Origin of the sequence: Metabacillus sp. 22489, assembly GCF_052044855.1 — a bacterium.
GTDB lineage: Bacteria > Bacillota > Bacilli > Bacillales > Bacillaceae > Metabacillus > Metabacillus niabensis.
Genome location: NZ_JBQENT010000003.1, coordinates 57,672 through 115,342, shown reverse-complemented (window position 1 = coordinate 115,342; position 57,671 = coordinate 57,672). Strand labels below are relative to the sequence as shown.

Genomic DNA, 57,671 nt, shown 5'->3' with positions numbered 1-57,671 from the left:
TCCTCCTGAAAAGAGAAAATCCAAGCAAATCCTCTTCATTCCCCACGTTTACGGCTGATTAAATCTCCCCTCGTTAATCAGCCAATTTTTTTTAAGAGGATTGCAAAGAAAAAACGACAGTCTCAAAAACTGTCGCTATTACTTTGATACTTTTTTTTCAATTAATTTTACTAGCTTCTCCCATTGCGGTGATTTTTTCTCTGACGTTGCTTTACGGTTCGTTTTTTGTTTTGTTGCCATTTATTGCTCCCCTTTCTTAATTATAAGAGGTATAAACCTTTATCTTGTCTAGCTCCTAGAGGTCAAAACTGAAATAGGAGCTAGACAGCATTTTCTATATCCTTTAACTCATCGACAACGTAAACAGCTCTTCAAGCTCATCAGATGAAAGCTCTGTAATCCAATTTTCGCTTTGAATAATTTCATCGTTTAGTGATTGCTTTTTCTCAAGCATATCATCAATTTTTTCTTCAATCGTACCAGTTGTAATTAGCTTATGCACATGGACAAACCGCTCTTGACCAATTCGATAAGCCCGATCTGTCGCTTGGTTTTCAACTGCAGGATTCCACCAGCGATCAAAATGGATAACATGGTTAGCCGCAGTAAGGTTTAATCCAGTTCCGCCGGCCTTTAAAGAAAGAATTAAAAATGGGAAATCTTTATTTTGAAATGATTCAACCATGCGATCCCGTTCTGCCTTCATGACACTTCCGTTTAAAAACAACACCTTTTCAGAGAATTGCTTTTCAAGAAGCCTTTTAATCATTTCGCCCATTCCGATATACTGTGTGAAAATAAGACAGCTTTCCTGCTGCTCATGTATTGAAGTTGTTAGCTCTAATAGCTTTTCAACCTTATGTGAACGTGTAATAAGCTGCTTTGGATCCTCTTCCTTTAAATACAAGGCAGGGTGATTGCAAATTTGCTTTAGCTTGCCAAGCATTTTTAAAATTAATGCCTTCCGCTGCATCCCAGCAAGTGAGGTTACCTGTTCGAACGTATCCTTGACAAGCTGTTCATAAAGAGATGCCTGCTCAACAGAAAGTGGCACATATTCCTTTTGCTCCTGCTTCTCAGGGAGATTTAAGGCAACCTGTTCATCCCGTTTTGTTCTTCGTAATAAAAACGGCTTAATGTAACGCTGCAGCTGTTCGATTTGCTCGACATCGCGATCCTTTTCAATCGGCAGGACATAGCGCTTATGAAAGCTATGCAAGCTTCCTAAGTAACCGCGATTTAAGAAATCGTAAATTGACCAAAGCTCAGTAAGACGGTTTTCCATCGGTGTACCTGTTAACGCAATATGATGCTGACCCTTGAGCTTACGAATCGCACGTGACTGCTTCGTATGAGCATTTTTAATGTTTTGCGCTTCATCGAGACAAACCGTATTCCATGTTAGTGATGAAAGCTCTTCAAAATCAGCATGTGATAAGCCGTAGGAAGTTAAGACAACATCAGCCTCCTGAATGGAAGCAGTGAACCTTTCTTCCTTCGCGCGATTTGGTCCATAATGAAGCTTAACCCGCAGATGTGGGGCAAACTTTTCAAATTCCTTTTGCCAGTTACCAAGAACAGAGGTAGGCGCGATGATTAAGGCAGGCTGCTCTGGCTTCTCATGCTTTTTCACATAAGAGAAGTAAGCAATCGTTTGAATCGTTTTTCCTAATCCCATATCATCAGCTAAACAAGCCCCAAAGGCAACACTGCGTAAAAATAATAACCAATCAACCCCGTTTTGCTGATAAGGTCGCAGTGTGCCAAGAAACTCTTCAGGTATTTGATGAGTTGGTAATTCACTCGTATCAGTTAGCTTTTTCAGCATTTTTTTCATTTGCTGGTTTAACTCAATTTGAATATTGGCAAATGCTCGTGTATCAACAACATCGTCATCATCTGCATCAATATCCTTTGCATTTAGCTCCTGATGCAATATATCTGATAAATGCAAGCCTTCGCGATCCGCTCTTTTCAAAATTGCCTGGACCTGCTTAATGAACGCAGGGTCTAGCTTAATCCATTGCCCGCGGAAATTCACGAGGCGTCGCTTTTGTGAGACAAGTGCCAAAAATTCCTCCTCACTCATCTCAACCCCATTTGTTGCAAAGCGCCAGTTAAAATCAATGAGCGAATTCATTCCGACAAATGACTGTCCTCTAGGAGTAGAGGAAACCTTTGCCTTCAGCATCATTTGCGACTCTTTGACGACCTGCCACCATGATGGAAGCAAAATTTCAACACCCATATTGATCAACGTTTCACTTGCACTTGTCAAAAATAACCATGCTTCATCCTCGGTAATATACGTCGTTCCTGTTTCAAAGCTAAGCCAAGGGACAACTTCAGAAAATCTTTCCTGCTCGCGCGCAATTTTATCTAAATAAGGCGTCCATTTTTTTGGAAGGCTTGATGCCCCTTGATAATGAATGATTTCTTCTTCATTGCTTTTATTGCGCAGCAATATTTCGAGCTGCCAATCCTCGCCATCAATTTCAGGCTCGTTTAGGCGGAGGCCGACAGTGAATGGCGTTACATCTATGTGCCAGCCGATTTTTTCAAGGAAGTCAGTCTCATCAATAAAATGACCATCAAACGTTGTTAAGACAGGATACTCATTTACAATTTCTGTCCAAGCGTTCTTTAGAACGGCATCCTGTTCGATTAAATCTGTCATTGCTGCGGAAAACCAATCTAGAACAAATCCTTCTAATTCCTCATTTACATCCTTGAAACGGAGTAGACCATGCTTCCAACCCTCGAAGTCAGGAACGTACTGCTTGTTTTCGATCAATTCGTAAATAACCTGGGCTTGATTTGCCAGCTGCTGCGTATCATCTGATAACGTAATCGTAGCAAGCGAGTTATAGGTTTCCTTCCCTAGTAACTCGACCATCATCCATGGTGACAGCACCACTGAAGGCATTCCGATATAGCTTATATCCTCTAAATTTGTTCCGAAAAAGGACGACTCATGCCATGTGAAAAGATAGCGGGAGAATTCATTGACAGGAATAGGGCTATCATCATGCGCAGACGTACAATACACATAAAAATGATAATTCTCAATTTGTTCAGCATGTACGACAATATGAATAGTATTAATCATGAATGAGCTTTCCTTTCTTTAATTCTTCCTTGAAGGCACGTAATCGTTTATGCTCCTCAGATAGTTGGTGAATATAGTTTTCCCAAACCTCTTCACGTTTCATTTTCTTATATTGCGCTTTTATCCGCTTCAAATAACGAACTGCCATTTTATAATTTTCTCTTGTTTTCATGCGGATTTCCTCTTGAACGGATTTGACATACAACGGCAGAAGCACACCTGGATCGCGCTTTTCAATATCCTTTAATACATAGCTATTAAAGTCATCGAGTGAAAAACCAAGCAATGTTTGCAGCTCGATCCATGTTCTATATTCCTCTTTATTTAAAAGATACTCATTGTATTCAGCATAACTATATGGAAGCATGCTGCGACAAGCTTTTTCATAAGTTTGGCTATTCCCTGTTGAGTCGGCATGCTGCTTCATGATTTGTAAAAGATAATTTGCCGTTTCTCGTTTTTCATGAAATGGCAAGTCACTATTCATATAAGATGCCATATTGTTCATGAGGAATGAAAGCCAGCTAGAAAGTCGCTTCCAATTTTTTTTCTTCAAAATATCCTCTACCCAATAAAATGATAGCGGGAGCGCAGTTGAGTTTAGCTCCTTTAAATAAGCAAAAACCTGCTCATCTCGAGACTGGAGAAAATCCATATGCATAAGCGCGATTTCCAATTCGGATTTATACTCCTCCTCATAGGTTAACCGCTCCTCAAGCCATTCTCGCTCGATCGTAATAAATTTGTCACGACGCAGCAGTTCAACCCAGAGCAATTGGTAAAGCTGGATTTGCTGGAAGTGGAAATGTTTACTAGTAGTGAGTAGCTCACGAAACCGCTCAACACTATCAACGAGCAATGGATCAAGGGCAAACGGCAATGCATACCGCTTCATTTCCCGAATTGCTGCGCTAGTATTATCAATTAGCTGATCAATGTATGGATAAACGATATTTTGTAGCATATATTCAGTTGGGTTCGTCTCATTAAGGAGCTGCACCATTTTTAAAAGAACCGTGACAGACGATTGAACAATAAAAAATTGCTTCATCTCAGGAGACTTAGGTGCTTTTTGCTTCAGTCTCGAATAATATTGATGATAGAGACCTTGAAATATCTGATGTGGAGAGGAAACCTGCTCATACCAATTTTCATATTCGCGTTCAAAAAACGCAATCCAGCTTGCTAACGAGGAATCCTCATATTCCTTTTCCTCTGTAAAAAACGAGCTTGCTTTTCGAACGTGCTGCTTTAAAATCGCATCAACTGGTTTCTCTTCCTTCCATAGGTCAACAAACGTTCCAACGCGGTCGACACTTGCATATACATATAGGAAAGTGGCAATACGGTGCCGACAAATCGATTCAGATGGGCATGTACATGTACTCATCACAAAATCATCCAAATCTATCTCGACCTGAACACTCGTTACGTCCTGCACACGTGCAGAAACCGTATGATCTATTGCGTTTACATTATATATACTACCTTGACGAAACAAAATAAGACCTTTTTTTATTAAATTCCGGTCATGTTCATCATGAGGAGATAGCAATTGTTTAATTTGTTCACCGGCACCAAGCACAAGCTCCTTACTAAGTTCCCGACCAAGCATATAAATGAACTCCTTTCACAGCTAACATTCAACTAATCAGCTGTACCGTACTTAATTCCCACAGAACGATTGTGGAAGAAACCCTAATTCTTCTATTATAACTCATTCTTGAGCCATCAAAAAGGTTTGAATGGAGGAAGGGAATTGGTGATGTTTGGAGAAAAGGGAAATACTTTAGGGGTATTATTCCATCTTGCATTTTTAAATGGCAAAAAGTATAATAGTTTCATATTGTCTGAATATGTAAAAAAAGAAAGGGATTTGTATAAATGAAAGAAAGCCAGCTAAAACAAGAAGAGCTGCTACAAATTCTGTTACGCGCACATGATAAAGGCGAGAAGACAGCAGATATTACAACGAATGAATTATTGCAAGATTTGATTTCACAAATAAAGAAAGTATATGCCTCTTAAAAATACGAAAAATGCGGATGCCTTAGGTATTCGCATTTTTTATTTGGGAAGTTTATTCACCATAATAAAAAATCAATTGAAACAGACAAACAAAGAACGCTGGATCCTCTATAGGTGAAGCATCCTCAATTTGCAAATATGTTTTAAACAATTCGGTTGTTTTCATCCTCCATCTAGCAACTTCTTGTTCATTATAATAAAACCTTGCCCAATCCATCAGCTCCCGCTTAACGATAAACTGCCCATCATTCGATGAAATCGTGAACTCAGGTACAACAACCTGCATTGATTTGTAGGTGATGTGATAGCGTTCAGTCGTTTTGCAATTGCTCACTTTATATTGAGTTTTCCCCCAGCGTGGAATTTTTTTCCCTTGATAGAGTAATTCCCCATTAGTTGAATAAACATCAACTTGAACAAAATAATGATGATCTAAAAAGACATCGGCAATACGGAACCAAATGTTTTTATACGATCGCTTAAACGTACAAACAACCTGTCCAAGCTCATCGATAACCTGTGTGGATGCAGTTGACGGCTTCAGCTTAGGGGGAGAATAGGTTAACATTCGCATCATGATATACTCCTTTTTCTGAAAAATACGTATTCTATTAATTCGCCTATATTCCCCCAATTCCTTTTGGCAATAGTTAAATCTACTAATTCATGTATATGAAAATCAGGCGTAAGCGAAAAAACTATTTTCTATCACAACTTCTAACGTATCCGTTTATACTAAAGTACGGATAAAAAAGAGTGATAGGATAAATATCCGATAGCTAACAGTTTAGGAGGATTGAAGACTTTGTTAGTAAATGAATTATTCAATGTTTCCAACAAAACGGCAATTGTTACAGGTGGTGGTAGAGGCCTAGGAGAAATCATGGCACATACATTAGCTGAGGCAGGTGCAAATGTCGTCGTATGCTCTCGTGATCTCGCTGCATGTCTAGAAGTAAGTAAAGCTCTAAAAGACAAAGGGGTCCAATCCCTTGCGTTTGAATGTGATGTAACAGTACCAGCTGAGGTTGAACATGTTGTCACAGAAACAGTCAAACAGTTTGGAACGATCGATATATTAGTAAACAATAGCGGAACATCATGGATTGCACCGATCCTAACAATGCCGGCAGATAAATGGGATAAAGTCATGGCTGTTAATGTCAAAGGAACATTCCTCTTCTCACAAGCCGTTGCAAATGTAATGACAAAGCAAAAATCCGGAAAAATCATCAATATTGCATCAATATCAGGATTTGGTGGCACAATGGACACCTTTATGAACACAACAGCCTACAACACGAGTAAAGGAGCCGTCATGACCTTCACAAAAGACCTAGCAGTTAAGCTCGCACCACACAATATCCAAGTCAACGCAATCGCTCCAGGATTCTTCCCAACAAAACTCTCAAAACCTGTCATCGACCACTTCAGCAAACAAATCATCGCCCGCACACCAGCAGGACGAATCGGCCACCCAAACGACCTAAAAGGCGCCATCCTATTCCTAGCATCCCCAGCCTCCAACTACATCAACGGCCACATCCTAACAATCGACGGAGGCACCTCAGCCCTAGCTTAATGGGAGAAGCTTAATGGGGGACGCTTAATGGGGGACAGTCCCCCATTAAGCCAACTCCCATCTAAAATGCGATTGAAAAGCAAAATTCGGGGACAGTCCCCCACACCCAGGAAACATTGCTACAAAAGGATTCTATTCAAGCTTTCAAAAGGAATAAGGCCTGTTTGGGGACAGTCCCCAAAAAAAGTCCCAATAATAGGAGTGAATAATATGTCTAGCAAACTTACAGATCAATTTTACAAAGAACTAAAAAAGCTTGCCCAAGGTGGTGAGGCGAGAATGAATGAATTCATTCAAAATCAGCTTAACAATGAGAGTTTAGTGAAGCTTGCGGCAGATCAATCAGCAGTTACCGGAGAGGTGCTAAGACAACTACAAAGGTATCAGGAAATCGTAACGACTGCTTTAAGAATCCCGACAAAGGATGATGTTGCAAACGTAGCTAAGCTAGTTTTACAGCTAGAAGAGAAAATGGACTTACTAGAGGATTATTTAAGACAGCTGCAAAATGCGCCAGCAGCGACACAAGCTGTATCAAACCGTGAGCAATCCTCTGTCTCCCAACGATTAAATAAAAGCAAAGATTCCGTAGCTAGTTTAAGCCAAAAACAAAGTGAAAAGTCATCATCATCACCGAGTACCACAACAGTCCCTCGAGAAAATATACTCGCATTTCTAAGAGAGCAAGTAGATGTAGGGGTGAATAGACAGCCACTAAACGATCAACAAGAAGCAGAAAATAACCAGACACAGGAAGCGCCTATCGAAGTTTTAAAGCGGAGATTGAAAAACATTGGCTAACAACGAATTAAACCAAGCACAGTATGAACTAGTAGAGCATGAATTGAAAAGGTGGCGAGGGTACAATCGGCAATGGAGCGAAAGGCTCCCTGAAATAGGGCAAACGCCAAAAGAAGCGATTTGGAAGAAAAACAAGGCGACACTTTGGTACTATCCATCTCCGAATAAACGATTTAGCGTACCACTCTATCTTATCTATTCACTAGTGAACCAGCCGAGTATTCTTGATTTGGGGCCTAACATGAGTATGATTGAGGCATTTGGTAAAGAAGGCTATGATGTATACTTAATAGATTTTGGCATCCCGGGCTATGAAGATAAGGATATGACTCTTGATGACTATTTTTCGCAATATATAGAGCCTGCTTCTGAACGTGTATTAGCTCATTCTAATGCTAAAGAAATCACTGTCATTGGCTTTTGTCTCGGGGGCACACTTGCGACAATGTTTGCCGCGATAACAAAAGTACCGATTAAAAATCTCGTTTTGCTTGCAACCCCGGTAGACTTTAGTCAAACTCCTGTTTTTGATGAGTGGGCAAAGGCGATTAAGGATGGAAGCTTCAATATGGAAGAAATAATCGATGCAATGGGACTCATTCCTGCTCAAGTTATCAAGGCGGGCATGCGTCTTATTACCTCGCCGCTTTATTTTAGCCCCCAGGCAACCCTGCTTCAAAAAAGTTATGATGACTCACACGTTGAGCGGTGGCGAAGAATCAATATGTGGGCAGAGGGGCACATCCCGCTTCCAGGTGCAACCTTAAAGCAATTACTAAACGACCTTGGAAAAGAAAACAAGCTAATACGAAACAAACAAATGATTAACAACAAAAGAGCATCACTAAAAAATATCAAAGCAAATCTTTTAACAGTAGCAACAGCATACGATAGACTCGTACCTGCAGAACAAATAAAACCAATTATGAACTATATCTCAAGCAAGGACAAAACCTACCTCGAAGTCCAAGGTGGCCACGCCTCCCTCGCCCTCACCGGCACAATACCTGACTATCTATCAAAATGGCTAGCAAAGAGATCGAATTAATACTGGGGACAGTCCCCCGCAACGTTTTGGGGACTGTCCCTCTCTCATTTTCAAAAATGAATTTTCAAAAGACAAAATCAAAAAACCACAATTATTGGGGACTGTCCCCAAAGAAGGGATTCACCTGCTAACGACGAATCTACTTATGAACGGGCATAGCCCTCATAAAAAATAAGGAAAGGTGAATAACTATGGCAAGACAAAACAGAATCTGGTTTCCTGGAGCAACGTATCACATTACAGCAAGAGGAAATCGTAAGAGTGAGCTATTTCATGATAGCCAGGACATTCGTAAGTACATGGAAATTTTAGGGGAAACAAAGGAAAAATACCCCTTTGATTTACACGCCTACTGTTTAATGAATAACCACATCCATCTCCAGCTAGAAACGAAAGACACCTCAACTAGTCAGATTATCAAAGTTCTCCATACAAGGTATGCGATTTATTTAAACAAACGATATTCGTTAGTAGGGCATGTTTTCCAAGGAAGATATGGGGCAAAGCTCATACTTGACGCAAATTACTTCCTTACTGTTAATCGCTACATTCATCGCAACCCTGTAGAAGCAAAGCTTGTCTCAAACCCCCAGGATTATCCATGGAGCAGCTATTCTACATATGTAACCCCAAACAAAAACCCGCTTGTCACAACAGAAAGAACACTCTCTTACTTTACAAATTCTAATATTCAATTTTTCAAGCAATATACCGAGGAATCCCCTGACGAAACATAATTTTAAGGCCGAGTAATTTTGGGGACAGTCCCCACCAAAGCACAAGAGACAGTCCCCAAAACCACCCACTACCAAATCCCTATTAAATCGAATACAATAAAAGAAAACGCTTACCTAAATACGAAGGATGGATTACTCAATGCGCTATTTACGACGTTTTCTCTATTTTTCTACGTTTCTTGTATTCATTTTTACTAGTATTCTAACCTTATACTATGGCAAAGAGACCTTTCACTTTGAAACGGGGACAGTCCCCACCCAAGCACAGGGGACTGTCCCCAACACCCACCACAACAACTATCAGCATCATTTCGTCCTCATTCCAGAGGAGCTTGATAATGATTATTGGCGGCTTGTTGAGCAAGGGGCGCGCGATGCTGCGAAGTTTCATAATGTGTATTTGGAGTATCTCGGTCCGAAGCAGGCAAATACAGATGAGCACCTCAAAACGATAGATATGGCAATAGCGGGCAGGGTAGATGGCATCATTACCCAGGGAATTGGCGAGGAGCAATTTAATCATCTTGTTACAAAGGCAAAGGAAAAATCAATTCCGATCGTCACAATTGATACAGACGCCCCTGAAAGTGAGCGCGCCGTTTATGTTGGAACCGATAATTACTACTCGGGATTCATCGCTGGCAAAGCAATCATAAACGATACAACAGGACGGCAGCATGTCGCAATCGTTACAGGGCGCCACGATGCCCCACATCAAAAGCTTCGGGTTCAAGGTTTCATGGATGCAATCGCAACGGAAAAAAGAATTTCGGTACTAACCGTCGAGGAATCAAATATTACTGAAATCGGTGCATCTGAAGCCGCTCATAAAATTCTCAAGCAATACCCGTCTGTAACAGCCTTTTACGGGACAAGTGCGCTAGACGGCATCGGAATTGCAAAGGTAGTCAGCAATCTTAAAGCAGAAGACAATATTTATATCATCGGCTTTGACATCCTGTCCGAAACACTTGAATACATTGAAAATGGACTCATTGAAGCAACCGTTGTCCAATTTCCCTACCAGATGGGATACGAGTCAGTGGAACGGCTTATCCAACTAAATGAAGGAAAGGAGCTACAGCCTTTACAGCACACAGACACAAAGATTGTCCATAAAGAAGACTTGCCGTTGGATCCTGCTACAATGAGTGGAGGACAGCAACCATGAACAGTATTCGCAACAAGCTATTATTATATTTTCTAGCATTTGTCGTCTTATTTAACGTTGTCTCCTACTCAATTTATTTCAGCAGTTCAAAATTTGTTAACGAGTATCGTACGAGCTTTGAACGATTTTTACTTTTTAACGAAATTACACAGCAATCAACAACAGTGTATGAAAAAATTAATGCCTACGTTGTTGAAAAGGATCCGCTTTACCTGGAAGAATACGAAAAGGTAAAAAAACACTTGCTGGCAAACAATCGTCGACTAACAGATGAGGCGATGACAGGGATTAACCAAGTAGAGCTTAAAAAGTACCAACGGATGATTGCAAGCCTTATTTCTGAAAGTGATATTACGATTGAAGCGGTGCGCTATAACAATTTGGACCAGTATACTGCACATACAATGGAGGTCCGTAGCATCTCATCCTATATTTTAGAATCGACGTTACAGCTGCTCAATTTGGAATTAGCTGAATATCAACTGTTTTATCAAGAAATGGAAGACCGGCAAAAGGCATTTAGGTGGTTCACAATTAGTCTTTTTAGCTCAACTCTGCTTTTTGCCTTATTTGCGGCGATTTGGTTTTCCCGTGGGCTAACAAGACCGATCCGTGACTTATCAAAGGCTGCAAAGGAAATGTCAGTAGGAAACTTCGACGTGCAGGTCGTTAAGATGAAAACGAACGACGAGGTCAAGGTTCTAAGCGAATCATTTTTGCAAATGCGTGAAGATATCAAACAATATATTAAAGAAATAAAGGAAAAGTCAGAGCTAGATAAGCTTTTGAAGGAACTTGAGCTAAAGCATTTGCAAAATCAAATCAATCCGCATTTTTTATTTAACACGCTAAACACAATATCAAGAATGGCGTATTTAGAGGAGGCAAACGTTACATCAAGGCTCATTCAATCGGTCTCGACCTTGCTACGTTCAAGTCTAGGAGATATAAATAAATCTGTTTCCCTTAGAGAGGAAACAAACGTCGTCCAAGAGTATTTTTACATTCAAAAAACAAGGTTTGCAGAACGAATTTCCTTTCAAACGAAAATTGATGAAGACTGCTTAGATGTAAAAATTCCCGCTCTTACCCTGCAACCGTTAGTCGAAAACTCCTTCATCCATGGAGTAGAAGGTCTTGAGGAGGGAGGGATGATAAGCCTCGCTATCTATCGGGATGGTGAAAACATCATCATCGAAGTAACCGATAACGGAAAGGGAATGGACGAACAAACAAAACAAAGGATCCTCTCACAGGACCCGATAAATCTAAACGAAGAACACCATGGGCACTCAACAGGCATCGGCCTGCGCAACGTCATAAAACGCCTAGAACTCGTCTACAAAACGAAAAACATCCTAGACATCATCTCACAACCAAACAAAGGCACCACCATCCGAATCACCCTACACCCTACGGGGGACAGTCCCCAAGTAGGCACAACGAATACAATTTCATAAACCAACATCACCATTTGGGGACAGTCCCCACAAACGCTCACCCCTTGCCACATGAGCGTTATAGGTCAAAAGGGTGATGGAATGGGGGACAGTCCCCAAAACATCAAAGGAGGTTCGCTAGCGATGAATGTGTTAATTGTTGATGATGAAATGATCGAGAGGAAGGCGATGCGGCGGTTTATTGAGGAGAGTTTTTCGCGGATTAAGGTTGTTGGAGAAGCGGCGAATGGACGGAAGGCGATTGAGGAGGCGAAGCGCCATACGCCTGATGTGATCATCATGGATATTCGCATGCCTGGAATTGACGGGCTTGAGGCGATAAGACGAATCCTTCTTGACCTGCCGCGGACAAAATTTATTATCCTCTCTGCGTATGATTCATTTGAATATGCGAAGGAGGCGATGAAGCATGGAGTAAAGGAGTATATCCTTAAACCGAGCAACAAGCAGGAAACGCTTGAAGCACTTATGCGCATAGAAAAAGAGCTCAACGAAGAAAAGCGGCTTGCTGAGCTGACGACAAAGCAGCAAATGGAGACGGTGAAGCTAGCAAATCAACAAATTATCACATCAATTATTCAAAACGAACTAACAATGGAAACAACATACTTATATAAAAAGCAATTTCCACAAGCAAATTTAGCGTTTTTCCAAGTTTATACGCCGTTTGGTCAGGTGGAAAATCTTTTACCAAATAAAGCGCCATTTCCTTACATACAAAAGGAGGTTGGTGACAAGCTTGTCGTTCTTTTCATTACAGACAAAAAGTCCGCCCATCACGTCAAGGCAGATGCGCTCAAATTCGCGCGCACAATGAGAGGACACCTTCCAAAAACGACAATCGGGATTGGCAATCCATACGCTGAGTTAAGCAAGCTATCGGTATCCTACCAGCAAGCATTGCTAGCCTCAACACAATTAGCAATGAACGCAAATGTATCGTACGGCTACCCGATAACGAAGGAAGCAAATGAAGATGAAACGAAGGCTAAGCTAGAAAAATCACTGATAAATGAAATTCGGGCAGGCAGGCTCGAACAAGCAAATGATTACTTTGAACTCTATTATGATCACTTAAAAAAGAAGGCAGAGGAGAAAAACCTCGACCAATTGCTTAAAGAAGGGGGCATCCGTCTCAAGCAGCAGCTAGAACAGCATGGACTATACATCGATGATCACAAGCTTTCAGACCCAACAGCAAAGGAAGACTTTCTAACCATCATCAAGCAATTTTGTGAAAAGGTCATCCTGCAAAAGGAAGAACACAATGCGGTCATAATGGCGAAAAAATACATCCAAATCCATTACAAAGAGTCATTTAGTCTAGAGGATGTTGCAGAATACGTCGGATTAACACCAACCTACTTCACAAAAATGTTTAAGGAGCATACAAAAAAGACCTTTATAGACTACGTAACAGAATACCGAATTGAAAAGGCGAAGGAGCTGCTCCTCAACACGAAGCTAAGCCTAAAGGAAATTTCCTATGAAATAGGCTATAAAGACCCGAATTATTTTAGCAGGGTATTTAAAAAATGGACAAATGTCTCACCAAAGCAATATCGCACGTTAGATATGACGACCACAAAATAATACAGAAATTAATAAAATAGTGCTGAAATCACTTGGTAAGATTTCTTTCATAACCCTATATAATCAAAGTTGTAAACGATTTCAATGAAACAAAAGGGGGATGTAAGATGAAAAAGAGTTTGATTTTAGCACTATTTTTTGTTTTTTCATTAATCGTATCAGCCTGTGGCTCAGATTCGAGCTCAGGTGAGAAAAAAGAAAGCAGCTCCAGTAACGATAAACAAGCAACATTAGACATATTCAGCTGGTGGACAGGTGCTGGTGAGGAAGACGGCTTAAAAGCACTATTAGCGTTATTCGAGGAAAAACACCCAGATGTTCCGATTGAAAATGCCGCTGTCGCTGGTGGAGCGGGAACAAATGCAAAAGCCGTACTAGCGAGTCGGATGCAAGGAGATGATCCGCCGGCAACATTCCAGGTTCATGGTGGAGCCGAGCTTAATGAAGGCTGGGTAGCAGCAGGGAAAATGGAATCGTTAAATGACTTTTACGAAGAAGAAAAGCTAATGGATAAATTTCCAGAGGACTTAATTGAAATGGTTAGCAAGGATGGCGAAATTTACTCAGTACCAGTCAATATCCACCGTGCTAACGTCCTATGGTACAACAAAAAAATATTCGACGAGAACGGCTTAAAAGCACCAACAACATTTGATGAGTTTTTTACAGTAGCAGATGCATTAAAAGCAAAGGGCATTACTCCACTTGCACTCGGTGATAAAGAGCCATGGGCTGCAACACATCTTTATGAAACTGTCCTTTTAGGGGTATTGGGTACAGATGAATATAAAAAGCTTTGGACAGGTGAATTATCGTTCGATGATCCAAAAGTAGTCGAAGCGGCAGAAATTTTCAAGAAAATGCTTAGCTATATGAACGAAGACCATGCATCACGCAATTGGCAGGATGCTTCACAATTAGTCGCAAACGGTGAAGCGGCTATGAATGTAATGGGTGACTGGGCAAAAGGGTATCTTGTCAATGATTTGCAGCTAAAGGTGAATGAAGACTTCGGCTATGTGCCAACACCTGGTACGGACGGCATGTTCCAAGTCATTACAGATACATTTGGGCTACCAAAAGGTGTTGAAAATCCAGAAGGTGTGAAAAAATTCTTAAGCGTTTTAGCATCTGTAGAAGGTCAGGATGCATTTAATCCATTAAAAGGCTCGATTCCAGCACGTGTTGATGCAGACATTATGAAATATGACCAATATGGAAAAGACACGATGCAAGACTTTAAATCAGGAAAGTTAGCACCAAGCTTAGCGCACGGATCGGCAGCATCAGAAGGCTTCCTAACGAAGGTAAACCAAAGCGTCAACATCTTCGTAACGCAAAAAGATGTGAAGCAATTTACAGATTCATTAGTAGCAGCTGCGGCAGAACTTAAATAAACACGAGGGGACGGGATTTCCCTTCCCCCTCTTAGGGGTAGGTCCCCTTACAAGAGGGGTCTTACCCTTAAAAGGAGGAGAACGAGATGGAAACAGCGAAACCAACAGATCTACAACAAAAGCCAGTTGCCGCCATACGGAAAAAGAAAAAAATCTCGAGTGACCATCTGATGGCCATCGGCTTTATTTTGCCATCATTTCTACTCATTTTAATCTTTGTATATGGGTTTATCGGATGGACCGGCTATGTGTCATTTAGCAATTGGAATTCACTCGTACCTGATTTCTCATTTGCAGGTTTGAAAAACTATATATACTTATTTCAAGACTTCCGTTTCCAGGCAGATTTACGGAATACGCTCTTTTTTACGATATTATTTATCGGGTTTGTCATTATCAGTGGGTTGCTTCTCGCGATTTTGCTTGATCAAAAAATTAAAGGGGAGCCATTTTTCCGGAACTTATTTCTTTTCCCAATGGCCTTATCATTTGTCGTGACAGGAGTTGTTTGGCAATGGCTGTTAAACCCTTCAACAGGGGTCAATCTATTTTTGAACAAACTCGGCCTTAACCCAAAATGGTATACAGATACGAATGTTTTAGCGGGCTTTAGCTGGGGAAAAATCGAATTTGGCATACCGGCGGCACTTATTGCTGTTGTCATTGCAGCCGTTTGGCAAATGACAGGGTTCTCCCTTGCGATGTATTTAGCAGGTCTTCGGGGAATTCCTGATGAAGTACGGGAAGCGGCACGGATGGACGGAGCTTCAGAAATCATGATTTATCGAAAAATTATTTTACCGTTATTACGTCCAATTACAGTGAGTGTCATCATTATTATGGCTCATATTTCGTTAAAAATCTTTGACCTTATTTATGCGATGACAGGTCCTGGGGCAAATTTCGTTACCGATGTCCCTGGGGTGTACATGTTTGAAACAACCTTCCGTGGCAACTATTATGCAAATGGAGCAGCGATTGCGATTATTATGCTTGTATCTGTTGCAATCTTCATCGTCCCTTACTTAATCAATAGTAGAAAGGCGGAGGCATAATATGGTTCTAAAGCGACTAAGCAGACCAATGATCTACTTTTTATTAATCGCAATGAGTCTTTTCTTCCTCATGCCAGTCTATGTCATGGTTGTGACAAGCTTAAAGCCGTATGATGAGGTGACGCTTGCAACAATGTGGCAGCTGCCAACAGCGATTGACTTAAGCGGCTATTCTGAGGCTTTTTCAAAATTAGCGCCAAATCTTTTAAACTCATTTTATTTAGTCATTCCAGCAACGATTTTATCTGCCTTGCTTGGAGCGATGAACGGCTATGTCTTATCAAAATGGAAATTTAAAGGTGCAAACACGCTTTTTACGATTATCCTATTCGGGATGTTTATCCCATATCAAAGCATCTTAATTCCGTTAATTCAATTTTTGCGGGAAATTGGACTATATAACACGATTCCAGGACTCGTATTTGTCCACGTCGTCTATGGCTTACCGATTACAACGTTAATGTTTCGAAACTTCTATGCGAATATTCCGGATGAAATGATTGAATCCGCACAAATTGATGGCGCAGGATTTCTCGGGATTTTCCGTCACATCATGATTCCATTATCGATTACTAGCTTCGTTGTTGTGGCAATCTGGCAATTTACAAACATATGGAATGAGTTTCTTTTCGCCGTCACGATTACTACATCTGACCAGCAGCCAATCATGGTCGCACTACAAAATCTATCAGGCAGTCAGATCGTCCATTGGAACGTCCAAATGGCAGGTGCTCTATTAGCAGCATTACCAACTCTACTAGTCTATATATTACTTGGGAAATACTTTGTAAGAGGATTGTTAGCAGGTTCGGTAAAAGGGTAAGGAGAGGGAGCCTCACTCACAAATGGGTGGGGTCTTTAATTCAATCTTAAGTTCCATAGGGAACTCAAAGTAAATATAGAGTAGTACCGATGTCTTATACGTCTCTTTTAAAATCTTCACAGCATAAATGGATTTTCCCCCAAGATACAACTAATTTGCTTTCCATTCATTCAAGATGATTCGTGACATCTGCAAATTTCAGTTACCATCGATTAAATCAACGAGCATTCTGAGCAAATGTGCGCATAATTTCCCTCACCTCTCGCAATTTCATATTATCATCAGCTACAAGTGCTTGTCATCTTCCGGAAAATGTAATTTCAGTTGGGAAAATTCTATTTTTCATAGAGAATATTGAAAATTTCTTTAGCAAATATATCTTTAAGGAAGCAAAAAATACAATAAATGGTTTTCTATTCCCATTTATCACCTATTCCCAATGATGTTAGCGGATTTCATGTTCGAAAGGCTAGCTCTTCGTGTAAGCTGGTAATTTGCTTGTTTCTATCTTGAACTTATGAAATTTGCCCTTTTTACTTAGCCTTTCAATTAAAAGCTAGTCATCAGATAAGGTTCCTACTATTTATACTTCTAACTTCACATATTGTAATTAAAAGATTAAAAGTCGACTGATTTTTCTTCTGAGAATTAAGAGTAAACATATAGTTTACCTAAATTGAAGGTTACCGATTAATATAAAAATATTTTGCTAATCTTCACACCCATATAAAATTCCGTTAAACTAGCAATAGGACTGTAGGAAAGCGGTGAAACTATGAGTATCAAACGGAATGATCCATGCTATTGTGGAAGTGGGAAAAAATATAAGACATGCTGTATGAAACATAATATTATCTCTCTTGATCAGATTCGTGATAGTGAATTGAATACATTGCAGCTAGAATTATTTGAGTATGCAACAGAACAACACGGGGAAATGCTCATACATATACTGGAAGATGTTCAAGAAGGAGAATACTTGTTAGAAGACGAGGAGGCCGCGTTCACGTTTTTTGTGACTTTATGGAGCATCTTTTCGGTTCAATATGATGAACAAACAATCATAAAAGAGTTTATTGCATTTAAAAAGCAAGAAAGCAAGCTCCGTCCATCTACATTAGCACAACTAGAAATGTGGAAGGAGATCACACCGTCATTTAATCTAGTTAAACAAGTAATTGATCCATCTCTAATAGAAGTTGAAGACATTTTAACGGGAAGTACGAAACGAGTGAAATTATTCGAAGAGGACGATGTAGTGCAAGAAGGAGTATTGCTTTTGGGCTTCCTTTTACCATACGGGAACTATGACGTATACTTTTCAACGTTCCTTGATTTTGAAATAACAGATGTGACTAGAATTATCGAATTGGTAAGAGCGAGTTATGAAGAAGGTGATTTTCCGAGTGCGGAAAGTTTTATGAGAGGGAACTTTCCACACATCTTTTTAGGATTAATCAATGGGCAAATTGGAGACGGGCCAGATATCGACCAATTGCATTGGGAAAAGGAAATTTACCAAGAAGTAGCACAGCTTTATAAAGAATTTATCGAGGAAGAAGAACTGCCGAGCCCATTCTATGAGCTAGGTGTTATGTTATGGGGAATTTTCTGTATGAAGGAAAGTCCAATCATTCGAAAGCGGGAAAACTTTGCAGCTGCACTCGTCTACTTTATTGATAAAAAGGTTCCATTCCTTGACTTCTATACAAAAGCTGAAATAGCTCGTCATTTTAACATTAGCGAAGGATCTGTAGCCAATGCCTATCGAAAGCTTGAAAAAGGATTGGAGACAGAAATCGCCAACATTATCGAATCATTAATTCATGAAGGATTTTCTGGTTATGACGAAGATGGTGGCCGAAATTAATATAGACGTTAAAGATTTACTTCTAGATAAAAATAAATCAAAATAGAAAAATTGGGGACAGTCCCCCATCGCTTTAAAGCATTGGGGGACTGTCCCCACCCAAATACAAGGAGGAAGCATTATGTACACAATTGGCATTGATTTAGGTGGGACAAACCTGCGCATCGCTCTTTTTAATGAACAGGGAGAGATAGTAGAGGAGTATAGCCGCGCGACAGAAGCGGAAAAGGGACCGGAATTTACAGTGAACAATATGCAGGAGGTTATTAATCGATTAAAGCAGCAGTATGAGATTAAAGCAGTAGGCATTGGCTCACCAGGCCCATTAGATCCGTATGAGGGTGTGATCATTGAGCCGCCAAACCTCACTGGCTGGGTGAATGTGCCATTAGTGAAAATGCTAGAAGAAAAGACTGGAATCCCAGTTAAGCTAGAAAATGATGCAAATGCAGCAGCACTTGCCGAAGCGACTCTTGGTGCAGGCAAAGGGGCAAAAAGTGTTTTCTATGTAACCGTTAGCACAGGCGTTGGTGGCGGATATGTCAACAATGGTGAGCTTATTTCAGGTGCCCAAGGTAACTGTGGGGAGATTGGCAACATGATCGTTAATCCAAGCCCAGATGCCTACCAAGGACCTGGCTTAAATAAAGGTGCACTTGAAGGACTTGCGAGTGGAACAGCGATTGGACGCATTGGCAAAGAACGCCTCGGGATTACAAACGGTGCCCAAGGAGTATTCGAGCTAGCTTCACAAGGTGACAAAGCGGCGCAGGACATTCTAGATGAAGCGATCAACTATCTTGCCATCGGACTTGCGAACATCGTCCATACAGTCAACCCTGAAGTAATTGTCATCGGCGGCGGTGTCATGAAATCAAAAGACTTAATTCTTCAGCCTTTAATAGAAAAAACAAGAAATTTCCTTTACCCAAGTCTAAGAGATTCCCTCATAATTAAACCAGCATTACTCGATCAAAAAGCTGGCTTAATTGGAGCAGGACTCTTACCAAAATAAACACGCAACAAAAAGGTGTCTCATGCTGGGGTCAGTCCCCCAGAAAAGACACCTTTTTTATGTTTAGACCAAGCTTCCTAGCTGCTAACAAAGTCTTCCGTCATATAAAAAACAACTTCTAACCCCATGTCCTAAACCGACCTTGGCGCTGTCTCGTTTCATAGTACTCTTGAACCAAAACAGAACATATATTCGCATTTACTCTAGTTTTACATTGGTAAAAATGCTAAAATGATGGAAACAACTACATAGGCGAATAATGCGGTTAATCACTTCCTGGGAGGACGGGAGGTGGATAATATAACAACATACGAAGCAATCTCTATTGTATTTAATTCAAACTTAGTTTTGATTGGTGCACTGACAATTGTGATCATGTTGAATCAAAATAAAAAGAAGTAAACTCCCCAACCGCACCCATGGCAATGGAAGTTACTTCTTTTTCGGGTTAGCCGCAATATGAAACAGCTAAGTAGTTGTCTTAATCAGGTGCCCTAACACCTGATTTTTTTATATATAAATAAATTATAATCAATAACTCCCCATATATCAATTTGATAAAAGCGAATAATTGGGGACAGTCCCCCAGCGCTTTAACGCGGCGGGGGACTGTCCCCCAAATACCACAAAAATTCTACAAGTTTTGTAACATTTCCCAAATTGTTACGTCATATAGTTGGGCAACCTTTACCAATGAATCCCTACCAAGCCAAAAAAACCATCAAATTTTTTTATTGTTAAAAAATAATTTTGTAAATGGAATTATATTGTAATTGTGAGGAAGATAGGATAAAGTATTCATGTTAACTTGCGGAATAGGGAAATTTATACATGTAAGGGAACTTCTGTTGAATCATTTTTTCTTGAAAAGGATAAGGGGAAAGTCAAAAAATTAGTATAGAGATAAAGAGAAGCATTTCATTTACATAGGGGGAAAGGACTTGAATAAAGCAGTTAATGGAATATTAACGAAAGTGATCGTTAGTATTTTCCTAGTTATTATTTTACTGATTATCGGCCTTAATATCATGGCGAGCAGAGGGTTTCATTCATTAGAAATCGTGACCCCGGAGCACTTCAATAGCTTGTCGTTATTAGTGGCTATCGTCGTTATTGCACTTTTGATATTGTTTCGAAAACAAGTATTGGTGTTTTTCCAAAAAATATCTAACTACTATGTTGTAGCTGCCCTGCTAATCATTAGTGTATTGCTACAGCTGTTAGTCGTATGGAAATTAAATGTGACCCCATCGTGGGACTTTGGGACAATTGTTCGAAATGCAAAAATATTAGTTGATGGCAATCCGTTAGAAAATTACTTTGTCATCTATCCGAACAATATTTTATTAGTTTGCATCCTAGCGTTTATCGGCAAACTAGCAACACCGGATCTTTTAACATTCCAGCTAGTGAATATTTTAATCATTACATCCTCGCAATTTTTAATCTTCCGTATAGCAACGAAAATTGCTGGAAGACATATAGGGGTAATGAGTTTATTATTTAGTGCTTTCTTTTTTCCGTTTATTTTTTTCGCACCGGTTGTTTATACAGATACAGTTTCACTTATTTTTCTTCTCTTCCCATTAAACATGTTAATTAATAAGGAAGGAAAATTAAATGCTACTGTCATTAGAATAGTGATTGCCTCGATTATTTTCTCTTTAGGAATGATTCTAAAAGGCTCCTTAATTATTTTTGTTATCGCCTTTAGCATCATATTGTTCATGTTCCTACAGAGATGGAAAAAGCTCTATTTTATTCTTCCTTTTATCATATTGGTCATTGTGAAGCTTGCCTTTAACTTTGCGATTTATGAAAGTGGCATTATTGACAAAAAACAGGTGGATCGCTATAGCTTTCCTGTAACCCATTGGATATTTATGGCGCAAAATGAGCAACGGTTTGGGAAATATGCAACAGAGGATTTTCGTTATACACATACTTTATTAGAAACATATTCGAGGGAAAGGGTTACGCAAATCCATCTCAAACAATTAAAAAAACGGATAACAGAAAAAGGGATTGAGGGGAATATCAAGTTTAATCTTGAGAAGCTCACACATACGTGGACAGACCCAACCTACTATTCCTTAAATAAAATTAAAAGGCAGCCGATTCATCCAGAGAATTTTAGTCGTCTAATTGATTATAAATCTGGAAAGCTTCTCCAAGGCTTCGGGCGAGTCCAGCATATTATCCTCATTTTCGGATTGCTATTATCTGTACTGCTAGCAAGAAAAAATGAATTTGTTATGTTTGCGATGCTTTCGATTATTGGCTTTTTCTTCTTCCTGCTCATTTGGGAAACGAGATCACGATATTTAGTCAGTCTCACACCGCTAATGATTATTTTGAGCTGTTTAGGCTATGCCTGGGGAGATCGAATTAGGCTGTGGGGGAAGAAGGAGTAAAGAAAGAACACACGAGTATAGGAGATCAAGTCATGAGACGGATAATGAAGTTTGGGACTGTAGGAATAGTTAATACGCTAATCACATTTATCAGCTATACAATTCTATTGAGTGTAGGGCTTCATTATATTGCAGCGAACGTCATTGCATATAGCCTAGGTGTGTTAAATAGCTACTATTGGAATAAAAATTGGGTTTTCCAGGCAGATAACGGGCAAAAGGGGCTTTTTCTTAAATTTATTATCGTCAACCTGATTACCCTCTGCCTAAACACATACAGTCTTTACTTATTGGTAGATTACTTAAAGCTACATCCAGTTTTTAGCCAGGTAATCGCAATTTGCGTTGGAATGATTGTGAATTATGTATTGAATCAAAAATGGACATTTAATATAAAGGATACTGGAGGAAATTAAATGAAGGAACTTATTTCCGTTGTAGTACCAATGTATTTTGAAGAGGAAGTTGCAGATGAGTGCTACAAACGATTGAAGGATGTTATGGTACAAAATGATATTAACTACGAGTTTATTTTTGTGAACGATGGTAGTACTGACCGGACAATGGATATATTAAGAAGAATTTCCAAGGAGGATTACCGAGCGAAAATCGTTAATTTCTCGAGAAACTTTGGTCACCAAACAGCAGTAACAGCAGGAATTGATTACGCAACAGGTGATGCCATTGTGATCATTGATGCGGATTTACAGGATCCGCCAGAGCTCATTCCTAAATTAATTGCTAAGTGGAAGGAAGGCTATGAAGTCGTTTATGCGAAGCGGAAAAAAAGAGCGGGAGAATCATGGTTTAAGCTCGTAACCGCAAAGTATTTTTATCGCTTTATCAATTATATGTCTGATATCGACATCCCAAAGGATACAGGAGATTTTCGCCTTGTCGATCGCAAGGTAGCCGAAGTATTTAAGCAAATGACAGAACGAAACCGGTTCGTCCGCGGTATGTTTTCATGGGTCGGCTTTAAGCAAACATATATTGAATATGAACGTGATGAACGATTTGCCGGAGAAACCAAATATCCGTTGAAAAAAATGATTAAGTTTGCCTCTGATGGCATTATTGCCTTTTCAACAAAGCCGTTAAAGATTGTTATAACACTTGGATCATTAGCGATTCTCGTCTCATTATTCGTATGCTTATATGCGATTTTAACAAAGCTTTTCGGTCATCAAGTGGAAGCAGGCTGGACATCGATCATGGTTGCGATCACGTTTTTTAGCGGTGTCCAATTACTTAGTCTTGGAATTGTCGGACAGTATATCGCCCGCATCTATGATGAAAGCAAAAACCGACCAATGTACATTGTAAGAGATACAGTCAATATTGAAAAAGAAAAGCTAGAATACTATGCAAGTGTTGAAGAAAAAGAAGTCGTAAAAACATCATAAAAAAATGCCCTGTTGTTGATACTAAGTATCTAAACAATAGGGCATTTTTAATTAATCGTGCTGCTCATCTTGGTTGTTGATTTCCTCCTGCAGCATTCGCTTACTGCGGTCAGTCAGGGGGCATCCCTATGTTACGCTTCTACCGCAGGAGTCTCAACAAAAGTCCTAAGAAAAGCATTAACATAACCTATTTAATAAAGACTTGACAAAGTAGTACCTGGATAATAAAACTCAAGAATCCGGTCATATGTGATGCCAAGGCTTGCTTGTTTTTGTGCACCGTACTGGCTCATCCCAACACCATGACCAAAGCCTGTCCCACTTAAATGGATCGATGTTACAACACCTAATGAATCCTTTAATTGCGTCACCTTTGAATCAGAAACAGCAACCTGTCCCCCGAGGACATGAATCTCATTTACCTTACCCTTGTAGCTAGCCAAAAAGCTCTCAAGCGAAGAACTAATGCCATTGCCTACAAGAATGACTGGCGCCTTTTTCGCGGCAGCTAGTGAGGAGCTTGTTAACGCATCAGGAAAATCACTGCCTGTTGAGTAAAGAACCTCTGACCCATTAAAGGACGTGCTAAAGGCTGTTAGGATTTTCGCTAACGTTTGATAACGATCAGCACCAGATAATCGAGAAATCGTCGCATTAATTTGCTGAAGCTTCTCCACCACATTAGTAGAAACAGCATTCTCACCACCTAAAACATAGCTAGGCTTACTAGAATGTGTCTCAATGAATGCTTGGCTATCAGCTGGCAAGGAAGCTTGGCTTGTTAAAACGATCGCATATTGATTAATCGCTGCCACAGAAGAGCCTGCAAGAGCGTCTGCAAAGCTTTGTCCAGAAGCAACAAACAACCCGTTAACATTTAGTAATCGTTTATTAATTTCAGCATTTGTTTGGTAGCGATTCGCCCCACTAATACGTGTGACAGCTTCATCATTCACCGCACTAATTTGTTTGAGTTGGTCTACCACCTCATCAGAAACAGCGGTTTTCCCGCCGAGAACAACAACATCAGTAGCGTTTAATCGCTTGATTTCGTCGATGACATCACTACTCAGGCCTTCTTGCTTTGTAAGCAGGATAGGCGCATTTCCATATTGGTACGCAAGCGGTCCTGCTGATAATGCATCCGCATATTCGTAACCTGTTGCAATAAACACCGTTTTAAACGAATGGTCTGCAGGGAATCCATTCGGATACAATTGCTTTGAAATCTCCACTGACGTTGCGATACGCTCAGCACCATTTATCCGGGCAATCTCAGTAGACGTTGGTGCTTCAATTGTATCGACAAGCGAGCTTTTCATATTCACTGTGCCAAGCATTGAACGAAGCTGATTACTCGTCAACGTTGCTGGCTGATACGTTTTCACTAAAAGATTCCCTTCTGCATCCTTAACGAAATAAGAACCAGACTTTTCAACATAACGAATTTTCACAGTTCCGCTTTTCATTCGATTTCCTGGTGTACGTTCAGGATGAATGGTGAATTGATCAATAGAAAGGATTTTCAGATCAGAAGCTGCAGGTAGCTTAAGCTGACTCTTTAACCATAGCTTCATATTGTATCGAGCAATCGTATTCGTCTCCTGAACAGAATTCCACCATGCTTCAGGCTTTTTCAAATCTAAGCCATCTAATGATATTTGTGTTGCTTGCAAGCGGATATCCCATCTATGCTTAGGATCATATGGATCCGCCTTCGCAGGTAAATAGGATAAGGCAGAATAACCCCAAGCACCATCATTTGATTCGATATATCCGCCGTTACTAGATGTAAACACCGTATCAGCATAAGCACTACCAATTTTAAGAATCTTACCCTTTGTTGCGTCAACAACATCAGAAATTTTCTGCTGATAACTCGTTAATTCAATCCCACCATACACCTGATTGCTCTGTGTATCGTTTACTTTATAGCTATGCTTTGCAACATACGTTCTCGCTGCAACAGACTGTGCCTTAAGTGCCTCAATCCCCCAGCTTGCAGGCATTTCCCGGGGAACAACACCTTTAATATAGTCTTCTAACGGTAGCTTATTGATAGGACGGACATATAGCCCAGACTCAATTTTAAACTCAAACGAACCACGGTATCGTCTCGTTTCCTCGTCACCAGTAATTTGCACATAGCTATTGGCATAATTCACAGGTGTTAAACTTAAATTCCCTTCAACGAAACTTTTTCTACTATTATTTACATAAAAAGCAAGTCGATTATTCTCAACCTTTAACGTAAAGCTTGTAACACCATCTAGTAAATGATCATTATTCAAATTACTAGTTTTATATTCACCAACTACATTTACTTGTAGGGAAGTTTTATTTCTAATATAATTTTTCAATTCAACTGTTACAGTAGGCTCACTCACAGCCTTGGCAATTGTCGAAAATTGAATAAATGGAAGAATCATTACAATTACAAGAGAAAGCTTAAGTAGTCTCTTCATCAAGTACCCCCGTTTTCTAGACTTAACAAATCTAGTTATATCAAAAACAGAAATGGATTGATATAGTAAAATAATGTAAGATTTAGAGAGGGAATCTTAGGTGGTATAACTAGATTGAAATAGTCTTTGCATCGTTAGACATTTCTTTACTTTCGCCAACATGAAAATGATTATTAAAGCCACTATTTGACAGTAATAGTGAGATCCATAATAATTAAAAGACCAAGGAAAAGAAAAGGACATACAATAACGTGTGATCTTCAAATAAATAATGAGGTATTTAGTATGAATTCATTTGATAAGCTACCAAGAACAATAAAAAAGACAGTACGATATATAAATCAGGATGTTAACTCGCTTGAAAAACTAGAAAGAATTGAGAAAATAATGGACCGTTATATTAATAAGAAAAGGGAAGAGTTAAAGAAGGAGAAGTAAGTAATTTAAAACTTCTTCTTTTTTATGGAAAAATCAAGTGAAAATCTAATGGAGAAAAGATGAAATGATATACTCTCTAAATTAACGTAAAAGTTATTCTTCCAAAATGCCTCTAAAAATTAATTTACCCTAGATACAATCGCCACCTTTTTATAAAATATTTCTTTTGCCGTTTAATATATCTTAGTAGTGTAAAAGTCGTGGGTTTAAAACCACATATTATATAGTAAGAACTGATTAATAAAAATGAAATTAAACGGAAAATAAAATGGTAAATGGAAAATATATGTTCTAGACAATTATGACATTCGTAACTAAATTTAAGAGAGTAAGAACAGTTTATATGTCGAAATAAAACGAAATATTTCCACCTTAAAACCTATAGTTGACAATAATAGGATGGATTTTTACAAAAATCTTAAAAATAATCACCCAAAAGAACTATAAAATGTGTATAATATAACCGATATAATACATGTTTATGACGTTTGTATAAAATTATCGACAAAATAATTTGCAAAAATAGATAAAAGGGTGAGGGGGGACTTTTTTTGGCTAATTGGGTTACGCCAGAAGAAATGGCGCGAAAGAAGGAAATGAAGAGAAAAATATTAACATTTTCACTTCCGTTAATTGCAATCATTCTAGGTGCACTTGTAACAGTAGCAGCAAATGGATTATAAAAAGGAGACTGATTCTATAATTATTAATTGTGGAATCAGTCTTTCTGTTTGAGGGAAAATTGTATAATGTTCTTTATAGTTGGTACAAATTACCCAAAAATAAATGTAAGTTCTTTTATAGAAACATGCTAAAATGATTTCAGTAGGAAAAAGAAGTTGAATTATCACCAAATTTGTAAGAAAATGTTCTTTGTGTCATGGTAGTATTTTTTTATAAGTTTAATAGTTAAGTTTATTTTAAATAGATTAAAAATTTTGGAGGTTATCATGGAAGAAACAATAAGTCTGAAGGATCTGTTTCTAACATTAAAGAAACGTCTTTCACTCATCATAATTATCGCTGCAATTGCGACAGCAACTAGTGGAATTGTTAGTTATTTTCTATTAACACCTATATATCAATCTTCGACGCAAATTCTTGTCAATCAGGCTAAAAGTGAACAGCAAACATATACAAATAGTGATGTCCAAGCAAACGTCCAATTAGTCAACACGTATAATGTTATTATAAAAAGTCCTGCAATTTTAGATAAAGTTATTGAAAAAGAAAAACTTGATATAACAGTTGGAGAATTGAATGAATTAGTAACGGTTTCTAGTGAACAAAATTCACAAGTAGTTAATATTGCCGTTCAAAATGAAGATCCACAACGGGCAGCTAATATTGCAAACTCAATTGCATCAACATTCAAACAAGAAATTACAACGATAATGAACGTTGACAATGTAAGTATTTTGACACAGGCAGAACTTGGAGAGAAGCAATCACCAATAAAACCAAAGCCAGTAATGAATATGGCAATTGCATTAGTTGTTGGATTAATGGCTGGGGTTGGCCTCGTATTTTTGCTTGAATATCTAGATAATACACTTAAATCTGAGCAGGATATTGAAAATCAATTAGGACTTCCTGTATTAGGTGCAATTACAACTATTAATTTAGAAGAAGAAGCAAAAGCGGGTTCAAACATGTCAACTACGGTAGGAACGCGAGGTGAGTCATTTGGCTCGTAAGGATCGAAAACAAATTTTTAATTTACAAAATAGAAGTTTAATATCAATGACAAATCCAAAATCTCCGATAGCAGAGCAATTTCGTACTATTCGGACAAATATTCAATTTTCAAGTATTGATGAGGAACTACAAACAATAATTGTAACATCATCTGGTCCCGGAGAAGGAAAATCAACAACAACAGCAAATTTAGCAGTTGTCTTTGCTCAACAAGGGAAGCGTGTATTATTAATTGATGCCGATTTACGTAAACCAACTGTGCATTACACATTTCGTACAGAGAATCATGTAGGTCTTTCAAATGTGTTAACTAGACAGTCAACTTTAGAAGAAGCGGTAAGTCTTACCTCTCAAGATAAGCTATGGGTATTATCTAGTGGTCCAATACCACCGAATCCATCGGAAATACTTGGCTCCAAAGGAATGCATACTTTAATAGAGCAGGCAAAAAATGATTATGATGTTATTGTAATTGATACTCCACCAGTACTTGCAGTGACGGATGCACAAGTATTAGCCAATCAGGCAGATGGAGTCGTATTGGTTGTAAGTAGTGGAAAGACAGAAAGAGAATCTGCTAAAAAGGCAAAGGAACTTCTAGATAGTGCAAAAGCAAAGATATTAGGTGTTGTTTTAAATAATAAAAAGGCAGAGGAAACACATTATTATTATTATTACGGGGGAAAATAGGTCGTTTTTCGGCATAATTACCCCTCTTTCTTTAGGTGTTTTAAATCTTTAAATTATCATTTGTAATATAAAAATAAATATAGTCAGATTTGAAAAACTAGTAAAACCAATGGAGGTGCCGAGTTTGATCGATATTCATAGCCATATTTTGCCTGGAATTGATGACGGCGCCCAGACTGTTGAAGATTCAATAAAAATGGCAAAATTAGCAGTTGAAGAAGGAATAACAAAAATTGTTGCTACCCCTCATCATCAGAATGGTAAGTATACAAACCCAAAAGCAGATATCATAAAACGAGTTTCAGAGCTTAATCAAATACTACAAAAAGAGAATATTCCTTTAGAGGTGTTACCAGGTCAAGAGACTCGAATTTATGGTGAGTTAATAGAGGACATTGATAAAGGGGATATTCTACCTCTTAATCACACAAACTATTTATTTATTGAACTACCATCAGGAAATATTCCAAGATATACAGAACAACTTTTGTTTGATATTCAGTTAAAAGGATTCACACCGATTATTGTCCATCCGGAAAGAAATGCAGGTGTGATGGAAAATCCAGATAAACTTCTTAATCTAGTAAAGAAGGGCTCGCTTACCCAGGTAACTGCTGGAAGTATTACAGGGCGTTTCGGAAAGAAAATTCAGAAACTTTCAATGCAGTTGATTGAATCGAATATGACCCATTTTATTTCGTCTGATGCCCATAATATTTCAACAAGAGGCTTTCATATAAAGGAATCGATTTCTGAGATTAGAAAAGAGTTTGGTGAACAGGCTATTTATTACTTTCATGAGAATTCGGAACTTCTAATAAAAGGACAAATCATTTATAAGCAGGAGCCTAGTGCAATTAAAAGGAAGAAATTTTTAGGGATTTTTTAAGTTAGCTATTTTTGTTAAAAAATACTTAACCTTTGATTGGTTATTAAAAAAATGTTGTTCGTTATAGCTATCAAAATGTACGCTCTAAGAAAGAAAATTATGTATTTTGCTGATTTAAAGAAAATAATCATTAGACATATTTAAATGTCTAATGAAAGAACATACTTGCTGTATTTTTTCATTAGACATTTAGTTAATTTTTATTGTAAAGAAGGGATCAAATATGAGTTATTCTAAAAGAGTGACCCTGCTAGTTGGGTTAGACTCATTAATTGTATTATTTTCGGTTTATATAGGTTATTTCATTTTAAATCCGCATATTCACATTTATAATCTTCAAATGATCGTGATTATTTCATTAAGCTTGCTTATCAGCCATCACCTTTTTGCATTTATTTATCGTTTATATAATAAGGCCTGGGAATATGCTAGTGTAGGAGAGTTAGTAACAATTGTAAAAGTAGTAACATTTTCTATAGCGACAACAGCAGTAGTGCAATTAGTGACAAATGGGCATATTTATGTGAGAGTGTTATTCATAACTTGGTTACTTCACATGTGTCTAATTGGTGGAACTCGTTTCTCTTATAGGATGGTAAGGGACCGAATTATAAAATCGAAGATTAATAAGAAAAATGCACTTATCATTGGAGCAGGTTCTGCCGGTACAATGCTTGTCCGCCAATTATTAAAGAATAATGAAAGTGAATTACAGCCAGTTGCATTTGTTGATGACGACCCTAACAAACAGAAGCTCCAAATCTATGGCGTAACTGTACAAGGGAAAACAGAAGATATTCCTGAAATTGTACTAAAACATGAAATTGACCATATCATTATTGCAATCCCATCATTAAGTAAACAAGAAATACAAAAAATTTATCAAGAGTGTAGCAAAACTGATGCAAAAACAAAAATTATGCCAATGATTGAGGATATTGTGACAGGTAAAGTTTCTGTAAATCAATTTCGTGATGTGCAAGTGGAGGATTTACTCGGACGAGATCCAGTAGAACTTGATATCAAGAGTATCTCAAAGAAAATCACTGGAAAAACGATACTTGTTACGGGTGCAGGTGGATCAATAGGTTCAGAAATATGCAGGCAGGTTTGTAAATTTACTCCGAAAAAAATCTTACTATTAGGTCACGGTGAAAATTCAATATATACTATTGATATGGAACTAAGAAATAAATATAAAAATGATATAGAAATTATTCCAGTTATTGCTGACGTGCAAGATCGTGTACGTATTTTTGAGGTTGTAGAGGAACATAAACCAGATGTTGTGTATCATGCTGCTGCACATAAGCATGTACCGATGATGGAATATAATCCGAAAGAAGCAGTAAAAAATAATGTTATAGGAACAAAGAATGTAGCGGAGGCTGCAGATACATTTGGTGTAACAACTTTTGTTCTTGTTTCAACAGATAAAGCTGTTAATCCAACGAATGTGATGGGTTCAACAAAACGTATTGCTGAAATGATAATCCAAGAGTTGAATAAACATAGTCAAACAAAATTTGTTGCAGTTAGATTTGGAAATGTATTAGGTAGTCGTGGAAGTGTAATTCCTCTATTCAAGAGACAGATTCAAGAGGGCGGCCCAGTAACGGTAACACATCCTGATATGACAAGATATTTTATGACTATTCCTGAAGCATCAAGACTTGTTATGCAAGCAGGGGCTCTCGCTCGTGGTGGGGAGATATTTGTTTTAGATATGGGTGAGCCGGTTAAGATTGTTGATTTAGCGGAAAATCTTATTAAATTATCTGGTTATACTGTAGAAGAAATTGGGATTAAGTTTGCTGGAATTCGTCCTGGTGAGAAAATGTACGAGGAATTACTCGGAGAAAATGAAATCCATAATGAAGCTGTGTTTCCTAAAATTTTTATTGGGAAGTCAGTTGAAGTTGATTATGATAGGGTAGTAACGTTAATAGATAACCATGAACAATATAATACAGAGTATATTAAAGACTACGTGTTAAGTTTAGCAAATAATAAGATAGATACATTATTAGAAAGTGTGAAATAACTGTTGAGGTGAAGAACATGCAAAAGGTTAGAAAAGCGATTATTCCAGCTGCAGGATTAGGAACAAGATTTTTGCCAGCAACAAAGGCACAGCCAAAAGAGATGTTACCAATTGTGGATAAGCCTACAATCCAATATATTATTGAAGAGGCTGTTCAGTCTGGCATTGAAGATATTATTATTGTTAGTGGTCGAGGCAAGCGTGCAATTGAGGACCACTTTGATAAATCATATGAATTAGAGGAGACTCTAGCAAAAAAGGAAAAGTTTGACCAACTTGAGGAAATTCAAGAAATCTCTAAACTAGCGAATATTCATTATATCCGTCAAAAAGAACCTTTAGGTTTAGGTCATGCGATCTCATGTGCAAGTCGTTTTATTGGCAATGAACCTTTTGCCGTATTGCTTGGAGATGATATTGTACACTCACCAGAAAATCCTTGTTTAAAACAGTTAATTGATGTATATGAGCGTTACAATTCATCTGTAATTGGTGTACAACAAGTGCCTAGAGAAGATGTATCTAAGTATGGAGTAATTTCAATTAAACATGGTGAAAATAATCGTGTCTTCCATGTTGATAACTTAGTAGAAAAACCAAAGCAAGAGGATGCACCTTCTAATTATGCAATTTTAGGGCGCTATATTTTGCGACCTGAGATATTTGAGATTTTAGAAAATCAAGCTCCGGGTGCTGGTGGTGAAATACAATTAACAGATGCTATTAAGCAATTGAATGACAGGCAAATGGTCGTTGCATATGAGTTTGAAGGTAAAAGATATGATGTTGGTGATAAATTTGGATTTATACAGGCTACTGTTGAGTTTGCATTAAGAAGAGATGATTTGAAGAATGAGATTTTAGGATATTTAAAAAGAGTTTTGGAAAATGAGGAAGTAATTAAGCAATAATGCTTAATTCTTCCTCTTTCTAGAAATGACTGATTTAAAAGGATTAGATTTTAATATATCAATTAGTATTTAAATATTGGGGTATATTTTAGTGATTTAGTAGTTGGTTGGATAAGTGCTATTTTCTAGCCAATTAAGTCCTAAATTACTAAATACCATTATATTTTGGGAAGGAAGTCTTGACGATGGAATCTACAATTGTAAGAGATAGGATATTCTTATCTTCACCTCATATGAGTGATGAAGGTTATGAAATGCAATATATTAAAGAAGCTTTTGATACAAACTGGATTGCCCCTTTAGGAGAAAATGTTAATGGATTTGAAAAGGAACTTGCAGCTAATGTTGGTTCTAAAGCTGCCGCTGCACTTTCTTCTGGTACAGCAGCTATTCATTTAGCACTTAAAGCTGCAGGTGTTGGAGAAGGGGATGTAGTATTTTGTCCGACGCTCACCTTTTCTGCTACAGCAAATCCAATTATTTATCAAAATGCCACTCCTGTTTTTATTGACAGTGATTATGAAACATGGAATTTGTGTCCAAATGCATTAGAAGATGCATTTGAAAAATATCCACAAGTCAAGGCAGTAATTGTCGTCCACCTTTATGGTTTGTCAGCTGACATGGATAAGATAATGCAAATATGTAAGAAGCATAATGTAACAGTTATTGAAGATGCGGCAGAGTCTTTAGGAACTTATTATAAGGGAAAGCATACTGGAACTTTTGGTGATTATGGTATTTTTTCTTTTAATGGAAACAAGATTATTACAACTTCTGGTGGTGGAATGCTTATTTCTGATAATGAAGAGAGAATTGAAAAAGTCCGCTTTTGGGCAACTCAATCAAGGGATCAAGCAAGACATTATCAGCATAGCGAATTAGGATTTAATTATCGAATGAGTAATATTGTTGCAGGAATTGGTAGAGGTCAGCTTAAAGTCTTAAAACAGAGAGTTGAAAAGAAAAGATATATTTATAATTTTTATAAGAGAGAACTTGGTAACTTAGATGGCATTGAGTTTATGCCAAGTAATGACTGGAATGAGCCAAACTATTGGTTAAGCTCAATTATTTTAACGGGAAAGATAAGACCTATTGATATAATGGACGCTCTTGAGAAAGAGAATATTGAATCAAGACCAGTATGGAAACCAATGCATATGCAACCGTTCTTTGAAAAATATGATTTTGTTGGTACAGATGTATCTGAACAATTGTTTAAGAATGGTGTATGTTTACCATCAGATACTAAGATGTCAGATTGTGATTTAGAAAGAGTTGTAAAGACTATTAAAGGATTGTGGTAAAAGTAATGAAAGGATTTAAAGGTGGAATTTATAAAAGCTATATAAAAAGACCAATGGATTTTATCTTATCTTTAATTGCTATTATTTTACTTAGTCCAGTATTTGTAATAGTTGCAATCCTTGTAAGAATAAAGCTTGGTAGTCCAGTGTTATTCAAACAGAGAAGACCTGGGCTTAATGAAAAAATATTTATGATGTATAAATTTAGGACGATGACAGATGAAAGAGATGAAACAGGAGAATTGCTCCCAGATGAAGTAAGGTTAACGAAGTTTGGGAAATTTTTACGTTCTACATCCCTTGATGAACTTCCTGAACTGTTTAATATATTAAAAGGTGATATGTCTATTATTGGTCCAAGGCCTTTATTAGTTCAGTATTTGACCTTGTATAATAATCATCAAAAACGACGTCATGAAGTAAGACCTGGTTTATCTGGGTTAGCACAGGTTAGTGGAAGAAATGCAATAAGTTGGGAAGAAAAGTTTAATTTAGATATTGAATATGTTGACAATGTAAGTTTTAAAGGTGATTGGAAAATTATCTTCATGACAATTATGAAGGTTTTTGTCAGAGAAGGTATTAGCTCGGATAATGCAGCAACAATGGAGCCTTTTAAGGGTAACAAAAAGGAAGAATGGAACTATGAAAAGTAAACTTCTAATAATTGGTGCAAGTGGGCATGGAAAAGTTGTTGCTGATATTGCATTTGCAATGGAAAAATGGAAAAGTATAGCGTTTTTGGATGATAATGATAAAGTAAAGTCTTCAATAGGTTTTGAAGTAATCGGTTGTACAAAAGATATTTTAAAATTCAAAGATGATTACGATATATTTATTGCTGTAGGTAATAATAAAATAAGAAAAAAGTTTCATAACAAGCTTGAAGATTTGGGCGCTACAATACCAGTGTTAATACATCCAGATGCAATAGTCGGTTCCCAAGTTGAAATTGGAAATGGGACAGTTGTCATGGCTGGTGCTGTACTAAATTGTTGTACAACAATTGGTAAGGGCTGTATTATAAATACTTCTTCGTCAATAGATCATGATAATAAGCTTGAAGATTTTGTCCATATATCTCCTGGTGTTCATTTGGCTGGTACAGTGCAGATTGGACAAGGGACCTGGTTAGGTATCGGGAGTAAAGTAATTAATAATGTAAATATTACTGCTAACTGTATATTTGGGGCAGGAAGTGTTGTTGTAAATGACATAATGGAGCAAGGAAAATATATTGGAGTTCCAGCAAGAAAGATAGACGAATAGTAAAGTATGAAGGAGATTTTACATGGATTTATTATATAAAATTTTATTTTATATAAGTGGATTTATAATAGTTTGGGCTATGGTTGGTTATCCAGTTTCCTTAAAATTAATTGGACGTTTATATAAAAATAGAAAACTTTTAAAAGATTATACTCATCAACCTACTGTAACTTTAATGGTAGTAGCACATAATGAAGAAAAAGTGATATTAGAAAAACTAAATAATATTATAAAAATAAATTATCCAAAAGATAAAATAGAATTTCTAATTGCATCTGATAATAGTACAGATAGAACAAATGAAATTGTAAGAAATTTTATAAAAGATAATCCAAGTCATAATATTAGATTATACGAAGTTAAAGAACGTAAAGGCAAAACAAATGCACAAAATGAGGCTCAAAAAACGGTTACTTCGGAATATTTAATTATGACAGATGCTAATTCAATGCTAGATAGAGAATCAGTAAAAGAACTTATGGCAGCTTTTACATCTGATGATATTGCTTATGTAACTGGAAGGTTATCATTTATTAATCAAGGATCTAGTGATGTAAGTAATGCAGAGTCTAACTATTGGGACAGTGATTTGGCAATTCGTGAAATAGAAGGTAAGATTCAAACTATCACTGCTGGAAATGGAGCTTTATATGCATGTAGAACAAAGGATTATTATGACTTTGATCCAATTCAATCTCATGATAGTGCAATGCCTACATTTTATGCGTTAGTGGGGAAAAGAGCGATTGCAAACCATGATGCAATTGCTTATGAAAAAGCAGGAGAGGTAATAGAAGATGAGTTTGGTCGTAAAGTTAGGATGAATAGAATTATACTTAAATATATATTACCTGATATAAGGATATTTAATATTTTTAAGTATAAATGGTATTCATATTTTTATTTTGGACATCGGACATGTAGATATTTGTTGTGGATATCCCATCTTATTATTTTTATAGCTAGTGCCTTATTAGTTACAGAATCTTGGTTTTATGCTATGGCATTTGTCGGACAGGCTTTGTTTTATTTATTAGCTCTTATTAGAAAATTTAATAATTCAAATAATAAATATCTTACTTTAATCTATTATTATTGCGTCACAATAATTGCACAATGGGTTGGAGTATATAAAGTAATAACTGGAAAAGCAAAGCCATTTTGGGAGAAAGCTGAGAGTACTAGGTAAACTGATATTAGTTGGAAAAATAATAAATAAAATTTTCTAATATTTATTGTTAAAGGAGGTACTCGATGGATTTACAAGTTCTGATTTCGACTATGAATCAAACAGATTACAGTCTACTAGAAAAGATGAATATAAATTCTAATGCAATTGTGATAAATCAATGTGAAAAAAATGAGTATACAGAATTTTTGTATAAGGGTAATAGGATCCACTTTATGAGTTTTGCGGAGAGAGGCGTAGGTTTAAGTAGGAACACAGCACTTATGAGATCAACTGCTGACATATGCTTAATTGCAGATGATGATGTGACTTATGTGGATAACTATAAGGCTTTGGTTTTGGATACTTTTGCAGAGTTTCCAGATGCTGATATGATTGTTTTTAATGTACCTAGTACAAATCCAGAAAGAGCAAGTAAGGAAATTGAGCGGAAAGGGCGCGTCAAATGGTATAACTCTCTTAAATATGGTGCTTGTAGAATGGCGATTAGAACTGAATCATTTAAAAGAGAAAATATCTACTTTTCTTTACTTTTTGGTGGTGGTGCTAAATATGGTTCTGGAGAAGATAGTTTGTTTATTTTTGATGCAATAAAAAAAGGATTAAAAGTATACGCTACCCCTACTAAATTAGGAGTAGTAAGTCAGGAAGGTTCCACTTGGTTTGAAGGATATACTAATAAATATTTTATTGATAAAGGGGCACTTTACGGGTGCTTGTCAAAACGGTGGGCTAGTTTATTATCATTGCAGTTTGTATTTCGCCATCGGAAAATGTTTTCAAAAGATATTAAATGGCAGGATGCTTATAAACTAATGATTCAAGGTATAAAAGAAATAAGACAAATAAACTAAACCTGAAAAATAAGTTTAGTAATTAGATTAAGCTTTTATAGAGACAGAACATGGGAAGTGGAATTGATGAATCAGGAGTATAAGGTAAGTACGATTATACCTACGTATAAAAGATCAGAAATGTTACCTAGAGCAATCAACTCGGTACTAAATCAAACTCATAAAAACGTTGAAGTGATTGTTGTAGATGATAATGATCCAGATTCTGATTATAGGAGAGATACAGAATTCATTATGGAACAGTATGAGAATAATCCAAAAGTTAAGTATATTCGTCATACTGAAAATAAAAATGGGGCCGCCGCTCGTAATACAGGTATTGAAAATAGTACTGGACAAATACTATGTTTTTTAGATGATGATGACTGGTTTGAAGAAAATAAGATAGAACTACAGTTAGATTATTTAATAAGTCATCAAGAGTACAAGGCGGTATATTGTGGTTGGCATAGAGAAAATAACGTTATTATACCTGAAAAAGAAGGAAATCTCTCTTACGGTTTACTTTCTGGAGAAGTACTTATATATACCAATACTATCATGATATGGAAACAGACAGCAAGTGAAATAGGGGGATGGAATGAGGAATTTAAAAGAAATCAAGAAGCGGTTTTTCTTTTACGTTTTTTTAGAAGTGGGCATAAAATAGGTGTGGTTCCTAAAGCTCTTGTTAGATTCGATATAAGTGACCGTTCGAATGTATTATCTCCAGAGAAGAATAAGGAATTATATGAGTTTTATTTATCATATCATGATGATGAAATTAACCGACTCGAGCAGAAAATAAAAGGAGCTAGAAAAAAAATATATTCTAAAAGAAATACAGGCGTATTATTGGATTTTATTAAACACAAAGAATATTCAAGGGGTTTTAGTCATTATTTGCAGTATTCAAAGTTATACCCTTATCATTTTAATAAAGAAATATTTTGTTATATAAGTAGAAGATTGTTCAAGTTTAAGTCATAATATTAAATTAATTTTACGCTAATAAGCTAGTGTAATTAACGTTTACTAATTTTTAAAATAAAATGAGGTAGTTACATTGATAATGCTTTCAAAGAATAAATTAGATAAGCAAATTTTGTTTATTTTATTTTCTGGTTGTTTCTTAGTTAGCAATGGCATTACATTAAATTTGTCTAATTTGCATCAGAGAATAGGGAATGAAAATAGTTGGATTGTGCTTTTTTTCTTAACTTTAATTACTATGTTATTTACTATAAGATATAAGTTCGTTTTTACCAAAAAGAAGCTATTATTTTTAGTGATTTGGGAACTATTTTTACTTTCAGTTAATATATCTAAATATCTACACAATGAATTTAGTATACTTGAATTTCTTTTGTATGCTATCCTAGTTCCTATGGTTTTTTTAAACTCTAGTATTATCAGATATAGAGAAACATTTATTGTAGCAATATTTATATCGGTGCTACCTTATTTTTATTTGTTTGCTCCATGGAATACATTAGCAATATTAATTACAATCATAGGAGTAACTGGTTTGGCGTTTATAGTAAAAAAAAGACCTTTTGTACAGTATTCGTATATAATAATTTTCTTTTTGTTAATCTTTCTAACCGAGCATAGAACTTCAATAATCACACTTATAATTATTATCTTTTCAACAATATTTATAAAAGTTTATAAAACCAAGATAGTTAAGTATATTGATATATTAAAGATGTTAATCTTTTTAATAATAGTAGCTTGTTTTGCTTATTTATTTTATGATAATGTACTTAATGCTCTTTTAAATAAATGGAGTTCATACAATGCACAAACTAGTGATATTGCATCTTTATCCTCCGGAAGGACAGATATGTGGGAAACAGTTATAAAGAGTGGGACAAGTTTATTAGGAAATGGTGAAACATATTTTAACCATACATTTGGAATATATCATGCACATAATCATGTATTTCAAATCCTAGGTGCCTATGGTATATTAAGTCTATTTTTCTTTTTAATCTTAGTAATATTTATATTATTAGAAGTATTTAAACATAGAAATAAATTAGTCTATGTATATTTTTTTAGTGCCTATTTTATAGTAGGGTTAACAGAATATATATTTTTTATTAATACCTTTTTTATTTATCCCTCAATTCTATTTTTTGTTTTAGTAGGGTCATTGTTTAATGAAAAGAGAGATATTAAAGTAAAATGTTCATAGAAACTTATTAAGATTACAGAAAAGGGATGGTATCGTGAATATTGGATTCGTTAGTACATGGTTTGAAAGAGGTGCGGCGTACGCAACCAAAGCATATTTGGATTTATTAAAGGAAAATCATAATGTATTTGTTTACGCACGTGGAGGAGAACAATTTGGGAAAGGAGACCCTAATTGGGATTTTCCTTATGTAACTTGGAGCCCAAAGTTATTAGACAGTAATATTAATTTAAATCATTTTAAGAAATGGATAAAGAAAAATAACATAGATACAGTTTTTTTTAACGAACAAAGAGAAATAGATATTGTATATAAGATAAAAAAGCTGTTTCCAAATTTAAAAGTCGGATCGTATATTGATTATTATAAAGATAATACAGTAAAAGAATTTTATTTATATGATTTTCTAATATGTAATACAAAGCGTCATTATTCTGTTTTTAAAGAGCACCCCCAATGTTATTATGTTCCTTGGGGAACTAATGTTGATGATTATCGCCCTGTGGAAAAGCCTGGAAAAGACTTGACCTTTTTCCATTCAGTCGGTATGTCGAATCGTAAGGGAACATCATTTGTTATAGATGCTTTCATTAATGGTGAAATTTATAAAGATTCAAAGTTAATTATTCATACTCAAAAAAGTTTGAAGGATTCCTTTGGATATGATGAGAAGGAATTAAGTAATTACAATATTGAGGTTATTGAAAAAACGGTAACTACTCCGGGTTTATATTACTTAGGAGATGTATATGTTTATCCAACTATGCTTGATGGTTTAGGTTTAACAATGTATGAAGCTTTAGCATCTGGATTAGCGGTGATTACCACTGACCATCCACCAATGAATGAGGTAATTAATAGTAATGTTGGATGTTTAGTAGAAGTTGATTATCTTAAAAGTAGAGCAGATGGTTATTATTGGCCATTATCCATTGTGAAATTGGATTCTCTTATAAAGAATATGAAGTTCTTCGTTGAAAATCCAGATAGGTTATTACAGATGAAAGACACTGCTAGAAAAGAAGCAATAGAAAAATGGAATTGGTCAGATAGAAAAAAAGAAATAAATAAGATATTTACTGAATCCACTGTTATTGTAAAAGAGCCTGATTTGAATTTAATTGCAAGACATACTGTTTTAGAAAAGTTTCGTCGAAGATTTGGTTCATCTTACATGTTTAATATAATAAGTAGAATAGTGAAAAAATAATCTTAAGGACGGTTCTATTATGCAAGATGGACTTATACTAAAGTTTTTAAAGTTTTCATATGGTAGTTTAGTGGGATTATTTTTGGGGTTAGCAACTACTATGATAACTACAAGGTTACTTCCACCTGAGGCATTTGGTAAAGTATCTATGTTTGACTTAACTCTTCAAGTAGGTATGATAATTACTATATTTGGAACAGATCAATCCTTTGTTCGATTTTTTTATGAGGAGAAATCTTCAAAGCGAGGAGCTTTACTATATAATTGTATGCGTCTCCCTATGATTACAACAATAATAATGCTTATATTCTTAATAATATTTTATAAGCATATTACTATCTTTTTAATAGGGGAAATAGACTTAAAGTTTGCAATTTGGATTGGTATAGGTATCATAGCACAATTGTTGTTTAGATATGCTCAATTAGTAATAAGAATGCAACAAAAAGGCAACTTATACTCATTGTTACAAATATTTGAAAGAATATTTAATCTATCTTTTATTTTATTATTTTTTTATGTTATTGGTTCTCGATTTGAAGTATTAATACTTTCGAAGGTTATTACATTACTATTATTAGTAGCAATTGCTATATATTTTGGTAGGGAATTTTGGAGTTTAAAAAATAATAAAATTAAAGATGTTAAACATTCTCAATTAGAAATTGTTCGTTTTGGATCTCCATTTGTGCTAACAATATTTATTTCTTGGTTATTTGAGTCATTTGATAAAATTGCACTTAGGCAATGGAGTAATTTTGAGGAATTAGGTTTATATGCAGCTGCCATGAGATTAGTAATTTTAGTTATGGTACTAAGGCAAACATTTTCTACCTTCTGGACTCCTGTTGCTTATCAAAAATTTGAAAATAATCCTGAGGATAGATCCTTTTTTCGTTATATTTGTATCATAGTTTCTTTTCTAATGTTTTTAGTTGCTATTTTCAGTATTGCTGGAAAAGATATTTTGGTAATGCTTTTGGGTGAGGAGTATAAAGTAGCTGCGACTATTGTGCCTTTTCTTGTTTTTATGCCAGTATTATATACTATTTCAGAGACTACAGTAGTAGGAATTAATTTTTATAAAAAAACTAAATGGCATTTTGTTATAGCTATTATTGCCTGTATAGTTAATATACTTGGTAATTGGTTACTTGTCCCGAGATTTGGTGCAATTGGTGCATCAGTATCAACAGCTTTTGCGTATATTGTATTCTTTACACTAAGAACACAGATATCTGTTAGATTTTTTAGAGTTAATTATCCACTCATTAGAATATACTTTATGGTTTTTTTAGTATCTATTTATGCATTGTATTCCGTTTTTAATGAATACATTGGGTTAAATATAATATTAGGGTTACTACTAATAGTTATATTAGTAGTTATTAATTATAAAGATTTATTATATATAATTAAAAATAGAAAAGAAATTTTAAATTGAGTAAAAATAGTTACTTACACTTAAATTTTTAAAAATTAATTTATTGAATTGTAATTGAATATTAAAAATATAAAATTAATATTCTAGATGTAGGGATGTGTTAATAATGAAAATAACTGTTGCTGGAACGGGCTATGTAGGTTTATCAAATGCGATATTATTAGCCCAAAAAAATGAAGTCATCGCTCTTGATATTATTCAAGAAAAGGTAAATATGATTAACAATAAAAGATCTCCAATAGTTGACAATGAAATCGAGGAATATCTCGCTACAAAAGAATTAAACCTAACTGCAACAACAGATAATTACACTGCTTTCAAAGATGCTGAGTATGTTATTATTTCTACTCCAACAAATTATGATCCGGATAAAAATTATTTCAATACTAAATCTGTTGAAGATGTAATCTCAAGTGTCATATCTATTAATCCTAATGCAGTAATGGTAATAAAATCTACTATACCAGTAGGTTATACAGAGAAGGTAAGAGTTAAATTTGGAACTGAGAATATTATATTTTCACCTGAATTTTTAAGAGAAGGAAAAGCATTATATGATAATCTATATCCTTCAAGAATTATTGTTGGTGAAAAATCAGATAGGGCACGTGTATTTGCTAATTTATTGGTTGAGGGTGCTCTAAAACAGAATATTGATGTATTATTCACAAATTCAACAGAGGCAGAAGCAATAAAGCTATTTGCTAACACATACCTGGCGATGAGAGTTGCTTTCTTTAATGAGCTAGATTCATATGCAGAGATAAGAGGCTTGGAAACTAAACAAATTATAGAAGGCATTGGTTTAGATCCTCGAATTGGAAATCATTATAATAATCCATCTTTTGGATACGGTGGTTATTGTCTTCCTAAGGATACAAAGCAATTACTAGCAAATTATGCAGATGTTCCAAATAATATTATGACAGCAATCGTTGATGCAAATAGAACAAGGAAAGACCACATTGCTGAAATGATTATTAAACGGAATCCAAAAATAGTTGGTATATATCGACTCACAATGAAAATGGACTCAGATAACTTTAGGCAATCTGCAATTCAAGGTGTTATGAAACGTATTAAAGCAAAAGGAATTGAAGTGGTTGTTTATGAACCGGCACTTCATGAGGATAATTTCTATAATTCTAGAGTTATAAATAATTTTGAGGAATTTAAAAACATAAGTGACGTGATTGTAGCAAATCGTTTATCAGATGACTTAAAGGAAGTAGTAGACAAAGTATATACTAGAGATATATTTAGTAAAGATTGAAGAGTCTATTATTATATATCGACAAATTATATGAGAGTAAGTGAAATAGATAAAGAAAAAGACGATCGTAGATTCTAATGAACTGTATCCCGAATAATGGACACTTTAAAAAAAGTCCATTATTCGGGATTTTTGTGTTTTATCATAAAAAAACCGTTATAATCAAAACAAATAGAGTGAACGGGGAATGAGATATGAGTAAAATTATTTTTAATGAATTTCAACGTAAACAGCTGGAGAACAACCCAAATGTATTTTGCAAAGAAAGAATACATAGTATTGCAATTGCAACTACACAATGTTGCAACTTGACATGGAGCCTCTGCGGGCATGAGTCTCAAGCCAAGAAGCCAGCAAGATCAAGGGCTGGCTTTGCCACGAAAGGCTATCATGCCCACCACTCCATGTAAAGTAGCAACGACAAATCAGCTTGCAATACTCTGCACTTTTATTTTGCAATACACACCAAATGTAAATCATGTATCTGATCGGTCTATCTCGTACAAACCTGAGTTTAAAATCGCTGCTATTAAGGAAAACCAAAATGGCAAAGGGCCAATGGATATTTTCATTGAACATGGATTTGACTTAGACATAATTGGTTCTGAAAAGCCTCAACAATGTTTAAAGCGTTGGAGAAAAACATATGAAATGTATGGTGAGGAAGGTTTTAGAAATGAGCGTCGCGGAAAGGGAAGCACAGGACGTCCATCTTCGAAGGATCTTACTTTAGAAGACAAACTTAAAAAAGCAGAAGCACGTATTGCCTTCTTAGAGATGGAGAACGACTTCTTAAAAAAGTTAGAAGAACTAGAGAGGAAGGCGAAGAAACAAGACTAACATTATCAGAAAAGTTCCAACTAATTGAAGAGACCATTCGTAAACATGGTTTAATTAGGATGGTTTCCTATCTTTGTGAATTAGCTGCAGTAAAACGCAAAAGTTATTATGCCTGGCTTAAGGCTGAACCTAAGCGTATCAATAGAGAACGTAAGGATGAGCAGGATTTTATTCTAATAAAACAAGTCTATGATGAAAAGAATGGTAAATCAGGTGGACGAGATATAAGAATGGTTCTAGAAAATGACTATTTTACTGTGATGAATCTAAAGAAAATCTATCGTATTATGAAGAAATTCAATCTAAAATCAAAAATTAGAAGGTCAAACCCTTACAAACGAATGGCACAGGCAACACAAGAACACCGAACTTGTTCTAATATACTGAATCGAAATTTTGCACAAAACGAGCCTGGTAAAGTGTTACTTACTGACATCACATATCTTTATTTAGAAAACGGAACACCTGTTTATTTATCATGTGTTAAAGATGGGTCTACACGTGAAATATTGGCTTATTATCTCTCAACCACATTAGAAATGAGACTTGTTTATCGAACACTTGATAATTTAATTGATGCATTGGACGGAAACATCCACCCTGAAGCTATTCTCCATTCTGATCAAGGATTTCACTATACAAATCCAGAGTATCGACGAAGGATTAAGAAACTCGGGTTTATTCAATCAATGTCTCGGAAAGGAAACTGTTGGGATAATGCACCAATGGAATCATTTTTTGGCCACTTAAAGGATGAAATTGATACCTCTTCATGTCAATCTCTCACACAAATAAGAGAGGTAATTGAGGATTATATAGTTTACTATAATTCATACCGATATCAATGGGGATTAAAAAAGATGGCCCCGGAACAGTACCGAGGCCATCTACTAAGTGCATAAAGGACTTTTTATTAACTGTCTATTTTTAAGGGTACAGTTCATAAATCAACTAGATTGTCTTTTTCTTATTTTTATATTTAACTACCTAGCAAAAAAATTCTGCGTATAATAAACATCCACATCATCAATCGCCACACCAACACCTAAATGACTGTATTCAGGTTCTAACAGATTCTCTCGATGCCAGAGGGAATTGACCCAGCCGTCGTGGACTTCGATTGGATCAAAGTAGCCGGCAGCGATGTTTTCACCTGCGACACTAAGATCGATGCCATCTGCTAGCATGCGGTCGATTGGCCATTCTCCATCTGGGTTTTCGTGGTCGAAGAATGAGCGGTTAATCATATCCTGACTATGATTTCTTGCTGTTAACCCTGCCTTGCTATCCCATGTGAGTGGTTGTTTTCCGTATCTTACACGATATGCGTTTGTAATGTCCCATTCTTGCTTTTCGAAGCTGTTGCGTAGCTGTGTTCGCTTTGTTGTATCGCTTGATTCAGTTACATCAGCATAAGAACCAGTATATGGCGTATAGGTTGGAGCAGTTAACAGAACAGCTGCTACCATATTATTATCATGTTGATCATAGTATACGGTTGCATCATAGTTTTTATCGTCAATGTAATAGGTTGTGTATTCAGCGTATTCGTTGATGTCGGATGCTTCGCCGATCGCATTAAGCTTTGCTACAGCCTGACTTTTCGTTAGACCTATTTTTATACCTGATTTTGATGTCCAGCTATTAGAGTTACTATAAATCGCGACTACTTTTCCGTTTTGGATTCCTACTTGGATGTATTTTTTATAATCCTTGTTATAGATTGACCAATAAAATCCCTGACGGCTTAAGTCCTTCCGAGCAGGTTGTCCAAGCTGAGCTATAACGTGCTGCTCTGTGTCACCGATGGCAATATTTTGCAGGATAAATTCGGTGCTTTCTCCTGATAGAATTCGTTTTACTCCGTCACTTACTGCGACTGTTCCTCCGAAAATCGTGAATTGGTTATATTTCGAAGTGACTGATTGGATAGCTGACGGAACATTAGCTTGTTGGACAAGTAAGATATTTGCATCGTTTTTTGCTGCTAGAACGGAGCCTGTTAATGCATCGGCGAAGTTTTCACCAGTTGCAATATAGGCCTTACTTGCATTCATTGGTAGCTTTTCGGTTAAAACCTTATTTGTTGCATATCGAGTGCTTCCCCCATATCTCACAGGGTTTTTCAGTTTTCCTTCTACTGTACGACTAACTGCTCCTTCCAACCCAACAATAATCGTATTCGATTTTCCATTGGCAATTGTTTGTGAAGCGCTTGGAATAGAGTCTTTATCTGTTAATAGGATCGGTATGCCATTCTTAGCTGCATATGGTGCAACAGCTAATGCATCAGGGAAATTTCTTCCGTTAACAACAATGGCTTGCTTCGAAGGAAGTCGCTTCGCAATATTCGCTGCTGTTTCAAAACGAGTTTTTCCACCAATTCGCTCGATTGTTAGTCCCATGCTTTCTAGGGAATCTTCAATCGTTTTTGAAATAGCTCCTTCACTTCCTAATAAAATGGCCTTCGTTGCCCCTAATCTAATAATTTCCTGCTTTGTTACGTTTGGTAAGCCTTTGTCATTCGTAAGCAAGATTGGGGCGTTTAAGGAATAGGCGAGCGGTCCTCCTGCTAAAGCATCAGGAAAATCACTTCCTTTGGCAAGAATGACTGTACTCGATTTCTGCCAGCCAGCCTGGGAGATTTCTACGGCAGTTTGATAACGATCGTTACCATTAATCCGATCGATTTCAGCTGCATAGGTAGAATTCACTTGAAAAGATAAATAAAAAAATACAGTAAATAAAATAAAGCCAATAATCTTTTTCATCTTCTTCTCCTATCACCTAATAGATTTACTTTTTAATAGATTACCATAAAAAAGAGATAAAAAAGCGGACTTTTTTCATAGATGATAAAGAAAATTTATAGGTTGAAATATCTACATGAAAATTAGGGTGATTTTAATGCGTGAGTATAAATACCCTATAATGTGTAGAAAAATAGTCCCTCATTCGACGAATTACGACATTTTCCTTATTTGTTTTATGGTATTTTAAAATAATCTGAGTTAAATAGAATAGTCCAATAGAATTGGTTTTTCTTTTGCGAGGGTTCTTAATAAGTTTTATAAGTTTATAGGAGGTTTTAGGATTTTATGAAAAAGATGTTTTATCAATTGTTAGCACTTATTGTTTTCCTCATTGGAGCAATAGGTCTAATGCCAACAAATGCTAGCGCAGCAACTGTGAAGGAAGTCGAACAAAATAATAGCGTCAGTACTGCGATGGCGATCCAATTAAGCAATACATATACGGGAACAGTAAGTGAACAGGATAAAAATGACTACTTTAAAGTTTCGACGACAGATAATGGATTTCTCAACATAAACTTCACTGCAGATGGTCCTTATAGCAATAATAATTATTATAACGTAACGATATTGGACGCAAATCAAATTGAAATATTAAAATTTCGTGATGTTGATTTAGCGAAACATTCGATAGGTGTTAAAAAGGGTACATATTATATTAAGGTAGAGTACACAACTTCGTATGATGATCCAACTAATTATACATTGACAACAAGTCTTACGAAAAACGCAACATCTGAATTAGAAGGCAATAATACAATATCACTGGCACAAACAATGCAAATAGGAAAAAAATACACTGGATATTTGACAAATACAGACACGAAGGATATCTATAAATTTTCAATGCCTCAAGATGGCAATCTTCATATTAATACACTTATAAAACAGACATTAGGTACTTATTTTCTTAATAAATTTACGATTCAGGATGCAAAAGGCAATATTTATGCTGAGCAGGACATTGAATATGATAAGGTAAAAGAATTTAATGTTGGACTAGCAAAGGGAGAGTATTACCTGATTCTTGAAAATAGCGAATGGGGAGAATACCAATATAAAAGTGATGCTTATGAAATCACACTAACAAGCTCTACAAGCTCTTTATATGAAAAAGAGATGAACGATAAAATTACGGCAGCAAATCCACTTGAATTAGGGAAAAAAATAACTGGTTCTACTAGCTATAACGGTGATGATGATTACTTTGCGATTCAATTAGATTCACAAGCTGACTCGATCACCATTAACGGAGAAGCGAGTGATTGGTTAACAAGTGTTAGCCTATTAGACAAAAATGGGAATACTTTGGACGACAAACTGTTAGATACTAAAATAGAACTAGGGGAAAATCTGTCAAAAGGTCAGTACTATTTGGTTGTTGACAGTAATGTTTCAAATTATAGTGACTATTCCTTTACTGTATACGGCGGCACAAACCGATTACAAGGGAGCGATCGTTATGAGACAGCTGTCAATATTTCAAAGGCTGGCTGGATAACAAGCAATACAGTTGTCCTTGCTCGGGGAGATAGCTTTCCAGACGCTCTTGCTGGCGGTCCGTTAGCATATAAAGAAAATGCACCGATTTTGTTAACACATCAAGCATCATTAACGGCAAAAACAAAGGCTGAAATCCTTCGCTTACATGCAAAGAAAGTCATTATTCTTGGTCAAACAGGAGCAGTTTCTAGCAAGGTGGAAAGCCAATTAAGACAAATGGGAATAAATAATATAGAGCGTATCGGCGGAAAGACTCGTTATGCAACAGCAGCACTTGTCGCAAAACGCTTGCCATCAGATAAAGCAATTGTAGCGTATGGCTATAACTTCCCGGACGTATTATCTGTTGCTCCGTATGCAGCGAAAAATGGTATTCCGATTTTATTAACTGATAATGACGGATTACCAGCAGTAACAAAGGATGCATTGACAGGAAAGACATCTGCAACAATTGTTGGAGGAACAGTTGTCGTTAGTGATAAAGTCAAAAACTCTCTTCCGGTTGCAATAAAAACAAGAATTGCTGGTAATGAACGTTGGGAAACATCAAGCATTGTATCCCAGAAGCTTCCTTTAGGAAATAAGCGGGCATTTATCGCATACGGAAAAAACTTCCCAGATGCACTTGCAGGCTCAGTCCTTGCAGCAAAAATGAATGCACCATTATTACTTGTTGATCAACCAAGAATTCCAAGTGCCATCACCCAAGTGAAAAATAACTACCCAGCCTTTACAATACTAGGTGGAACCGTAGCGGTAAGTGACGCAGTGGAAGAACAACTTATGGATTACTGAGAAGACGGTTCTCTCGCTTGTTTTTAGTATAAAGTGAAAGGCCACTAGTCTCTCATAAGAGAATTACAAAGCAAAAGGTACAGCTGAAAATAACTTATCAGCTGTACCTTTTTTATGGTGGGAAAGTTGAGAGGGAAGGTTCTCATAGTTTGTGAGATTGATTAAATCGAAGTGGGAGAGACTATCCCTACAACACTCGGTTAGTGCTGCTTGAGCCAACAATTATACCCTTTAGCACGATGTAAATCGTGGAAGTACCTTAACTCTTTTTTTCTTTCATTCTTGGCAAGCCTCACCTCCTATCGTTCTCTTTTCAATCTTCACCCTTTAGTTCCTGACTGCATTCATAGAATTCAAGAGTATTGATCCTAATGCAGGAAATTTTTTAACTCACTTTTCCTTTAAAATACTTTCCCTCATGTTTTCTCTATATGCCATTGGACTTATCGCGTATCAAACGAAAACCATATCTAAGGTTAATAGTTTCTGCATCTAATCTATTAGACGTAGATTAATGTATTAAATCAATATATTCCAATGATTAGGACCAATTTTTTACTAGTTCTGACCACTCCTAACTCCTTGTAGAGTTTTTGTATAGATAGTTCTGATATCCTATTTTTTGGGCAATTGAATTTGATAGTTATATTCTTGTAGGAAAAACTACCGAGTTCAATGAAGGGGGATATCAATCAAAAAGGAGTGAGGAAAACTTTGAATAGGTTTAAATCAAAACTGGCATTATTTTTGAGTATTTTCTTAATTGCAGGTACGATAATGCCACAGTTTGGTGGACAAGTGGCATTTGCAGCTGAGCTTGCAGACATTGACTATGATCCGAAAATCGGGGAAGAAGTTCCTGTCGCACCAACCTTTCATCTTCAACCTGCAGAAGGAGAACAATTTGCAGAAGGATATTTACAGTTTGATATAACTGAAGAGTACGTTGATACGGAGAAACTATTTTTGCCTGATGGCGAAAGTGTAACGTTATCTGATGGTTCGATTCTTTCTGTAAAAGGGACGCAAATTTTGCTTAATGATGTACCGATTGCTTCTATAGATAATGAATTAAATGGTGAAGCAGGTCCACTTCGAATTAATTTGTCAGCACCACTACCTAATGGTGACTTTGAAAAAGGTGAATTAGGTGAACTAGTTCCAGATTGGACAATTAATCATACGAGTGTTGGTCCAAATGGTAGCACTATTAATCAAATTTGGCTAGGGGATTTAGCTAGTAAAACACAAAATCGTGCATATGACAGTGTCGCAAGTAACGGGGATGGTACTTATACGGTAACAGGACCAAATAATGAGTATACCTATGCGACGAATGTGAATTATAACATGACAGCAACGACAGGTGATTTACAAAAGGTTGAAGGTTTTGAAGCTGTATTTGGGAGTCTTAATAAATATGTAAAGAATGTCTATAGTGATACTGGTACTTCCAGTCAGGCTCTTGAAATTGGATTTTTAAGTGCTCTTCTCAAAAATGGAGATTACGCAGTAAAAGATGGGAAAATTGCTTCATCTTTTGGGATAGAAGCCATAAGTTCACCTTTTAAAGCAAAAAAGGGCGATTATTTATCGTTTGACTGGAAAGCCAATGATGGTGGAGATGACTATGAGGTTTATGGCTTTTTAGTTAATGAACAAACAGGTGAGCACACAGAAATCCTGTATGGCAGAGGCTCGGCACAAGATTGGACAACGAACAATGGGGAAGTTCAAGAGGATGGTACGTATCGCTTCCGCTTTGTTGCAGGATCGTTTAACAGAACAGATGGTACAACACATGGAGCTACATTAAGTATTGATAATATACGAGTCGTTAGTAGCAAAGTCGTTAGCGGTGTCGTTGATGCAATTGCTCAGCTCGTTACGTATCAAAATACAGAATATAGCGGAGACAGACCAGTTAAAATTTCTGTTATTAATCGTGAAGGCAACGAAAGCGCATTTGGGGATAATGCCCTCATGATCAATATGTCTACGAAAACAGAAGCTGCTACTACTTTAAGGAATTCTCTAATAGTAGATAAGCCTGAAGACAATGCCTCCTTATACGATCGAACTGCACCAACAATCACTGGAAAAACGGAAATGGGATCTACTGTTTCTGTTAAAGTAACGGATCCTAATGGTCAAAGTGTTTTTGATGGTGACGCAATTGTTGATGAAGCTGGTAATTGGTCGATTACCCTTACAGATGAATTGATTAAAGGTGATTATACGATCGAAGCAACAGCTTCAAAGGGTGGAGCTGAAGCAACAAATACATCAACCTTTCATTATATCGATAAAACGAGTCTTGAAGATTACTATAATCAAGTAAAGGATTTAGCCGAAGAGCAATATCGAAATGGCTGGAAAAATGATGATACTGATGATGATATCGAATTTGAACCTGCCCTTGCGACTGCGTCTGGAATCCTAGAACAAATTAAAAATGGAACAAATACACCAAGTCAAGCCGAAATCGATAAAGCATTGGCAGATCTACAAGAAGCAAAGAATGCACTTGAAAAGCATCCGCCAATCGAAAAATCTCCGGCAACCTACGAGCATGGAGACAATAAAATCACGATTGAATTTGATAAAAACATCAAATTAACGGCAGAAAATCCTGCTGAAGGATTTACAGTAACCGTTGATGGTACAACGTATTCTGTTACAAACGCAGAAGCGAACGGAAACAACATAACATTAACCGTTGATCAGCCATTATCAAGTGATGTGAAAGAAATAAAAGTAGACTACACACCAGATAAAACACTGAACCTATTTGGAGATGAAGAAAATGGAACAGCAGACGAAACATTCTCAATCATCGCAAAAGATGAATTTGGTGCAGCATTACAAATTCAGACGACAACTGGTATTACTAATGACCTAACACCTAGCTTTACAGGAACAGTACATCAAGATGCCGATAAAGTAACGTTAACCTTCAAAGACAAGGAAGGAAATGAGATAGTAGGCTTAAAAGATGTAGAAGCAACCGTAAAAGACGGGACATGGACGTATACAATACCAGAAGGAAGTAAGCTAGCAAATGGTGTTTACACGTTTGAAGTAACAGGAACAAACAATGAAGGACCAAGAACGATCACAAAGTCAGCTGAATTCACAGTCGTTGATAAAACGTCTCTAACATCAGCAGTAGACAGTGCCGAGAAATTAAATGAAAAAGATTACCGTGCAGGCTGGGAAGACTTAGTTACAGAACTAGAGGAAGCAAAAGCGATTTTAACAAATCCAACTGCAACTCAGGCTGAGGTTGATAAAGCATTAGCAGACCTTCAAGCGGCAAGAGACGCGCTTGAAAAACATCCACCAAAGGAACACTCTCCTGCAACATACGAGCATGGAGACAATAAAATCATCGTTGAGTTTGATAAATCGATCAAACTCACTGCAGAGAACCCTACAGAAGGATTTACCGTAACCGTTGACGGAAAAACGTATGCTGTTACAAATGCAGAAGCAAACGGAAACAACGTAACGTTAACTGTTGACCAACCATTATCAAGTGACGCAAAAGAAGTGAAAGTAGAATACACACCAGACGATTCACCAAACGTCTTTGGTGATGAGGAAAATGGAACAGCTGAAGAACCATTCTCAATCGTCGCAAAAGATGAATTTGGCGCAGCACTTCAAATTAATAGCACAAAAGGCAACACAGATGACCAAACGCCTACCTTTACAGGAACAGTTCATCAAGATGCCGATAACGTAACATTAACCTTCAAAGACAAAGAAGGACAAGTCGTTCTAAAGGATGTAGAAGCAACCCTAAAAGAAGGTACGTGGACATATACGATACCTGAGGGAAGTGAGCTTTCGTACGGAGCTTACACATATGATGTAACAGCCACAAATAATGAAGGCTCAAGAACGGTCACAAAATCTGCTGAATTTAACGTCGTTGATAAAACGTCTCTAACATCAGCAGTAGACAGTGCCGAGCAACTAAAGAAAGAAGATTACCGTTCAGGCTGGGAAGACTTTACGGAAAAATTAGAAGAAGCACAAGAGATTTTAACAAATCCGACTGCATCTCAATCAGAGGTTGATAAAGCATTAGCAGACCTTCAAGCGGCAAGAGACGCTCTTGAAAAGCATCCGCCAAAGGAACAGTCGCAAGCAACATATGAACACGGGGACAATAAAATCACGATTGAATTTGATAAAAACATCAAATTAACGGCAGAAAATCCAGCAGAAGGATTTACCGTAACCGTTGACGGAAAAACATATGCTGTCACAAATGCAGAAGTAAACGGGGACAAAGTAACATTAACTGTCGATCAACCGTTATCAAGTGATGCAAAAGAAGTAAAAGTAGAATACACACCAGATGATTCACCAAACGTCTTTGGAGATGAAGAAAATGGCACAGCAGATGAACCATTCTCGATCATCGCAAAGGATGAATTTGGTGCGGCACTTCAAATTGAAAAAACAAAAGGGAATACAGATACTCAAACACCTACCTTTACAGGGACAATACATGAAGATGCCGATAAAGTAACGTTAACCTTCAAAGACAAGCAAGGAAAAGTAGTTATAAAAGACGTTGAAGCAACCGTAAAAGAAGGCATATGGACGTATACAATCCCAGAAGCTAGTAAGCTAGCGTACGGAGCATATACTTTCGAAGTAACAGGAACAAACAATGAAGGCCCAAGAACTGTCACAAAATCAGCCGAATTCAAAGTCGTTGATAAAACGGCATTAACAGCTGCAGTAGACAGTGCGGAGAAACTTCATGAAGAAGATTATCGAGCAGGCTGGGATGAGTTTGCGGAAAAATTAGAAGAGGCACAAGAGATTTTAACGAATCCGGCTGCATTTCAATCAGAGGTTGATAAAGCATTAGAAGACCTTCAAGCGGCAAGAGACGCTCTTGAAAAGCATCCGCCAAAAGAAGAGACTCCAGCAACATACGAGCACGGAGACAATAAAATCACGATTGTATTTGATAAAAACATCAAATTAACGGCAGAAAACCGTGCAGAAGGATTTACCGTAACCGTTGACGGAAAAGCGTATGCTGTCACAAATGCAGAAGTAAACGGGAACACCGTAACGTTAACCGTTGACCAACCATTATCAAGTGATGCAGAAGAAGTAAAAGTAGAATACACACCAGACGATTCACCAAACATTTTTGGAGATGAAGAGAACGGTACAGCAGACAAATCATTCTCGATCGTCGCAAAAGATAAATTTGGTGCGGCACTACAAATCGATGGAACAAAAGGCAATACAGATGATCGTACACCATCTTTCTATGGTGACATTTACAAAGAGGCAGACATCGCTACGTTAACAATTGTTGACGCGAAAGGTGAAGAACATGTAGTCAATGCAGTCGCTAAGATTAATGGCGAAGGCTGGATATTTGAAGATTGGACAGGATTAGAGGAGCTTCAACCTGGAGACTACACTGTTTTTGTAACAGCGAAAAATAGCCAAAATGGAAGAACCGTCACAAAATCAGCTAGTTTTACTATAGTTGACAAAACGGCTTTAGAGTCTGCAATCAATAGTGCAGAGGATTTAGAGGAAGACGACCACCGTTCAGGCTGGGAAGACTTTGCGAAAGAACTAGAAGAAGCGCAAAAAGTGTTGGATAATTCAACCGCATCTCAAGAAGCTGTCCAGAAAGCGCTAGATGATTTAAAAGCAGCAAGAGCAGCGTTAGAAAAACATGCTCCAATCGTTAATGATGTCATCTTTAATCACGGATATAATGAAATGACAGTTGTGTTTGATAAGGATATGACATTTGCTTCGAAAGCTGTAGACCCGAAAGCTGGATTTACAGTAACAGTCAATGGAAAAGAAGTAGAAGTCATTGCAGTTCAGTTGGTTAAAGCAAATCCTGATGAAAAGACAAATAAGGTGAAGTTAATTTTAACTGAAGGAACAGCTTTATTAAGCGACGATATTGTTGAAGTAACATACAACAAAGCAACAGGTAGCGCAAATTTAGTTGGTGATGAGGAAAATGGTACAGCAGTGGAAGACTTTACGTACGAGGCTGGTGACCGATTTGGAAAAGCATTGCAAATAGATGATCCGAATGGAATAACAAATGATACAACACCAATCATTAAAGGGACGGCTGATACGAATGCTGATCATGCGACGATAACAATTATTGGACCTGATGGTAATAAGGTTGTTATTAGTAAAGCCGACTTAACAATTCATAAGGATGGTACTTGGACATATCAAATTGCTAATAAATTAGCAGCTGGTAAGTACGTAGTAGAGGTAACAACTTCTGAAAAAGGACGACCAGATGTAACGAAGGATCATCAATTCATTGTTGTTGATAAAACAGAACTGGTAGCAAAGAAAGACGAAATCACAAAGCAAAACTTAAAAGAGAATAACTACACAGTAAACTCTTGGACAAACTTCGAAAAAGCATTTAAGCATGCTAATGATATTCTTGAAAATGCTGAAGCAACACAAGAAGAAGTGGACCAAACATTGGCTGAACTACAGAAGGCATTTCTTGAGCTAGTAAATAAAATAGCTTTAGAGGATGAAGAAAGTGAATCGACGAAGCTTGATTCAAAAAACTATTCAACGAAAAGCTGGGCGGCTTATATAGCAGCACTTACACACGCTAAGGAAGTGTTAAGTAACCCACAAGCAACACAAGAAGAAGTAGATAAAGCATTAGCTGAATTAGCTTCAGCCCGTGCGGCATTAACTGTTGATAAGACATTGCTTGATGCAGAAGAGAATAAATCAGCAGATCTTAACGAAGAAGACTATTCACAAGCTAGCTGGAAAAATTATTTGAAGGCATTAAAAAATGCACAGAATATATTAAATGACCCGAATGCAACTCAAGTTGAAATAGATATGGCAAAAGAAGCGTTAGCGAAAGCTCGAGCAGCGTTAACAGTTGATAAAAAGCCACTTCAAAAAGCTGAGAAAGAATCAGAAGAATTAAAGGAATCTGATTACACATCTGATAGTTGGTCAGAATATGAAAAAGCATTAGAAAATGCCCGAAAAGTACTAGAGGATGATCATGTCACACAATCGCAAATCGATGCTGCATTATCCTCGTTAGAAAATGCACAGAAACAGCTAGAATTAAAGAAACAAGAACTACCTAAAACAGCTACCAATACTACTAATTGGTTACTATTTGGATTGGTATTGCTATTAGTTGGTTTTGCTCTATTTATCGGGCAGAAGCGTAAAGTGAAAACTAGAGATATTTAATAATCAAGCTTAAAGGATTTGTGGGGGTTTTTGGGGACGGTTCTCGTGAAGAACCGTCTCTCTTTTTTCCAGAAGAGGGTACAGCTGAAAGTTTTCTATCAGTTGTACCCTTTTTCTATAGAGAGAACGTGGTTATGGGGACAGTCCTTAAGCTGCTTTTTTTATTTAAGTGAACTGTAAGAACTGTTCCTCATTACCCTATCTTGTTCATTAAAACATGTGTTAACTGTTCTTCCGCACAATAAAATCCAAATTGTTTTTTACCTTTATTAATTTCTTTCAAAACCTCTGATAATTTTCGTGTTGCTTGCTGCTCATCCCCCTTTATTTTGGCGAGAATGGCTTCACTTCTTTTATAGCTTAGCGGCTCGATTGGACTAAATAACTGATGAAATGCATCTATACGTGCTTCATCATGTTCTCCCTTTAGAACTAAATCGATCTGCCGAATATGATTGATAAATTGTAACGCAAATTTGTTTTGCTTTGTTACAGGTAATTGCTTATAAGGTTCAATGATGGCTGAAGCATTTTCATACCCTTCCTTAAGAAGCGTGTAATAAAAAAGAATATAGCCTACCGTAACATTTTCAACAGTTGGCTTTAATGCTTTCGCTCTTTCGATTAAATCCTTAGACCAGTTTGATGGATGAATCGGCGAATTCATTTCCTTAATCAATAATAGAATCGTTAACAATTCTTCCGTTTCTTTCCCACCTTTTGAAAGCTCTAGTAATACACGTCCATCTGATTTTAGAGCCCCTTGCTGGTAAGGTAAAATCGTAGCGAAGAAAATGACGAAATTAAATATTCCAAAGTATGTAAACATGTCGATATCACTTGATATACCAACAAGTAAACTAATGATGGCTGCCACTATAGAAAAGATTGGACCACCAGCAACAAACAGCTTATGCTGCTTGGCAATAGATGTTAGGTCACTGGACTTAGGTGAACAGCTCGCTACTCCACCAAACAAAAACCAATTGTCATTACGTTTAATACGGAAACGATCCGTATTTTCAAATGTGATTGGACCAATCGTTAAATAATTAAAGCGGTACCCAGCACTGATTGCAAAC

The 57,671-nt window shown here is 36.7% G+C and carries 42 protein-coding genes (1 of these 42 only partly in view); 36 read left to right on the top strand and 6 right to left on the bottom strand.

Features of this window, described 5'->3' with window-relative positions; genetic code table 11:
• Positions 1–343: 343 nt before the first annotated feature.
• On the bottom strand, positions 344–3,109 hold the full coding sequence (locus ACTJJ9_RS02860; protein ID WP_145580205.1) for a DEAD/DEAH box helicase: 2,766 nt from the start codon (positions 3,107–3,109) through the stop codon (positions 344–346).
• Positions 3,102–4,724 (bottom strand): SWIM zinc finger family protein, encoded by a 1,623-nt coding sequence (locus tag ACTJJ9_RS02855; protein WP_145580206.1) that lies wholly within the window; start codon positions 4,722–4,724, stop codon positions 3,102–3,104. The genes ACTJJ9_RS02860 and ACTJJ9_RS02855 overlap by 8 nt, the downstream gene beginning before the upstream one ends.
• A 269-nt stretch (positions 4,725–4,993) precedes the next feature.
• On the opposite strand from ACTJJ9_RS02855, the gene ACTJJ9_RS02850 reads away from it, so the two are divergent.
• The gene (locus ACTJJ9_RS02850; protein WP_095301567.1) at positions 4,994–5,137 is read left to right on the top strand and encodes a hypothetical protein; all 144 of its coding nucleotides are present in this window, start codon (positions 4,994–4,996) and stop codon (positions 5,135–5,137) included.
• 52 nt (positions 5,138–5,189) lie between these two features.
• On the opposite strand, the gene ACTJJ9_RS02845 is transcribed toward ACTJJ9_RS02850, so the two are convergent.
• Positions 5,190–5,714 (bottom strand): tubby C-terminal domain-like protein, encoded by a 525-nt coding sequence (locus ACTJJ9_RS02845; protein ID WP_440768439.1) that lies wholly within the window; start codon positions 5,712–5,714, stop codon positions 5,190–5,192.
• Positions 5,715–5,942: 228 nt separating this feature from the next.
• On the opposite strand from ACTJJ9_RS02845, the gene ACTJJ9_RS02840 reads away from it, so the two are divergent.
• The 15 genes from ACTJJ9_RS02840 (at position 5,943) to ACTJJ9_RS02770 (ending at position 23,509) form a co-directional block, all read left to right on the top strand.
• Positions 5,943–6,719 carry an SDR family oxidoreductase gene (locus tag ACTJJ9_RS02840; protein WP_095301569.1) on the top strand — a complete coding sequence of 259 codons (777 nt, stop codon included), beginning with the start codon at positions 5,943–5,945 and terminating at the stop codon, positions 6,717–6,719.
• Positions 6,720–6,929: 210 nt separating this feature from the next.
• Complete coding sequence (locus ACTJJ9_RS02835) at positions 6,930–7,520, top strand: hypothetical protein (RefSeq protein WP_145580207.1); 591 nt, start codon at positions 6,930–6,932, stop codon at positions 7,518–7,520.
• Positions 7,513–8,568: an alpha/beta fold hydrolase gene (locus ACTJJ9_RS02830; RefSeq protein WP_145580208.1), complete on the top strand. Its 1,056-nt coding sequence runs from the start codon at positions 7,513–7,515 to the stop codon at positions 8,566–8,568. The genes ACTJJ9_RS02835 and ACTJJ9_RS02830 overlap by 8 nt, the downstream gene beginning before the upstream one ends.
• Before the next feature lie 191 nt (positions 8,569–8,759).
• Positions 8,760–9,305 carry an REP-associated tyrosine transposase gene (locus ACTJJ9_RS02825; protein WP_145580209.1) on the top strand — a complete coding sequence of 182 codons (546 nt, stop codon included), beginning with the start codon at positions 8,760–8,762 and terminating at the stop codon, positions 9,303–9,305.
• Positions 9,306–9,432: 127 nt separating this feature from the next.
• A complete protein-coding gene (locus tag ACTJJ9_RS02820; RefSeq protein WP_440768438.1) occupies positions 9,433–10,476 on the top strand; it encodes a sugar-binding protein in 1,044 nt (347 codons plus the stop codon).
• Complete coding sequence (locus ACTJJ9_RS02815; RefSeq protein ID WP_145580210.1) at positions 10,473–11,936, top strand: sensor histidine kinase; 1,464 nt, start codon at positions 10,473–10,475, stop codon at positions 11,934–11,936. The genes ACTJJ9_RS02820 and ACTJJ9_RS02815 overlap by 4 nt, the downstream gene beginning before the upstream one ends.
• 123 nt (positions 11,937–12,059) lie before the next feature.
• Positions 12,060–13,529: a response regulator gene (locus ACTJJ9_RS02810; protein WP_186324084.1), complete on the top strand. Its 1,470-nt coding sequence runs from the start codon at positions 12,060–12,062 to the stop codon at positions 13,527–13,529.
• 107 nt (positions 13,530–13,636) lie between these two features.
• On the top strand, positions 13,637–14,926 hold the full coding sequence (locus tag ACTJJ9_RS02805; protein WP_145580212.1) for an ABC transporter substrate-binding protein: 1,290 nt from the start codon (positions 13,637–13,639) through the stop codon (positions 14,924–14,926).
• A gap of 86 nt (positions 14,927–15,012) precedes the next feature.
• On the top strand, positions 15,013–15,981 hold the full coding sequence (locus ACTJJ9_RS02800) for a carbohydrate ABC transporter permease (RefSeq protein WP_145580214.1): 969 nt from the start codon (positions 15,013–15,015) through the stop codon (positions 15,979–15,981).
• A 1-nt stretch (position 15,982) separates the two neighbouring features.
• Entirely contained in the window at positions 15,983–16,804 is an 822-nt protein-coding gene (locus ACTJJ9_RS02795) for a carbohydrate ABC transporter permease (protein WP_145580216.1), read from the top strand.
• A 775-nt stretch (positions 16,805–17,579) separates the two neighbouring features.
• Entirely contained in the window at positions 17,580–18,674 is a 1,095-nt protein-coding gene (locus tag ACTJJ9_RS02790; RefSeq protein WP_145580217.1) for an SEC-C domain-containing protein, read from the top strand.
• A 121-nt stretch (positions 18,675–18,795) separates the two neighbouring features.
• Positions 18,796–19,689, top strand: coding sequence for an ROK family protein (locus ACTJJ9_RS02785; RefSeq protein ID WP_255451753.1), 894 nt, complete (start codon positions 18,796–18,798; stop codon positions 19,687–19,689).
• A gap of 941 nt (positions 19,690–20,630) precedes the next feature.
• Positions 20,631–22,103, top strand: a complete 1,473-nt coding sequence (locus tag ACTJJ9_RS02780) for a hypothetical protein (protein WP_440768437.1) — start codon at positions 20,631–20,633, stop codon at positions 22,101–22,103.
• 32 nt (positions 22,104–22,135) lie between these two features.
• Positions 22,136–22,519, top strand: coding sequence for a GtrA family protein (locus tag ACTJJ9_RS02775; protein WP_145580223.1), 384 nt, complete (start codon positions 22,136–22,138; stop codon positions 22,517–22,519).
• Complete coding sequence (locus tag ACTJJ9_RS02770; RefSeq protein ID WP_145580225.1) at positions 22,520–23,509, top strand: glycosyltransferase family 2 protein; 990 nt, start codon at positions 22,520–22,522, stop codon at positions 23,507–23,509.
• Positions 23,510–23,700: 191 nt separating this feature from the next.
• On the opposite strand, the gene ACTJJ9_RS02765 is transcribed toward ACTJJ9_RS02770, so the two are convergent.
• Positions 23,701–25,974 (bottom strand): SpoIID/LytB domain-containing protein, encoded by a 2,274-nt coding sequence (locus ACTJJ9_RS02765; RefSeq protein ID WP_440768436.1) that lies wholly within the window; start codon positions 25,972–25,974, stop codon positions 23,701–23,703.
• Positions 25,975–26,259: 285 nt separating this feature from the next.
• Between ACTJJ9_RS02765 and ACTJJ9_RS02760 the strand changes: the two genes are divergently transcribed.
• From ACTJJ9_RS02760 to ACTJJ9_RS02675, 18 genes are all read left to right on the top strand, one after another.
• On the top strand, positions 26,260–26,412 hold the full coding sequence (locus tag ACTJJ9_RS02760; RefSeq protein WP_145580228.1) for a LytR family transcriptional regulator: 153 nt from the start codon (positions 26,260–26,262) through the stop codon (positions 26,410–26,412).
• A 551-nt stretch (positions 26,413–26,963) separates the two neighbouring features.
• Entirely contained in the window at positions 26,964–27,095 is a 132-nt protein-coding gene (locus tag ACTJJ9_RS02755) for a hypothetical protein (protein WP_255451754.1), read from the top strand.
• 267 nt (positions 27,096–27,362) lie between these two features.
• The gene (locus ACTJJ9_RS02750; protein WP_145580230.1) at positions 27,363–28,109 is read left to right on the top strand and encodes a Wzz/FepE/Etk N-terminal domain-containing protein; all 747 of its coding nucleotides are present in this window, start codon (positions 27,363–27,365) and stop codon (positions 28,107–28,109) included.
• Between the two features lie 46 nt (positions 28,110–28,155).
• Positions 28,156–28,800, top strand: a complete 645-nt coding sequence (locus tag ACTJJ9_RS02745; protein ID WP_186324085.1) for a CpsD/CapB family tyrosine-protein kinase — start codon at positions 28,156–28,158, stop codon at positions 28,798–28,800.
• A 124-nt stretch (positions 28,801–28,924) separates the two neighbouring features.
• A complete protein-coding gene (locus tag ACTJJ9_RS02740) occupies positions 28,925–29,689 on the top strand; it encodes a CpsB/CapC family capsule biosynthesis tyrosine phosphatase (RefSeq protein ID WP_145580234.1) in 765 nt (254 codons plus the stop codon).
• A gap of 223 nt (positions 29,690–29,912) precedes the next feature.
• Positions 29,913–31,733, top strand: coding sequence for a nucleoside-diphosphate sugar epimerase/dehydratase (locus ACTJJ9_RS02735; RefSeq protein ID WP_145580236.1), 1,821 nt, complete (start codon positions 29,913–29,915; stop codon positions 31,731–31,733).
• A gap of 17 nt (positions 31,734–31,750) precedes the next feature.
• Positions 31,751–32,644, top strand: a complete 894-nt coding sequence (gene galU / locus ACTJJ9_RS02730) for a UTP--glucose-1-phosphate uridylyltransferase GalU (RefSeq protein ID WP_145580238.1) — start codon at positions 31,751–31,753, stop codon at positions 32,642–32,644.
• A 185-nt stretch (positions 32,645–32,829) separates the two neighbouring features.
• On the top strand, positions 32,830–33,954 hold the full coding sequence (locus tag ACTJJ9_RS02725) for an aminotransferase class I/II-fold pyridoxal phosphate-dependent enzyme (RefSeq protein ID WP_145580239.1): 1,125 nt from the start codon (positions 32,830–32,832) through the stop codon (positions 33,952–33,954).
• A gap of 5 nt (positions 33,955–33,959) precedes the next feature.
• Positions 33,960–34,610 (top strand): sugar transferase, encoded by a 651-nt coding sequence (locus tag ACTJJ9_RS02720; protein WP_145580241.1) that lies wholly within the window; start codon positions 33,960–33,962, stop codon positions 34,608–34,610.
• Complete coding sequence (locus tag ACTJJ9_RS02715) at positions 34,600–35,223, top strand: acetyltransferase (protein ID WP_145580242.1); 624 nt, start codon at positions 34,600–34,602, stop codon at positions 35,221–35,223. The genes ACTJJ9_RS02720 and ACTJJ9_RS02715 overlap by 11 nt, the downstream gene beginning before the upstream one ends.
• Positions 35,224–35,245: 22 nt before the next feature.
• Positions 35,246–36,412 carry a glycosyltransferase family 2 protein gene (locus tag ACTJJ9_RS02710; protein ID WP_145580244.1) on the top strand — a complete coding sequence of 389 codons (1,167 nt, stop codon included), beginning with the start codon at positions 35,246–35,248 and terminating at the stop codon, positions 36,410–36,412.
• Between the two features lie 65 nt (positions 36,413–36,477).
• Positions 36,478–37,266, top strand: coding sequence for a glycosyltransferase family A protein (locus ACTJJ9_RS02705; RefSeq protein WP_145580247.1), 789 nt, complete (start codon positions 36,478–36,480; stop codon positions 37,264–37,266).
• A gap of 66 nt (positions 37,267–37,332) precedes the next feature.
• Positions 37,333–38,235, top strand: coding sequence for a glycosyltransferase family A protein (locus tag ACTJJ9_RS02700; protein ID WP_145580249.1), 903 nt, complete (start codon positions 37,333–37,335; stop codon positions 38,233–38,235).
• Positions 38,236–38,317: 82 nt separating this feature from the next.
• On the top strand, positions 38,318–39,445 hold the full coding sequence (locus ACTJJ9_RS02695) for an O-antigen ligase family protein (protein WP_255451761.1): 1,128 nt from the start codon (positions 38,318–38,320) through the stop codon (positions 39,443–39,445).
• 34 nt (positions 39,446–39,479) lie between these two features.
• On the top strand, positions 39,480–40,655 hold the full coding sequence (locus ACTJJ9_RS02690) for a glycosyltransferase (protein WP_145580253.1): 1,176 nt from the start codon (positions 39,480–39,482) through the stop codon (positions 40,653–40,655).
• Positions 40,656–40,674: 19 nt separating this feature from the next.
• A complete protein-coding gene (locus tag ACTJJ9_RS02685) occupies positions 40,675–42,099 on the top strand; it encodes an oligosaccharide flippase family protein (RefSeq protein WP_145580254.1) in 1,425 nt (474 codons plus the stop codon).
• A gap of 106 nt (positions 42,100–42,205) precedes the next feature.
• Positions 42,206–43,372 (top strand): nucleotide sugar dehydrogenase, encoded by a 1,167-nt coding sequence (locus ACTJJ9_RS02680; RefSeq protein ID WP_145580256.1) that lies wholly within the window; start codon positions 42,206–42,208, stop codon positions 43,370–43,372.
• A 435-nt stretch (positions 43,373–43,807) separates the two neighbouring features.
• Positions 43,808–45,114, top strand: a protein-coding gene (locus ACTJJ9_RS02675; RefSeq protein ID WP_440768442.1) for an IS3 family transposase whose coding sequence is annotated in 2 segments (ribosomal slippage) — positions 43,808–44,156 and positions 44,156–45,114 — 1,308 coding nt in all. Because the reading frame shifts where the segments join, the coding sequence is not laid out codon by codon here.
• An 81-nt stretch (positions 45,115–45,195) separates the two neighbouring features.
• Here the strand turns inward: ACTJJ9_RS02675 and ACTJJ9_RS02670 are convergent.
• Positions 45,196–46,983, bottom strand: a complete 1,788-nt coding sequence (locus tag ACTJJ9_RS02670) for a cell wall-binding repeat-containing protein (RefSeq protein ID WP_145580261.1) — start codon at positions 46,981–46,983, stop codon at positions 45,196–45,198.
• A gap of 327 nt (positions 46,984–47,310) precedes the next feature.
• Between ACTJJ9_RS02670 and ACTJJ9_RS02665 the strand changes: the two genes are divergently transcribed.
• Entirely contained in the window at positions 47,311–49,323 is a 2,013-nt protein-coding gene (locus ACTJJ9_RS02665; protein WP_145580263.1) for a cell wall-binding repeat-containing protein, read from the top strand.
• 714 nt (positions 49,324–50,037) lie between these two features.
• Positions 50,038–56,589, top strand: a complete 6,552-nt coding sequence (locus tag ACTJJ9_RS02660) for a SwmB domain-containing protein (protein ID WP_186324086.1) — start codon at positions 50,038–50,040, stop codon at positions 56,587–56,589.
• Positions 56,590–56,782: 193 nt separating this feature from the next.
• Here the strand turns inward: ACTJJ9_RS02660 and ACTJJ9_RS02655 are convergent, their stop codons facing one another.
• Positions 56,783–57,671: the 3' portion of a M50 family metallopeptidase gene (locus tag ACTJJ9_RS02655; RefSeq protein WP_145580266.1), read on the bottom strand. 158 nt of this gene lie beyond the right edge of the window; only the last 889 of its 1,047 coding nucleotides appear in the window; the start codon falls outside the window, past its right edge; its stop codon occupies positions 56,783–56,785.

Coding starts and splice junctions, on each gene's coding strand:
- ACTJJ9_RS02695 (WP_255451761.1), top strand. CDS start 38,318: ATGCTTTCAAAGAATAAATTAGATAAGCAAATTTTGTTTATTTTATTT.
- ACTJJ9_RS02845 (WP_440768439.1), bottom strand. CDS start 5,714: ATGATGCGAATGTTAACCTATTCTCCCCCTAAGCTGAAGCCGTCAACT.
- ACTJJ9_RS02665 (WP_145580263.1), top strand. CDS start 47,311: ATGAAAAAGATGTTTTATCAATTGTTAGCACTTATTGTTTTCCTCATT.
- ACTJJ9_RS02785 (WP_255451753.1), top strand. CDS start 18,796: ATGTACACAATTGGCATTGATTTAGGTGGGACAAACCTGCGCATCGCT.
- ACTJJ9_RS02805 (WP_145580212.1), top strand. CDS start 13,637: ATGAAAAAGAGTTTGATTTTAGCACTATTTTTTGTTTTTTCATTAATC.
- ACTJJ9_RS02670 (WP_145580261.1), bottom strand. CDS start 46,983: ATGAAAAAGATTATTGGCTTTATTTTATTTACTGTATTTTTTTATTTA.
- ACTJJ9_RS02810 (WP_186324084.1), top strand. CDS start 12,060: ATGAATGTGTTAATTGTTGATGATGAAATGATCGAGAGGAAGGCGATG.
- ACTJJ9_RS02765 (WP_440768436.1), bottom strand. CDS start 25,974: ATGAAGAGACTACTTAAGCTTTCTCTTGTAATTGTAATGATTCTTCCA.
- ACTJJ9_RS02735 (WP_145580236.1), top strand. CDS start 29,913: ATGAGTTATTCTAAAAGAGTGACCCTGCTAGTTGGGTTAGACTCATTA.
- ACTJJ9_RS02715 (WP_145580242.1), top strand. CDS start 34,600: ATGAAAAGTAAACTTCTAATAATTGGTGCAAGTGGGCATGGAAAAGTT.
- ACTJJ9_RS02820 (WP_440768438.1), top strand. CDS start 9,433: ATGGATTACTCAATGCGCTATTTACGACGTTTTCTCTATTTTTCTACG.
- ACTJJ9_RS02700 (WP_145580249.1), top strand. CDS start 37,333: ATGAATCAGGAGTATAAGGTAAGTACGATTATACCTACGTATAAAAGA.
- ACTJJ9_RS02850 (WP_095301567.1), top strand. CDS start 4,994: ATGAAAGAAAGCCAGCTAAAACAAGAAGAGCTGCTACAAATTCTGTTA.
- ACTJJ9_RS02710 (WP_145580244.1), top strand. CDS start 35,246: ATGGATTTATTATATAAAATTTTATTTTATATAAGTGGATTTATAATA.
- ACTJJ9_RS02770 (WP_145580225.1), top strand. CDS start 22,520: ATGAAGGAACTTATTTCCGTTGTAGTACCAATGTATTTTGAAGAGGAA.
- ACTJJ9_RS02705 (WP_145580247.1), top strand. CDS start 36,478: ATGGATTTACAAGTTCTGATTTCGACTATGAATCAAACAGATTACAGT.
- ACTJJ9_RS02795 (WP_145580216.1), top strand. CDS start 15,983: ATGGTTCTAAAGCGACTAAGCAGACCAATGATCTACTTTTTATTAATC.
- ACTJJ9_RS02680 (WP_145580256.1), top strand. CDS start 42,206: ATGAAAATAACTGTTGCTGGAACGGGCTATGTAGGTTTATCAAATGCG.
- ACTJJ9_RS02745 (WP_186324085.1), top strand. CDS start 28,156: ATGACAAATCCAAAATCTCCGATAGCAGAGCAATTTCGTACTATTCGG.
- ACTJJ9_RS02815 (WP_145580210.1), top strand. CDS start 10,473: ATGAACAGTATTCGCAACAAGCTATTATTATATTTTCTAGCATTTGTC.
- ACTJJ9_RS02825 (WP_145580209.1), top strand. CDS start 8,760: ATGGCAAGACAAAACAGAATCTGGTTTCCTGGAGCAACGTATCACATT.
- ACTJJ9_RS02800 (WP_145580214.1), top strand. CDS start 15,013: ATGGAAACAGCGAAACCAACAGATCTACAACAAAAGCCAGTTGCCGCC.
- ACTJJ9_RS02720 (WP_145580241.1), top strand. CDS start 33,960: ATGAAAGGATTTAAAGGTGGAATTTATAAAAGCTATATAAAAAGACCA.
- ACTJJ9_RS02775 (WP_145580223.1), top strand. CDS start 22,136: ATGAGACGGATAATGAAGTTTGGGACTGTAGGAATAGTTAATACGCTA.
- ACTJJ9_RS02855 (WP_145580206.1), bottom strand. CDS start 4,724: ATGCTTGGTCGGGAACTTAGTAAGGAGCTTGTGCTTGGTGCCGGTGAA.
- ACTJJ9_RS02750 (WP_145580230.1), top strand. CDS start 27,363: ATGGAAGAAACAATAAGTCTGAAGGATCTGTTTCTAACATTAAAGAAA.
- ACTJJ9_RS02685 (WP_145580254.1), top strand. CDS start 40,675: ATGCAAGATGGACTTATACTAAAGTTTTTAAAGTTTTCATATGGTAGT.
- ACTJJ9_RS02835 (WP_145580207.1), top strand. CDS start 6,930: ATGTCTAGCAAACTTACAGATCAATTTTACAAAGAACTAAAAAAGCTT.
- ACTJJ9_RS02760 (WP_145580228.1), top strand. CDS start 26,260: ATGAATTCATTTGATAAGCTACCAAGAACAATAAAAAAGACAGTACGA.
- ACTJJ9_RS02860 (WP_145580205.1), bottom strand. CDS start 3,109: ATGATTAATACTATTCATATTGTCGTACATGCTGAACAAATTGAGAAT.
- ACTJJ9_RS02725 (WP_145580239.1), top strand. CDS start 32,830: ATGGAATCTACAATTGTAAGAGATAGGATATTCTTATCTTCACCTCAT.
- galU (WP_145580238.1), top strand. CDS start 31,751: ATGCAAAAGGTTAGAAAAGCGATTATTCCAGCTGCAGGATTAGGAACA.
- ACTJJ9_RS02790 (WP_145580217.1), top strand. CDS start 17,580: ATGAGTATCAAACGGAATGATCCATGCTATTGTGGAAGTGGGAAAAAA.